Annotated in this window: 60 protein-coding genes, 2 tRNA genes and 1 pseudogene (1 of these 63 only partly in view); 33 read left to right on the top strand and 30 right to left on the bottom strand. The window is 38.2% G+C overall.

Features of this window, described 5'->3' with window-relative positions; translation table 11 throughout:
* The 3 genes in view from CVS93_RS00325 to CVS93_RS00315 are tightly spaced (each overlapping or abutting the next) and all read right to left on the bottom strand, a layout consistent with a single transcriptional unit that may run on beyond the window.
* Positions 1-184, bottom strand: partial view of an OmpP1/FadL family transporter gene (locus CVS93_RS00325; RefSeq protein WP_107686142.1) — the 5' end (the start) only. It extends 1,046 nt beyond the left edge of the window; 184 of the gene's 1,230 nt are visible here — the first part of the coding sequence; the start codon lies at positions 182-184; its stop codon lies beyond the left edge, outside the window.
* Complete coding sequence (nfo, locus tag CVS93_RS00320) at positions 181-1,032, bottom strand: deoxyribonuclease IV (protein ID WP_107686141.1); 852 nt, start codon at positions 1,030-1,032, stop codon at positions 181-183. The genes CVS93_RS00325 and nfo overlap by 4 nt, the downstream gene beginning before the upstream one ends.
* Entirely contained in the window at positions 1,029-1,499 is a 471-nt protein-coding gene (locus CVS93_RS00315; protein ID WP_107686140.1) for a hypothetical protein, read from the bottom strand. The genes nfo and CVS93_RS00315 overlap by 4 nt, the downstream gene beginning before the upstream one ends.
* Positions 1,500-1,567: 68 nt before the next feature.
* Between CVS93_RS00315 and CVS93_RS00310 the strand changes: the two genes are divergently transcribed.
* Positions 1,568-1,642: transfer RNA gene (locus tag CVS93_RS00310), tRNA-Glu, on the top strand.
* Between the two features lie 83 nt (positions 1,643-1,725).
* Here CVS93_RS00310 and CVS93_RS00305 read toward each other — a convergent pair.
* Complete coding sequence (locus tag CVS93_RS00305; protein WP_107686139.1) at positions 1,726-2,286, bottom strand: manganese efflux pump MntP family protein; 561 nt, start codon at positions 2,284-2,286, stop codon at positions 1,726-1,728.
* Positions 2,287-2,394: 108 nt separating this feature from the next.
* On the opposite strand from CVS93_RS00305, the gene CVS93_RS00300 reads away from it, so the two are divergent.
* Positions 2,395-3,144, top strand: coding sequence for a DUF4197 domain-containing protein (locus tag CVS93_RS00300; protein ID WP_107686138.1), 750 nt, complete (start codon positions 2,395-2,397; stop codon positions 3,142-3,144).
* Positions 3,141-4,022, top strand: coding sequence for a DMT family transporter (locus CVS93_RS00295; RefSeq protein WP_107686137.1), 882 nt, complete (start codon positions 3,141-3,143; stop codon positions 4,020-4,022). Before CVS93_RS00300 ends, CVS93_RS00295 begins: the two co-directional genes overlap by 4 nt.
* On the opposite strand, the gene CVS93_RS00290 is transcribed toward CVS93_RS00295, so the two are convergent.
* Complete coding sequence (locus tag CVS93_RS00290; RefSeq protein ID WP_107686136.1) at positions 4,019-4,744, bottom strand: class I SAM-dependent methyltransferase; 726 nt, start codon at positions 4,742-4,744, stop codon at positions 4,019-4,021. The two genes, CVS93_RS00295 and CVS93_RS00290, sit on opposite strands and share 4 nt — an antisense overlap.
* Before the next feature lie 46 nt (positions 4,745-4,790).
* Between CVS93_RS00290 and CVS93_RS00285 the strand changes: the two genes are divergently transcribed.
* A complete protein-coding gene (locus tag CVS93_RS00285; RefSeq protein WP_107686135.1) occupies positions 4,791-5,183 on the top strand; it encodes an acyl-CoA thioesterase in 393 nt (130 codons plus the stop codon).
* Here CVS93_RS00285 and CVS93_RS00280 read toward each other — a convergent pair.
* Positions 5,174-5,533 (bottom strand): Fur family transcriptional regulator, encoded by a 360-nt coding sequence (locus CVS93_RS00280; RefSeq protein WP_072594097.1) that lies wholly within the window; start codon positions 5,531-5,533, stop codon positions 5,174-5,176. The genes CVS93_RS00285 and CVS93_RS00280 overlap by 10 nt on opposite strands.
* Before the next feature lie 146 nt (positions 5,534-5,679).
* Between CVS93_RS00280 and CVS93_RS00275 the strand changes: the two genes are divergently transcribed.
* Genes CVS93_RS00275 through CVS93_RS00260 form a run of 4 tightly spaced genes read left to right on the top strand, consistent with a single transcriptional unit; the run spans position 5,680 to position 9,666 of the window.
* Positions 5,680-6,567, top strand: a complete 888-nt coding sequence (locus CVS93_RS00275; protein ID WP_107686134.1) for a metal ABC transporter solute-binding protein, Zn/Mn family — start codon at positions 5,680-5,682, stop codon at positions 6,565-6,567.
* Positions 6,568-6,570: 3 nt separating this feature from the next.
* Positions 6,571-8,076: a nickel/cobalt transporter gene (locus CVS93_RS00270; protein WP_107686133.1), complete on the top strand. Its 1,506-nt coding sequence runs from the start codon at positions 6,571-6,573 to the stop codon at positions 8,074-8,076.
* Entirely contained in the window at positions 8,073-8,858 is a 786-nt protein-coding gene (locus CVS93_RS00265) for a metal ABC transporter ATP-binding protein (protein ID WP_103628879.1), read from the top strand. The genes CVS93_RS00270 and CVS93_RS00265 overlap by 4 nt, the downstream gene beginning before the upstream one ends.
* Before the next feature lies 1 nt (position 8,859).
* Positions 8,860-9,666 carry a metal ABC transporter permease gene (locus tag CVS93_RS00260; RefSeq protein WP_054195991.1) on the top strand — a complete coding sequence of 269 codons (807 nt, stop codon included), beginning with the start codon at positions 8,860-8,862 and terminating at the stop codon, positions 9,664-9,666.
* Here CVS93_RS00260 and CVS93_RS00255 read toward each other — a convergent pair.
* Complete coding sequence (locus CVS93_RS00255) at positions 9,647-10,978, bottom strand: MATE family efflux transporter (protein ID WP_107686132.1); 1,332 nt, start codon at positions 10,976-10,978, stop codon at positions 9,647-9,649. The genes CVS93_RS00260 and CVS93_RS00255 overlap by 20 nt on opposite strands.
* 252 nt (positions 10,979-11,230) lie before the next feature.
* Positions 11,231-11,662, bottom strand: coding sequence for a type II secretion system protein (locus CVS93_RS00250; protein ID WP_103582057.1), 432 nt, complete (start codon positions 11,660-11,662; stop codon positions 11,231-11,233).
* Positions 11,663-11,804: 142 nt separating this feature from the next.
* On the opposite strand from CVS93_RS00250, the gene CVS93_RS00245 reads away from it, so the two are divergent.
* Both CVS93_RS00245 and CVS93_RS00240 read left to right on the top strand, forming a co-directional pair.
* A complete protein-coding gene (locus CVS93_RS00245; protein ID WP_107686131.1) occupies positions 11,805-12,677 on the top strand; it encodes a cytochrome-c peroxidase in 873 nt (290 codons plus the stop codon).
* The gene (locus CVS93_RS00240; RefSeq protein ID WP_107686130.1) at positions 12,667-15,087 is read left to right on the top strand and encodes a GGDEF domain-containing phosphodiesterase; all 2,421 of its coding nucleotides are present in this window, start codon (positions 12,667-12,669) and stop codon (positions 15,085-15,087) included. Before CVS93_RS00245 ends, CVS93_RS00240 begins: the two co-directional genes overlap by 11 nt.
* Before the next feature lie 3 nt (positions 15,088-15,090).
* Here the strand turns inward: CVS93_RS00240 and CVS93_RS00235 are convergent, their stop codons facing one another.
* Positions 15,091-15,849, bottom strand: a complete 759-nt coding sequence (locus CVS93_RS00235; RefSeq protein WP_107686129.1) for an exodeoxyribonuclease III — start codon at positions 15,847-15,849, stop codon at positions 15,091-15,093.
* A 53-nt stretch (positions 15,850-15,902) separates the two neighbouring features.
* Between CVS93_RS00235 and CVS93_RS00230 the strand changes: the two genes are divergently transcribed.
* Entirely contained in the window at positions 15,903-16,268 is a 366-nt protein-coding gene (locus CVS93_RS00230; protein WP_107686128.1) for a diacylglycerol kinase, read from the top strand.
* A gap of 1 nt (position 16,269) precedes the next feature.
* On the top strand, positions 16,270-16,497 hold the full coding sequence (locus CVS93_RS00225; protein ID WP_072594035.1) for a replication/maintenance protein RepL: 228 nt from the start codon (positions 16,270-16,272) through the stop codon (positions 16,495-16,497).
* A gap of 424 nt (positions 16,498-16,921) precedes the next feature.
* On the opposite strand, the gene CVS93_RS00220 is transcribed toward CVS93_RS00225, so the two are convergent.
* The 3 genes from CVS93_RS00220 to rpsT all read right to left on the bottom strand — a co-directional run bounded on the left by CVS93_RS00220 (position 16,922) and on the right by rpsT (position 18,963).
* On the bottom strand, positions 16,922-17,341 hold the full coding sequence (locus tag CVS93_RS00220) for a TOBE domain-containing protein (protein WP_107686127.1): 420 nt from the start codon (positions 17,339-17,341) through the stop codon (positions 16,922-16,924).
* Positions 17,342-17,612: 271 nt separating this feature from the next.
* Complete coding sequence (gene prfA, locus CVS93_RS00215; protein ID WP_107686126.1) at positions 17,613-18,680, bottom strand: peptide chain release factor 1; 1,068 nt, start codon at positions 18,678-18,680, stop codon at positions 17,613-17,615.
* 13 nt (positions 18,681-18,693) lie between these two features.
* Positions 18,694-18,963 (bottom strand): 30S ribosomal protein S20, encoded by a 270-nt coding sequence (gene rpsT, locus CVS93_RS00210; RefSeq protein ID WP_103635885.1) that lies wholly within the window; start codon positions 18,961-18,963, stop codon positions 18,694-18,696.
* A gap of 157 nt (positions 18,964-19,120) precedes the next feature.
* Between rpsT and glmM the strand changes: the two genes are divergently transcribed.
* From glmM to gdhA, 8 genes are all read left to right on the top strand, one after another.
* On the top strand, positions 19,121-20,461 hold the full coding sequence (gene glmM, locus CVS93_RS00205; protein ID WP_054195981.1) for a phosphoglucosamine mutase: 1,341 nt from the start codon (positions 19,121-19,123) through the stop codon (positions 20,459-20,461).
* Positions 20,454-20,906 carry a signal peptidase II gene (gene lspA / locus CVS93_RS00200; RefSeq protein ID WP_054195980.1) on the top strand — a complete coding sequence of 151 codons (453 nt, stop codon included), beginning with the start codon at positions 20,454-20,456 and terminating at the stop codon, positions 20,904-20,906. The genes glmM and lspA overlap by 8 nt, the downstream gene beginning before the upstream one ends.
* Positions 20,896-21,258 carry an NINE protein gene (locus CVS93_RS00195; RefSeq protein ID WP_012000991.1) on the top strand — a complete coding sequence of 121 codons (363 nt, stop codon included), beginning with the start codon at positions 20,896-20,898 and terminating at the stop codon, positions 21,256-21,258. The genes lspA and CVS93_RS00195 overlap by 11 nt, the downstream gene beginning before the upstream one ends.
* 9 nt (positions 21,259-21,267) lie before the next feature.
* Positions 21,268-21,702: a CopD family protein gene (locus tag CVS93_RS00190; RefSeq protein WP_107686125.1), complete on the top strand. Its 435-nt coding sequence runs from the start codon at positions 21,268-21,270 to the stop codon at positions 21,700-21,702.
* A 9-nt stretch (positions 21,703-21,711) separates the two neighbouring features.
* Entirely contained in the window at positions 21,712-22,257 is a 546-nt protein-coding gene (locus CVS93_RS00185; protein ID WP_107686124.1) for a hypothetical protein, read from the top strand.
* Positions 22,258-22,373: 116 nt separating this feature from the next.
* On the top strand, positions 22,374-23,813 hold the full coding sequence (locus CVS93_RS00180) for an acetyl-CoA carboxylase subunit A (protein ID WP_054195976.1): 1,440 nt from the start codon (positions 22,374-22,376) through the stop codon (positions 23,811-23,813).
* Positions 23,814-24,336: 523 nt separating this feature from the next.
* Positions 24,337-24,924, top strand: a complete 588-nt coding sequence (locus tag CVS93_RS00170) for an SMI1/KNR4 family protein (protein ID WP_107686123.1) — start codon at positions 24,337-24,339, stop codon at positions 24,922-24,924.
* A 196-nt stretch (positions 24,925-25,120) separates the two neighbouring features.
* The gene (gdhA, locus tag CVS93_RS00165) at positions 25,121-26,479 is read left to right on the top strand and encodes an NADP-specific glutamate dehydrogenase (RefSeq protein WP_107686122.1); all 1,359 of its coding nucleotides are present in this window, start codon (positions 25,121-25,123) and stop codon (positions 26,477-26,479) included.
* 1,309 nt (positions 26,480-27,788) lie between these two features.
* On the opposite strand, the gene infC is transcribed toward gdhA, so the two are convergent.
* The 3 genes from infC to CVS93_RS00150 all read right to left on the bottom strand — a co-directional run bounded on the left by infC (position 27,789) and on the right by CVS93_RS00150 (position 31,040).
* Positions 27,789-28,307: a translation initiation factor IF-3 gene (gene infC, locus CVS93_RS00160; RefSeq protein WP_085657966.1), complete on the bottom strand. Its 519-nt coding sequence runs from the start codon at positions 28,305-28,307 to the stop codon at positions 27,789-27,791.
* Entirely contained in the window at positions 28,304-30,124 is a 1,821-nt protein-coding gene (gene thrS / locus CVS93_RS00155) for a threonine--tRNA ligase (RefSeq protein WP_107686121.1), read from the bottom strand. The genes infC and thrS overlap by 4 nt, the downstream gene beginning before the upstream one ends.
* Positions 30,125-30,473: 349 nt before the next feature.
* A complete protein-coding gene (locus CVS93_RS00150; protein WP_107686120.1) occupies positions 30,474-31,040 on the bottom strand; it encodes a YbaK/EbsC family protein in 567 nt (188 codons plus the stop codon).
* Between the two features lie 64 nt (positions 31,041-31,104).
* On the opposite strand from CVS93_RS00150, the gene ung reads away from it, so the two are divergent.
* Positions 31,105-31,797, top strand: a complete 693-nt coding sequence (gene ung, locus CVS93_RS00145) for a uracil-DNA glycosylase (protein ID WP_107686119.1) — start codon at positions 31,105-31,107, stop codon at positions 31,795-31,797.
* 1 nt (position 31,798) lies between these two features.
* On the opposite strand, the gene CVS93_RS00140 is transcribed toward ung, so the two are convergent.
* Complete coding sequence (locus tag CVS93_RS00140) at positions 31,799-32,092, bottom strand: hypothetical protein (protein ID WP_107686118.1); 294 nt, start codon at positions 32,090-32,092, stop codon at positions 31,799-31,801.
* Positions 32,093-32,172: 80 nt separating this feature from the next.
* Between CVS93_RS00140 and CVS93_RS00135 the strand changes: the two genes are divergently transcribed.
* The 4 genes from CVS93_RS00135 (at position 32,173) to CVS93_RS00120 (ending at position 36,549) form a co-directional block, all read left to right on the top strand.
* A complete protein-coding gene (locus CVS93_RS00135) occupies positions 32,173-32,700 on the top strand; it encodes a pyridoxamine 5'-phosphate oxidase family protein (protein WP_107686117.1) in 528 nt (175 codons plus the stop codon).
* A 28-nt stretch (positions 32,701-32,728) separates the two neighbouring features.
* A complete protein-coding gene (locus CVS93_RS00130; protein ID WP_234400067.1) occupies positions 32,729-33,895 on the top strand; it encodes a replication-associated recombination protein A in 1,167 nt (388 codons plus the stop codon).
* Between the two features lie 65 nt (positions 33,896-33,960).
* Positions 33,961-34,611, top strand: a complete 651-nt coding sequence (locus tag CVS93_RS00125) for an ATP-dependent DNA helicase RuvA (RefSeq protein ID WP_107686115.1) — start codon at positions 33,961-33,963, stop codon at positions 34,609-34,611.
* A gap of 519 nt (positions 34,612-35,130) precedes the next feature.
* Positions 35,131-36,549 carry an alanine/glycine:cation symporter family protein gene (locus CVS93_RS00120; protein ID WP_107686114.1) on the top strand — a complete coding sequence of 473 codons (1,419 nt, stop codon included), beginning with the start codon at positions 35,131-35,133 and terminating at the stop codon, positions 36,547-36,549.
* A gap of 74 nt (positions 36,550-36,623) precedes the next feature.
* Here CVS93_RS00120 and CVS93_RS00115 read toward each other — a convergent pair.
* Positions 36,624-36,699 (bottom strand) — tRNA-Val (locus CVS93_RS00115).
* 404 nt (positions 36,700-37,103) lie between these two features.
* Between CVS93_RS00115 and CVS93_RS00110 the strand changes: the two genes are divergently transcribed.
* The gene (locus CVS93_RS00110; protein WP_159071501.1) at positions 37,104-37,373 is read left to right on the top strand and encodes a hypothetical protein; all 270 of its coding nucleotides are present in this window, start codon (positions 37,104-37,106) and stop codon (positions 37,371-37,373) included.
* A gap of 133 nt (positions 37,374-37,506) precedes the next feature.
* On the opposite strand, the gene CVS93_RS00105 is transcribed toward CVS93_RS00110, so the two are convergent.
* The 3 genes from CVS93_RS00105 to CVS93_RS00090 all read right to left on the bottom strand — a co-directional run bounded on the left by CVS93_RS00105 (position 37,507) and on the right by CVS93_RS00090 (position 42,769).
* The gene (locus CVS93_RS00105; RefSeq protein WP_107686112.1) at positions 37,507-38,394 is read right to left on the bottom strand and encodes a DNA-binding protein; all 888 of its coding nucleotides are present in this window, start codon (positions 38,392-38,394) and stop codon (positions 37,507-37,509) included.
* Between the two features lie 66 nt (positions 38,395-38,460).
* The gene (gene metE, locus CVS93_RS00100) at positions 38,461-40,734 is read right to left on the bottom strand and encodes a 5-methyltetrahydropteroyltriglutamate--homocysteine S-methyltransferase (RefSeq protein WP_107686111.1); all 2,274 of its coding nucleotides are present in this window, start codon (positions 40,732-40,734) and stop codon (positions 38,461-38,463) included.
* A 538-nt stretch (positions 40,735-41,272) separates the two neighbouring features.
* Entirely contained in the window at positions 41,273-42,769 is a 1,497-nt protein-coding gene (locus tag CVS93_RS00090; protein ID WP_107686110.1) for a C69 family dipeptidase, read from the bottom strand.
* Between the two features lie 201 nt (positions 42,770-42,970).
* Here CVS93_RS00090 and rpmI point away from each other — a divergent pair, with 201 nt between their 5' ends.
* Positions 42,971-43,162, top strand: coding sequence for a 50S ribosomal protein L35 (gene rpmI / locus CVS93_RS00085; RefSeq protein WP_107686109.1), 192 nt, complete (start codon positions 42,971-42,973; stop codon positions 43,160-43,162).
* Positions 43,163-43,261: 99 nt separating this feature from the next.
* Positions 43,262-43,618 (top strand): 50S ribosomal protein L20, encoded by a 357-nt coding sequence (gene rplT, locus CVS93_RS00080; RefSeq protein WP_004317321.1) that lies wholly within the window; start codon positions 43,262-43,264, stop codon positions 43,616-43,618.
* Between the two features lie 227 nt (positions 43,619-43,845).
* Here rplT and dapF read toward each other — a convergent pair whose 3' ends face one another.
* Both dapF and coaE read right to left on the bottom strand, forming a co-directional pair.
* Positions 43,846-44,589 (bottom strand): diaminopimelate epimerase, encoded by a 744-nt coding sequence (gene dapF / locus CVS93_RS00075; RefSeq protein WP_107686108.1) that lies wholly within the window; start codon positions 44,587-44,589, stop codon positions 43,846-43,848.
* 47 nt (positions 44,590-44,636) lie between these two features.
* On the bottom strand, positions 44,637-45,233 hold the full coding sequence (gene coaE / locus CVS93_RS00070) for a dephospho-CoA kinase (RefSeq protein ID WP_107686107.1): 597 nt from the start codon (positions 45,231-45,233) through the stop codon (positions 44,637-44,639).
* Between the two features lie 80 nt (positions 45,234-45,313).
* Here coaE and purM point away from each other — a divergent pair, with 80 nt between their 5' ends.
* The 3 genes from purM to CVS93_RS00055 are packed head-to-tail and all read left to right on the top strand — an operon-like array spanning position 45,314 to position 46,978.
* Positions 45,314-46,297, top strand: a complete 984-nt coding sequence (gene purM / locus CVS93_RS00065; protein WP_107686106.1) for a phosphoribosylformylglycinamidine cyclo-ligase — start codon at positions 45,314-45,316, stop codon at positions 46,295-46,297.
* Entirely contained in the window at positions 46,297-46,554 is a 258-nt protein-coding gene (locus tag CVS93_RS00060) for a hypothetical protein (RefSeq protein ID WP_103618825.1), read from the top strand. Before purM ends, CVS93_RS00060 begins: the two co-directional genes overlap by 1 nt.
* A 1-nt stretch (position 46,555) precedes the next feature.
* Positions 46,556-46,978, top strand: coding sequence for an RDD family protein (locus CVS93_RS00055; protein ID WP_107686105.1), 423 nt, complete (start codon positions 46,556-46,558; stop codon positions 46,976-46,978).
* Positions 46,979-46,981: 3 nt separating this feature from the next.
* Here CVS93_RS00055 and CVS93_RS00050 read toward each other — a convergent pair whose 3' ends face one another.
* From CVS93_RS00050 to CVS93_RS00020, 7 genes are all read right to left on the bottom strand, one after another.
* A complete protein-coding gene (locus tag CVS93_RS00050) occupies positions 46,982-47,716 on the bottom strand; it encodes a hydroxymethylpyrimidine/phosphomethylpyrimidine kinase (RefSeq protein ID WP_107686104.1) in 735 nt (244 codons plus the stop codon).
* Positions 47,717-47,808: 92 nt separating this feature from the next.
* Complete coding sequence (locus tag CVS93_RS00045) at positions 47,809-48,378, bottom strand: hypothetical protein (RefSeq protein ID WP_107686103.1); 570 nt, start codon at positions 48,376-48,378, stop codon at positions 47,809-47,811.
* A gap of 90 nt (positions 48,379-48,468) precedes the next feature.
* Entirely contained in the window at positions 48,469-49,149 is a 681-nt protein-coding gene (locus tag CVS93_RS00040) for a response regulator transcription factor (RefSeq protein ID WP_107686102.1), read from the bottom strand.
* 1 nt (position 49,150) lies between these two features.
* Positions 49,151-50,800 carry a sensor histidine kinase gene (locus CVS93_RS00035; RefSeq protein ID WP_107686101.1) on the bottom strand — a complete coding sequence of 550 codons (1,650 nt, stop codon included), beginning with the start codon at positions 50,798-50,800 and terminating at the stop codon, positions 49,151-49,153.
* Positions 50,801-50,847: 47 nt separating this feature from the next.
* A complete protein-coding gene (gene dsbI, locus CVS93_RS00030) occupies positions 50,848-51,468 on the bottom strand; it encodes a protein-disulfide oxidoreductase DsbI (protein WP_021083796.1) in 621 nt (206 codons plus the stop codon).
* 8 nt (positions 51,469-51,476) lie between these two features.
* Positions 51,477-52,133, bottom strand: coding sequence for a thiol:disulfide interchange protein DsbA/DsbL (locus CVS93_RS00025; protein WP_107686100.1), 657 nt, complete (start codon positions 52,131-52,133; stop codon positions 51,477-51,479).
* Positions 52,134-52,248: 115 nt separating this feature from the next.
* On the bottom strand, positions 52,249-52,995 hold the full coding sequence (locus CVS93_RS00020; RefSeq protein WP_107686099.1) for a carboxymuconolactone decarboxylase family protein: 747 nt from the start codon (positions 52,993-52,995) through the stop codon (positions 52,249-52,251).
* 282 nt (positions 52,996-53,277) lie between these two features.
* Here CVS93_RS00020 and CVS93_RS00015 point away from each other — a divergent pair, with 282 nt between their 5' ends.
* Together CVS93_RS00015 and CVS93_RS00010 are read left to right on the top strand one after the other, a co-directional pair.
* A complete protein-coding gene (locus CVS93_RS00015; protein WP_107686098.1) occupies positions 53,278-55,113 on the top strand; it encodes an aryl-sulfate sulfotransferase in 1,836 nt (611 codons plus the stop codon).
* Between the two features lie 204 nt (positions 55,114-55,317).
* Positions 55,318-56,341, top strand: a pseudogene (locus CVS93_RS00010) (ABC transporter substrate-binding protein).
* 200 nt (positions 56,342-56,541) lie between these two features.
* On the opposite strand, the gene CVS93_RS00005 reads toward CVS93_RS00010, so the two are convergent.
* Positions 56,542-56,847, bottom strand: a 306-nt coding sequence (locus CVS93_RS00005) for a hypothetical protein (protein WP_159071500.1), incomplete at its 5' end; no start/stop codon positions are given.

Genomic DNA, 56,847 nt, shown 5'->3' with positions numbered 1-56,847 from the left:
GATGATGGCGTCCATCTAAAAACATCATATTTGCAGGGTTAAAATAAGCCGCATCAGCTCCAAAACTAAAGGCCACGTTACTAGCAGCAAGACCTAAAGAATCAGCACTTTGTTCAGGAACTTTATAACCTCCAGCATTTAGCAATGTAGATGCCATAATAATACTTAATAGCACTTTTTTCATAGTTTTTCCTTTTCGAAATTTCTTAAAATTTTTATCTCGTCTTCCCAAATACTCTCGTCAATCGTCTCTAATATTAAAGGAATTTCGCCTATTTTATCATCATTTATTATATTTTTAAAAGCACTAAATCCAAGCTCACCCTTGCCAAGACTCTCGTGTCTATCTTTTTTCGAGCCAAGGGCAAATTTTGCATCATTTAAATGCATGCCAGATAAAAATTTATAGCCGATGATCGCATCAAATTCCCCCATCGTCTTCACGTAGGCCTCTTTACTTCTTAGATCATATCCAGCAGCAAATGCGTGACAGGTATCAAAGCAGACACCAACCCTGTTTTCATCGTCTACTCGCTCTATCAAATAAGCAATCTGCTTAAAACTAAAGCCTAAATTTGATCCTTGGGCAGCTGTATTTTCGATGACTAGCTTTACGCCACTTGTGCGTTTAAGTGCCATGTTCATGCAGTTTGCGATATTATCTAAGCACTCTTTTTCGCTTATTTGTTTTAGATGTGAGCCTGGATGAAAATTTAAAAGCCCTAGCCCAAGCTTACTGACGCGATCTATCTCATCCACAAAGGCTTCAAGCGACTTTGCTCTTGCCTCCTCATCTGGATGGCCTAAATTTATTAAGTAACTACTGTGTGGCAAAACATGCTTTGTGCTTATGCCAGAAATTTTTAGATTTTCTTTAAACTGCTCTATTTCGCTGGCGCTTAGCTCTTTTGCATTCCACTGTCGTTGATTTTTTGTAAAAAGCGCAAATGCATTTGCTCCTATTTTTGCAGCATTTAATGGAGCATTGAACACGCCTCCAGCCGCACTTACGTGAGCTCCGATATATCTCATTTTAACTCTTTTATTATCACTCTTATTTTGTTTTTACTATCTACAAATTTAACGTAGTTATCACAAACCTCGTATTTTATAAAATATGAACTTAGATCTTGACTAAAACCACATTCTGTATCTATCAAACCCTTGCCATCATAAATCTTTTGTCTTTGCAAGATTTCTTCAAAAAGGCTCTCATAGTGCGGAGCTAGAAAAAATTTCTCGTTAAACTCAATCTTGTTAAAACAAGCACTATTTATGCAAATTTTATCTCTTATGCTTATGTTTGCGGTGTTTACACCAGAACTATAAATTTGCAAATTTAGCTCATTTTTATATTTATGGAAAAATCCAACGTCATTTATCTTGATCATCGGCGAAAATAAAGTAACTTGAAAAGCTTGTGAATTTTGCGGCGTTTTGGTAGCCACGCAACCTGTAAAAATAAAAACAGACAACAAAGTAAATAAAAAATTTTTCAAAAATTTTTCCTTATTAATCTAAAATTAAGTATAAAAGGAATATAATCCCAACTTCATAACCGACATGTGGCCCATTCGTCTAGCGGTTAGGACATCGCCCTTTCACGGCGGTAACACGAGTTCGAGTCTCGTATGGGTCACCACTTCTAAAAATCAAAATCTTATCCATATAAGCTTTAAAATATAGTTAATCTTAAATATTATTTTTAATTGTTATTTTAAATTTTTATTGAACTGCGCCGCTTTCAATTAAATGTGTTATTAAAATTTTAAAACCAAGAAAAATTAGTATTGCTCCGCCTAAAAACAAAGCCTTTTTCTCTAAAATTTCACCCATAAATTTACCAATGTAAAAGGCGGCTAAGCTTAACACAAAGCAGACTACACCGATGATGAGTGCGCTTTTAAATATATTAACCACCTCAAAGCTAAGCGTGACACCAATGGCAAGCGCGTCGATGCTCGTAGCAAATGCGCCTATAAAAATGATCTTAAGATCTATGCCCAATAACTCACCAACTTCGCTACTACAGGCCTCTTTTAGCATTTTAAAGCCAAGAAAACAGAGTATAAAAAATGCGATGAAATGATCAATAGAGCTTATAAATTTAGCAAAGCTAATACCAAGGAAATAGCCAACAAGCGGCATAAGAAACTGAAAAAAGCCAAGCATAAATGCGATAAATAAAATTTTTCTAAGAACCAAATTTTTATACCTTGCACCATTTGCCATATTTAGTGCCGCACTATCCATGCTAAGAGCAAAGCTGAGAAGTAAAAGCTCCATAAAACCCCTTTAAAAAGGCACGAATTGTAATCTAAAAAGATTAAATTTATTTTAAGTGTTTAGATATTTTTTGTATGATTTTGCATTAAATTTAAAAAAGGAGAAAAGATGAAAAGATCTCTTATGATACTTTGTGGTGCGCTTGCTTTAAATTTACAAGCCGCAAGCATGGATGATATGATAAATAAAGGCGTCAAAATAGCCACTCACGCATCAAGCGGTGACTACAAAAGCTTGGTTAGCGAGGCGCTAAATGCTGCTGTTAGCGAGCTTTCAAAAGAGGGCTTTATAAACAACGCCACAGCTAAAATTCCACTTCCAAAAAGTCTTGAGATGGCGTCGAATTTGGCCAAAAAAGTGGGCGGCGAGAAGTGGGCGCAAGACCTTAGCAAGTCGATAAATAACGCCGCAACTACGGCCGTGCCAAAGGCTGCTGAAATTTTTAGCGAGAGCATAAAAAATATGAGCGAGGCAGACGTCAAAAAGCTCTTTAACGGCGGCAACGACAGCGTTACGAAGTATTTGCAGCAAAGCTCCAGCCAAAAGCTAAAGGCGGCATTTACGCCGATAATTGAGAAAATGATGAGCGATAATAGCTTTGCGACTGCCTATAATGGGCTAAATTCTTTCATCGGCAACTCAATAAAAAACAACGAAACGATAAAATCAGTAAAAAACCTAGCTAAAAATTTAGGCGCAAGCGAATATGTGCCAGATGATGGCGAAGACCTAAACGCATATATCACGAGAAAGACGCTAGATGGGCTATTTAACGTGATGAGCGAGAAAGAAAAGGGGCTAAGAAGCGGCTTTAACCTAGATAGCGGCAAAAAGGTACTAGACTCGATCTTTAAATGAGAAATTTGACCGCTCAAAACAGAGCCGACATCGCTCTTATCGTAGTTTCCATCGTTTGGGGTGCTACGTTTTTACCCATGGCAAACGCACTAAAGACAAATGGCGTCTTTGTCATGCTTTTTTGTCGGTTTTTTCTCTCGGCTATCTTTATGGGCTTTATCGCGCTTAAATTTACTAAGAAATTTGATAAAAAGAGCGTCTTCTACGGCGTTATCCTTGGTGCGGTGTTGTTTTTGTCATTTACAACGCAGACTTATGCCCTAAAGCTTACATTTAGCTCGAGCGTCGCCTTTATCACTGGGCTTGAGTGCGTGATAGTGCCTTTTATGACAGCACTTATTTTTAAAAATAAAATAACCATTTTTGCTATTTTTGGTGCGCTTATTGCCATTTTTGGGCTTTGGCTTTTAAGCGGAGCCACTCTTGCTTTAGGAGCTGGTGAGGTACTTGCCCTACTTTGTGCCATATTTTATGCACTTTACACAAGCTTAAATGGCCACTTTGTAAGAAAATGCGAGCTTTATTTGCTTGTGTTTGTGGTATTTCTCACCGTCTCTTTACTCTCATTTGTCTTTGCGTTTATTGAAGGTGGTGTGGTGCCAAATTACGATAGGGAATTTTTTATAGCAATTTTTATCACTGCATTTATTGGTACCATTTTTTGCTACTTTGTACAAACCATCGCTCAAAGATATACAACGGCTAGTAAAGCAGCTTTATTTTTCTGTCTTGAGCCAGTTTCTGCTGGCTTTATCGGCTATTTTTTTGCTGACGAAATGCTAACACTCATACAAATTTTTGGCGCGATCTTAATAATCTTTGGAGTTATTTTTAGTGAATTTGGTAAAAAATTTTTCTCCAGATCAAAACTAACTTAAAAGACAAAAAGCTTCATCTGCGACTCTATCTTTTCATCTATAAACTCGCCGTCAAATCTCTCTTTCAACATCGCTAAAACCACCTTTTCATCGTAGTTTTTAGCTCCATTTATCTCAAGGTGCCAGCAGATGTTTTCAGCAGCTTCTTGCACGCTTCGTCTAGCAATTCTTGTCTCGTTTAAAATTTCACTCTTATAAGCAATACTCTGCTCATTTAGCCATGCTTCAAGTCTATTTACGACGTTTTTTTGCGAGAGTGTGCGACCAAATTTTTCAAAAAATGGCTCTAGCAGATCAGAGCTTCTAGGTTTATCCCAGCCAAGATAGAGTTTTTGCTTTGCGATATTATGAAATTTAGCAAAATCTTCATCGCTAGCAATCGCTGGACTCATCGTGCAAATAGCGATATTAAAGTACTTTGTAGGCTTAAATTCTCTCCAAGAGCAAACCTCGCTGGTTAAATTTGTCACGCCAAATCTTTTGGCATCTTCATTTAAAATTTCTATCATATTTTTTGAGCTATCAATGCCAGTTATATCTTTTGCAGTTTTTGACAAAAATATCGTCCAAACACCGGTACCACAGCCTATATCAAGAATTTCTTTGCCGTTAAAGTCTATCCCCCAAGCCAAGGCTTTGCCATAAATTTGCTGCTGAATAGCACTGATCTTGCCGTCAAATCTTTGGTAGTTTGACGCCTTTTTATCCCATAAATTTTGCATTTTAGCTCCTTATTTTTGGTTATAATTCTAGCAAAAAAGGCTAGAAATGAAAGATTTTATATACAAAGTAATAATCCCGCCACAAGCCATTGATATGCACGGACACATGAATAATGTCTATTATTTCACTCTTATGCAAGAGGCTGCATTTGCACACTCTGCAGCGGTTGGCGACACGGTTGAGGCGCAGTATAAAAGAGGCGAGATCTGGCTCATTAGAAAAAATGAAGCCAAATATATAAAAAGCGTAAAATTGATGGATGAGGTAGAAATTCACACTTATACACAAGCTGAAGGCAAGGCGACTTCTTGTAGATACTTTGAGTTTAAAAAGGATGACGAGCTAATAGCAACCGGCAAGACCGAATTTGTTTATGTTGATCTAAAAACAAATCGTCCAAAAGCCATTCCAGCTGAGATCATCGCACTTTACTCGTGATCACACTCATCACAAACGCCTTTTATCACAGCACTTTTTATATTTTTAGCGACGTTTAGATGAGGCATATCGATATTTGTGACTTTATGACAGATATCGCAGATAAAGTACGCTTTTGCCTCATTTGCTAGTTCGTAGTAGCTTTTATGATTATTTTCGGTTTTTATGACAAGGCCCTTTTTTTCAAAAATTTCTATGCTTCTATAAAAAGTGGTTTTATTTGCATTAAGGCTTTCTAAAATTTCATCATAGCTTAATGGAGTTTTGGCATTTTGCAAAATTTCAACGAGCTTTATGCGAAAAGTAGTTGCCTTGATACTATGCTCTTCTAAGAAATTTCTTGCATTCATCCTTGCCCTTTTTATTTTTGTATATTAACGCTAAAAGTTTTAAATTTCATTTAAAAAGCACTATATTTAGGCTTTTGTTCTTTAAGTTGCAACCAAGTTGCAATTTGCTAAACTTCCGCAATATTTTTTCAAACAAAGGAGAGATGGTGAGAAAGATTTTTGTTTTTTTAGCAGTTTGCGCTTTGTCGCTTTTTGCAAAGCCAGTTGTTACGACTAGTATATTGCCTACAAAATTTTTTGTTGAGCAGATCGCTGGTGATACACTAAGCGTAAATACAATGGTTGGCAAAGGTGCTGATCCGCACACTTATGAGCCAAAGCCAAAACAGATGAAGGAGCTTGAAAAGAGCGAGCTTTACTTTGCTATTGGCATTGAGTTTGAAGATACTTGGCTAGAGCGTTTTTCAAAATCTTTTAAAAATTTACACATTGTAAAAACACAAGAAGGCATCGAAAAGATCGCTATGAGCGATGAACATGAGAATCATGAACATCACGAGCATCATGACCATGACCGCGAAGCTGGCGAACATCATCACCATCATCATGATGGTCTTGATCCGCACATTTGGCTTGATCCGGTTTTAGTAAAAACCCAAGTTGATAATATAGCTAAGGCATTAATAGAGAAATTCCCGCAAAATGCAAAGCTCTATGAGGAGAATTTGGCTAAATTTAAAGCTAGTCTTGACGAGCTTGATAGCTTTATAAAAAATACTCTAAAAGATGTTAAAACTCGCGAATTTATCGTATATCACCCATCTTGGGGATATTTTGCAAAACGCTATAACTTAGAGCAAATTGCCATCGAGATAGAGGGCAAAGAGCCAAAGCCAGCTGAGCTAAAAGAGCTCATAGAAGAAGCTAAAGAGCACGGCGTAAAAGTCATTTTCGTTGCTCCGCAGTTTCCAACAAAGGCTGCAAATTTAGTAGCAAAAGAGACTGGCTCAAAGGTCATAAGCATTGATCAGCTCCCAGAAAATTGGCTAGATGAGATGAAAAAAACAGCAGAAATTTTTGCTAAGAGTCTATAAAAAATGTTAGCACGCCTGATTGTCATTTGCTTCTTCGCTATAAATGCCTTCGGGTGTGCTCTTTGCTCGCTTTATAGCCCGACCGCTCACGTGAGCGTAAAATTTGACTCAAACGAAAACAATATCACTACAATTGCTTTTTCTTGGACATTTTCGCAAAATTTCTCAGAGCTTATGAGGCAAAATTTTGACCTAAATCAGGATGAAAAGATAGATGAAAGCGAGATCAAAAAAATCCGCTTAAATTTACTTGATTATCTTGTACCAAGACACTATTTAACGAATATTGAGTACTTTTACAAAGATGAAAATGCTACAAAGCTTGAGCTAAATTTAAAAAAGTATAAACTCTATTTTGATGAGGGCAGACTAAAATTTGACGTTAGTTTTAAGACAAATTTGCTTATCAAAGATGGCTTTGTGGTATCTGTTGAAATGGACGACAAAGAGGGATATTTTAATTTTAAATTTACACAAAACAACGCATTTTTGGTATCAGATCAGTTTTGGACGATACCAAATCCAAATGCAAATTTAATATTTTTTACATTTTCAAGTAAGGCTGCAGCCAAAGCTCATAATGAAAAGCCTGCATTAAAAGAGCTTCTAAAAGAGCCAAACTCGGTAAATTTTGAAGATGAAAATTTAAGCCAGATCGATAAGATCGATGAGGCTAAGTTTGATCTTGTTTCAAAAACAAGTCTAAGCATGCTTGATAGATTAAAGCAAATTCTAAGAAATTTTGATCAAAAAAGTCCGCTAACTCTGCTATTTTTAGCGCTAATATCATTTGGTTATGGCTTTTTACACGCTGCATCTGCGGGACATGGCAAGGTGCTTACAAGCTCCTATTTTGCCGCAACTGGCGGAAGCTACGCCAAAGCCTTTTTCTTCTCTTTAAAGATCGGATTTTTACATGTTGTGGGCGCATTTATTTTTGTGCTTGCTAGTTTTATGATACTACGTGAGATCAGTAGCGATCTGACAAAAGATACAGCAAGCGTTACGACAGCATTTTCTGGCGTTATTATCTTTTTTGTAGCGATTTTTATGCTTTATAAAAAGATCAAAATTTATCTTTCAAGCAAAAAAGAGTTAAATAAATTTTATATTTTTAGCTCAAGTTTAAGCCAAAATTTGAGTAAAAATACAAAATTTACTAGCGACTGTGGCTGTAATATCTGTACTACAAAAAAACCAAAAAACAAAGAAGAATGGCTAGTTGCAGCCGCTGCAGCACTTATTCCTTGTCCTGGCACGATACTTGTCTTTGTGCTAGCAAATGAGCTAGGCAGCTACTTTGCAGGCGTTATAAGCGGCCTATTTATGGCGCTTGGCATGAGCGCAGTGATATTTTTAGCGGCTGTTTTTGGAGCTAAGATAAATGAGAGCACAAACATTAAGTTAAAAAAGTTTAAAATCTATGCCGAATTTATGGCTCTTAGCGTTATGCTTTGGCTTGGACTTTTTATTTTTACTACGACATTTACGCAAAAGAGTCTGTTTTGAAAGAAATTATAAAAATTAAAAATTTAAACTTTAGCTACGATAAGCAAGTGGTTTTAGAAGGTATCAATTTAGATTATAGTAGCGATGAATTTTTAGCTATCATCGGTCCAAATGGTGGTGGCAAAAGCACACTTTTAAAGCTTATCTTAGGACTACTTAAGCCTCAAAGTGGCGAGATAAAACTCTTTGGGAAAGAGCCAAGCGAAGTCAGTAAATTTATAGGTTATGTGCCTCAAAATTTTCTCTCAAATCAAAGCTTTCCAATGATGGTTTTAGAAGTAGTTTTAATGGGGCTAATTGATAAAAAAATTTTTGGTTTTTACTCGCGAGATGAGAAACAAATGGCTCTTGCAGCCCTTGAGAAAGTTGGCATGAAAGAATTTGCAAGCGCTAGAATTGGTGAGCTAAGCGGTGGCCAAAGACAGCGAGTATATATCGCAAGAGCGCTTTGTGCAAATGCAAAGGTTCTCGTTTTAGACGAGCCAACAGCTAGTATCGACACAAAGGGTCAGGCTGAAATTTATGAAATTTTAAAAAATATAAATGCAAGCGGTGTTGGCGTAGTTTTAGTAAGTCATGATCTAAATATCGTGCTAAATTATGCTACAAAAATCGCCTATGTGAGCAAAAATTTACATATTCATAAAACTCATGAAGATACTGCAAAAAGAGAATTTATAGAGCATTTAGCAAAATCTCATAGCCATTTTTGTGACGTCGAGATCGCACTTGGCGAATGTGAGTGCAAAATCAAAAGTAATGTTTTTAAGCTAAAGAGATAAAATGAGTGAAATTTTAGAGTTAAATTTTATGCAAAATGCCTTTATTGCTGGCATTTTAGTTAGTATCATTTGTGGGCTCATAGGCTCACTCGTTGTTATAAATAAAATGACTTTTATCGCTGGCGGCATCGCGCACGGAGCGTATGGCGGCATTGGACTTGCCTTTTTCTTCTCGCTTGAACCACTTCTTGGAGCTAGCATATTCTCACTCTTTTTAGCCCTTATAATCGCCACTATCACGTTAAAAGATAAAACCAACATCGACTCAGTTATCGGTGCTATTTGGGCATTTGGTATGGCTATTGGTATCATTTTTATCGATTTAACTCCGGGATACAATGCCGATCTCATGAGCTATCTTTTTGGCTCTATCTTAGCAGTAAGCGGGCAAGATATAACATTTATGAGTATCTTAGATATCTTATTTTTAGCGCTCATTGCTCTTTTTTATCGTCAATTTGTAGCTATTAGCTTTGATGCAGAGTTTGCAAAGCTACGCGGCGTAAATACAACATTTTTTCACTATTTATTAGTGTGCATGATGGCACTTTGTGTGGTGGCTACGATCCGTGTTGTGGGGCTGATTCTAGTCATCGCTCTTCTTACTATACCGCCATATTTAGCACAAATTTTTGCCAAAAGACTGGGGCTAATGATGCTAATCTCCACTATCTTTTCAGTCGTTTTTTGTTTTAGTGGTCTATTTATTAGCTTTTATTTTAACCTAACAGGCGGAGCTAGCATAATCTTAGTTGCTTCACTTTGCTTTTTTGCTTTTTGTTTTAAATTTAAAAGCTTACGCCAGTAGCCCTTCTTAGCTGATAAAGCGTCCAAAAGACGAAGCAAATGGCTGTGAGATAGACGCTAAAAAATAGAGCCAGCCATATAAATTTTATCTCAAGACCAAAATAGAAGACTACCGCGTAAAAAAATGATCCTTGAAGCACAAATTGCCTAAATCCATTTAGCAAAAAGATGGCCACTGGGCGTTTTACGGCCTGAAGAGTGCTGCCTGAGACATTTATCGTGCCATAAGCTACGTAAGCAAGAGAATTTATACCAAGATAAAGCCCTGCTATCTCCAAAACTGCCGGCGTATCATCAAAAATTCTTATCATATCTTCACCAAAAAATCTAATAAAAACGCAAGCGAATGCACAATAAATAAGTAAAAAAAGAAGCGAAATTTTATAGCATTGCTTAGCTCTTTTAAAATTTTTAGCACCATAGTTTCTTGAAACGATACTTAAAACTGCTGCGGCCATACCAATGGTCGGCAATACCAAAATTTGCTCTATCCTCAAAGCTATACCATATCCTGCTACGGCATTTACGCCATAGTAGCTTATAAATTTTAAAAGTACAAGTGAGCCAAGTGACATCGATAGATAGTTTAAGCAAGCTGGTAGAGCTTGCTTTGTAATCTTTGTCCAAATGCTAAAATTTGGCACAAAATAGCTTAAATTTCTTGGCTCGATCATCTTAGCTTTTTTAACTTTTACAAAAAGGTAGATCATGCCCAAAAGCTGAACACTAGCTGTTGCTAGAGCAAGTCCTTTTACGCCAAGATCCAAAATGAATGCAAAAAAGTAGCAAAAAAATGCATTGATAAAAAGGCCATAAAATAGCCAATCGCGGTAACTTTTTGTATCTCCAAGTGCTACAAGCACGCCGTTTAGAGATTTGATAATCAAGAAAAATGGCGCAGCAAGAAAGATAACACCCGCGTAATCAAGCGCCTCTTTTAAATAGTGATGATCAGCCCCTAAAAAAGTGAGTAAATTTGGTGCTAAAAAATAGCCACAAAACCCCATAAAAATAGCAAATACTAGCACAAAGATAACTCCATTTGCCGCATAAAATTTAGCCATTTTTATCTTTCCTGCTCCAAGACTATTGCCTATTAGCGCAGTTAGTGCTGAGCCAAAACCAAGCCCAATGCCCACAATACTTAGATAAAGCAAAAAGCTCATAGCCATACCAGCTACGGCAAGGGTAGAAATTTTTGCTGCAAAAAATGTGCCAGTGACGTTATAAAGAGTATTAAACATCATTGCGGTGCCAGCTGGGAGTGATAGCGAGATGATAAGCTTATTTAGTGGGTCTTTTAGTAAATTCATGGTTTGATTTTACGTTTTTTATCTTTAAAATTTGTAGAGGATAAAATCAATTAAATTTAATAAAAAGCCATTGTCTATTTAGTAGAAGTTAAGATTTGATATCTTTTGGCAACGCATTAAATCTTAGAAAGCTTATTTTTATGTATATAAATTATTTGTGTAAAAAATTTGTATTTCTATTAGTCTTTGCTGTATTAAAAATTTAGTAAGTCAAAAATCATAAAAAGCAAGGAAAAAACCTTGCTAAAAATTTTATTTATATTTTATGCCCATGCCGCCAAATTTAAGCGAATTGGCTGTCTTGTTGTCGGTAGTACTTTCGATTAAGGCTTTAACATCTACTAAACCTGGTAATTCCCAAACTTGTTTGCAAAGACCATCTACACCAATCGTCATCTTTATCTCACCATTAGTATCATTTCCAGCACCCACTTCTAGACATTTACCATTTTTTATATCGACTGGATTTTTAACATTTGACATTTTTTTAACATCATTATTAAATTTGCCTTGTGAAGTGTAGTAAGAACCCAAATCAGCAATAAGTGTTTGTATATTTGTAGCAGTTTTTGCTATCTCTGCATCATCCCTTGTTGCAGCTAATTTTGGTATAGCAACCGCAGCTAATATGCCCAATATAACGATCACGAAGATCAACTCAATCATCGTAAAGCCCTTTTTCATGACTTTCTCCTCCCTGAAATATAAATATTTTCTAAATCGAGCGAATTGTATCATAAATTTCAAAAAAACAATAAAATAATGTACTATATAAAAAATCAAAAATTTGCCGATATAAAAAAGAAAATTAAAAATTAGGGGCGTTATGAAGGGCGTTATACTTTGTCTATTTATCATCACGATTTCATTTTGTAAATATGAATCCTACAAACCTCTTACGGTAGTAAAATATAATGAAGAAAAGGCTCTGCTTGGCAAAAAACTCTTTTTTGACAAAAGGCTAAGCCCAAATGAAAACTACTCTTGCCAAACTTGTCACAACTTGTATTGGAATTTAAGCGGAAGCAACCAAGATAGCATGGAAAAAGGCACTTTAAATCCTCCAACCATATTAAATGCTGCAGCAAACTATCTATTTTATAGCGATGCAAAGATTAGCAATTTAAAGGATCAAGTAAAAGAGTCCATAACCTCTAGAATAGAACTAAACTCAGATAACGACAAGATAGTGGATTCTGTAAATAACATCTCTGAGTACAAAATTTTATTTAAAAAAATTTATAATGACGGCATTAATTTTGATAATATTGCAGATGCAATAGCTGAGTTTGAAAAGGCTGTCTTAAGTGTTGATTCACCATTTGATCGTTTTATATCAGGTGATAACAATGCCATAGATGATAGCGCAAAGAAAGGATTTGAGATATTTAATAATATAGGCTGCGTAGCTTGTCATAATGGTAGAAATTTGGGAGGAAATTTGACACAAGATATTGGCCGAGAAAGAATTTCTGCCCTAGATGCAAACAAAAGATTAAGAAGAGTGCCATCACTAAGAAATATTACAAAGACTGCCCCATATTTATCTCATGGAGAGATAAATGATCTAAAAGAGGCTATAAGCTTTATTGGTAACTATCAGCTAGGATACGAGTTTAGTAAAGATGAAATTGATGCTTTATACTCATTTTTTCTGACATTAAATGGTAAAAAGCCTAGGATACTAAATGAGTACTAAACGAATAAAAACCATACTTAGCGTCTTAACAGCTATATTTTTCATTAGTGCATTTTTTATATATAAAGCAAATATAGCTATTGATACGGCTCATAAATTTGATGATGGAATTTTAAATCTAAAATTTATAGACAATGAAATAACTTTTTCTTTAAATAATATTTATGATGTCTCAAACTACGACAAACTCAATGCTGACATAAATTCTTTTGATACAAATTTGAGCAACCTTTCAATGCTTAGTGATGAGATGATGTTGTTTCATCAAAATGAAATAACAAAAGATCTACAAAACATAAAAGATGCATTTAGTAAAAAAGTATTTTTTTTACAAAGATCAGCTTATGTAAACTCATCTATAGATTCTTATATCCAAATAAGTCAATATGAGATACAAAATCTCGCACTTCCAAATAAGCTTGAGCCTATATTTTATGCGATAAAAGGCGCTTTGATGCTTAGTCCTGAAGTAATAGATGAAATTTCAAAGCAAATAAAAATGTATAAAAACGAGTATAAAGATAACCAAAAAGCTCAAAGCGTATTAGACAAAATACTCTATGCAGCTCAAGCTACAAAAACTTTACATACAATCTCAAATAGTGCAAAAGAGCTACATCTTGATAATATGCTAGAAAATTTTAGAGATAAAATCCTAGAATTTCACTCTGATGCGGTGGATAACACAAAAATGGCTCAGACAATCTGCTTACTTACATTTATAATATTTTGTACATTTGGCCTCTTTCAAATTAAAATAGCCTCAGGACGCTTAAGACAGATAAAACTCCTAAGTTCTACAATTGAAAACGATCATAGCTCTATTGTCTATTGCGACAAAGACAATAGAATTTCATATGTAAATAAAACCTTTGAAGAAAAAACTGGCTACAAACTAAAGGATGTAATCGGTAAAAATCCTAGAATACTAAAATCATATATGCATCCACAAAGCTTTTATGAATCCATAAAAGAGGCTGTGCAAAAATCTCTACCTTGGGAGAGCGATGAGCTTATAAGCAGAACAAAAAGCGGTGATTTTTTATATGAAAAGGTAAAATTTTCGCCATTTTTCTTTAAAAATAAATTTGAGGGCTATATAGCGGTAAAACTTGATAGGACTAAAGAGACGCTAATACTAAACGAACTAACTCAAAAAAATGAACAAATAAAAATACAATCTTCAATCGATAAACTAACAGGCTTTGGCAACTACTTTGCTTTAACTGAAATTTTAGACGCACAAAAAGATGGGGTGCTAATTTGCTTAAGCATTAAGAATTTTAAAATTTTAAGATTCTTTTATCAAACTAAGATTATCGATGCAATGCTAAAAGCAGTAGCTGATACACTAAAGCTTTGCATAGATACTTCTGAGATAAAAGCAAAGCTATTTAGATTTCAAGATGACGCATTTTATATGTGGTATGAAGGTGATAATATCGTAAGAGATATTGAATATATAAGAGAATATTTTGGCTCAAATAGGATAAATGTCGCTATTGATGAAAAATTTGAAAATTTACCAGGCATAAAGATGGTGTTTGGTGTTTCATTGCCAAATGATACCCCACAAACTAACCGCCTAATGCAATCAGTCCTTGCAAATCAGCTCGCAATAGAAAATGGTAGCAATATTTACTACTATCTAGAAAATGACGCCATTGAGATGAAATATCACAAAAACCAGCTGGCAGTTCAGCTAATTGAAGATGCGTTAGAAAACGATAGAGTCATCGTAGAAGCACAAGGCATCTTTAACTTAGAAGAAAATGAAGCTGAAGCAAAATATTATGAAGTTTTAGTTCGTATAATTGATCAAAATGGCAAGATACACTATCCGGGCGAATTTTTAGATATTGCCATGAAAACGCAACTATATCCGCAGATAACCAAAAAGGTGATAAGTCTTGCGTTTGATCTTGCTAAAAGATATCCAGATTATATGTTTTCTATAAATTTATCTAATACAGACATAGCTGACGCTAGTATGAGAGAGCTTATAGAAAATAAACTAATCGAGTGCAAAGATCCTAATAAAATTTGCTTTGAAATGCTAGAGAGCGAAGAGCTTAGCGACTATGTTGCGGTAAATTCTTTCATAAAACGCGTCAAGGGTTATGGATGTAAAATTTCAATTGATGACTTTGGCTCAGGATACTCAAACTACTACCGAATTTTGGAGCTTGATATAGACACCATAAAGATAGATGGCTCGATAATCAAAAAGCTTCCATTTGACGAAAATGCTAGAGTTCTAGTAGAAACCATCGTAAGCTTTGCAAAAAAACAAGGCTACAAAATAGTAGCCGAGTTCGCAAGCTCAGAAGAAATTTTAAACCAAATCAAAAATTTTGGAATACCTTACGCACAAGGTTTCTTACTAGGCAAGCCACGCAGAATGGAATAGTGGCTAAATTTCTATATCTATCCCAACTGGGCAGTGATCGCTGCCTGTGATCTCTGGCAAGATAAATGCGTCTTTTAGTCTATCTTTTAATCCTTGCGAAATAAAGAAATAATCAATTCTCCAGCCGACGTTTTTAGCCCTTGCATTAAAGCGGTAGCTCCACCACGAGTAAGCGTCCGCTACGTCGCCATTTATGGCTCTAAAAGTATCTATAAAACCACTTTTTAGCACCTCATCTATCCACGCTCGCTCGATAGGTAAAAAGCCAGAAGTTTTGGCATTTGCCTTTGGATTTTTAAGGTCGATCTCACGGTGAGCAGTATTTACATCGCCACAAAATATCACTTCTTTGCCGCTTTTTATAAGCTCTTTGCAGTAAGCTAGAAATTTCTCGTAAAAGTCCATTTTATAGGCTAGGCGCTCGTCATCCTTTTGTCCGTTTGGAAAATAGATATTAAAAAGTACAATATCGCCAAATCTATGCTCTAAAACTCGCCCCTCCGTGTCGTCGAAAAAATCTGCCTTTTGTGTAGAAATGTCAAAATTTGCTAGGCTCATCACCCCAGAGTATCCGGCTCTCTCACCCGAGTTTACACTTATATCTTTAAAGCCAAGATTATAAATTTCTTTTGGCACGTCACTTTCTTTAACTTTAATCTCTTGAAGCGCTAAAAAATCAGGCTTTTGCTCCGTAAGCCACGCGAAACCATCCTTTGTTACAAGTGCTCTAAGGCCATTTACATTCCAGCTAATAAGTTTCAAATTTCATCCTTTTTTTAATTATAATTATGCCAAAAATCGCAAAAAGGAAAATTATGAGAAACCAGCCAGAGTATAAATTTTTTAAAAATTTTGGCTACGCGAGAGAGGGTTTGGCTGAAATTTTCAAAAACGAAAAGAGCTTTAGGATAGAAATTTGCATATTTTTATTAGCAACACTACCGCTATTTTTTTGGAATTTTGGCCTTGTTTTTAATCTATTTTTGATCTTTAGCATGGCATTTGTGCTAGTTTGCGAGTGCCTAAACTCTGGCATAGAGCGAGTAACTGATCTTGCAAGCCCAGACTATCACGCCTTAGCAAAAGCGGCAAAAGATGCAGGAAGTGCAGCTGTGATGATCGCAAATTTCTTATGTGGCGCACTTTGGTGCGTGGCAATAGGATATAAAATTTGGAGCTAGCATGAATGAAGAAATTTATAAGGCAATCATTGGCGAGAAAAAGGTAGAAATTATAAATTTGCTAGTTAAAAGCTGTGATGAAAATGGCTTTATTGTAGTAAAAATTTCAGAAATTTGTGAAAAGCTAGATGTGAGCAAACCAACCGTAATAAATACTTTTAAGCTACTTGAAGAGAAGAAAATTTTCGAGCGAGTGAAAAACGGAGTTTATAGATTTAAAAATTTATAGTGGCAAGCAAACGCCTGCCACATCTTTTTAACTGATACTCTCAGTAGTGATCATGCTAAATGTCAAGCGGTCAGTTATCGTGACTGGGCCTAGACGGATGGCTCATGAACGCCACCTACATTCTTGCCAGATGCATATAAATTTGGTATAGGTATAGCCATTTGAGAGCTTATGACTTGGGCTTTTGTGTTGATATTTGGCCGCCTATTGTTTTGGTGAACCTTTGGCGTGCCATGCTCTGCTTAAAATGGCGGATAGGCTATAAAAGTAAAAAAATAATATAAATTTTAGCTATAAATTTTCTAAAAAATATTCACTACGACTTATTTAAATTTATAATTTCGTTGATAAATTTTATAGTATTTTAGATCTTAGCTTAAGAATGGAATTTAGTTAGGAGAACGGAGCAAAATTGCTCCGTAAATTATTTAACACCAACTATGATTTGAGTTGCTTTTATGATTGCGGTTACATTATCGCCTACTTTTAGAGCCAGGTTACCAACAGACTCTTTTGTGATGATAGCTGAAATTTTGCTACTATTTGCATCGATAATCACCTCTGCATTTACAGCTCCATCTTTTATCTCGCTTACAGTGCCTTTTATTTGGTTTGTGGCACTTAATTTGATGCTATCGTCTTTTGAAACGATAACGCTTGAAGCTTTGAATAAAAATATAGCTTTTTTACCAACTTTTAGATCAAGAGCTTTCTCGCTATCAACTGTAATAGTTGCTTTTAGCACTTCACCACCTGCTAGTTTGCCAGCTATTAGCGAATTTACCGTACCTGTTCTTACTTCAGAAATTTCAACATTTAATTGATTTCTTGCACTTATTGACATATTTTCTCCTTGTTTTAATTTAAAAGATTTTCGTAATTGTAAAGGAACATTTTTAATTAAAGCTTAAAACCAATTAGTGGAATTTATTAATATCAAAAATATAAATTTAAAATACTAAAAATACCTAAAATAGGCATTTAAAATAATTATATAAAAAATTTTAATTTCTATTATTTACATAAAAATCTATAAAAAATAATATTTAGTATTACTTATAACCACAGATATTTTATAAATTTAAAAGATAGAAATAGAAATTTTGGAGAGCAGTTTAGATGCCAGCTTCAAGCATGGCTTCAGCTTGATAATGCGTAATAAGTGGCTCGATGATCTCGTCAAATAATCCCGCAGCCATAATCGCATCAAGGCGATAAAGTGTTAAATTTATACGGTGATCACTTATGCGGTTTTGCGGATAGTTGTATGTCCTTATCCTGCCAGAACGATCTCCGGTGCCAACTTGGCTCTTTCGCTCGCTAGTCTCTTTTGCAAGCCTCTCTTGCTCTTGAAGCTCATAAAGTCTAGCCTTTAGCACCTTCATCGCAGCTTCTTTGTTTTTGTGTTGGCTCTTGCCATCTTGGTTTGTGACAACAAGGCCTGTTGGTATATGTGTGATCCTAACGGCGCTATCGGTTGTATTTACTGACTGACCGCCATGGCCCGAGCTTCTCATCACATCGACTCTTATATCATTTGGATTGATCTCGATCTCACTATCCTCGACCTCTGGCATAATAGCCACAGTAACAGCCGAAGTGTGCACCCTGCCCTGGCTCTCGGTCTCTGGCACACGCTGAACTCTATGCGTGCCACCTTCAAATTTTAGCCTCGAGTAAGCACCTTTACCTTTTATAAGCACTATGATCTCTTTAAAGCCGCCAGTGTTACCCTCGCTTTGGCTAACGATCTCAAATTTATATCCTCGAAGCTCCGCATATCTAATGTAAGCATTAAAAAGATCTCCAACAAATAGTGCAGCCTCATCGCCACCAGTACCTGCGCGAATTTCTAAAAATATATTTTTATCATCGTTTGGATCTTTTGGAAGAAGTAAAATTTTGATCTCTTCTTCAAGCTTCTCTCTTGAAATTTCTAAATTTTTAAGCTCATCTTTTGCAAGCTCGCCAAGTTCAGTGTCCTCAAGCAGGGCTTTGTTCTCGTCGATGTCGTTTAGAATTTGTAGATATTTTTTTGCAGCAGTTGCGACTGGCTCGATAGATGATTGCTCTTTTGAGAGCTTTGTCATCTTTTCGATATCGTTTGCTATATTTGGATCGCTAAGAAGAGCAGAAATTTCATTATAGCGATCCAAAAATGGATGAAGTTTATCAGCAAACATTAAATTTTATAAATTAAGCAGCTTTTAGAGTATTTACTAATTGTGCAAGACGACTAACGCGGCGAGCAGCAGTTTGCTTCTTCAAAAAGCCTCTACTTACGAAGCTGTGGATGCTTTTGTTAGCAACTTTTAAAGCTTCATTTGCAGCATTTAGATCTTTAGCTTCTACAGCTATACGCACTGCTTTTGTGATATTTTTAAGTCTAGTGCGGTAAAATCTGTTTCTTTCTGTTCTTTTTATAGTTTGTCTAGCTCTTTTTTCAGCAGATTTATGGTTTGCCATAATATACCTTTTTGAATAATTTTAGTCGGTGATTATATTAAAGATATAATAAATTTAACCTTAATTTAAGTCATCCTTAATGAAAGTAAAATTTTAGATTTTAAATTAGGTAAATTCTGATAAAATAGCACAATTTTATAATAAAAAGGATAAATTTATGAAACTATTTGGAACGGATGGAGTTCGTGGAAAAGCTGGCGAGAAGCTTTCGGCTCAAACATCTATGCGTCTTGCAATGGCAGCTGGAATTTACTTTAGAAAGACCTCAGCTACAAATGTGATTTTGGTTGGAAAAGATACTAGAAAAAGCGGCTATATGATCGAAACTGCCATCGTTGCGGGGCTGACTGCAGTTGGCTACAACGTCCTTCAAATAGGCCCTATGCCAACACCTGCGATCGCATTTTTAACAGAAAATATGCGCTGTGACGCTGGCATCATGATAAGCGCCTCACACAACCCATACTACGACAACGGCATCAAATTTTTTGATAGCTTTGGCAACAAGCTTGATGAGACAATAGAGGCTGAGATAGAAAAAATCTTCTACGACGATGAGCTCATCGCAAACGCCCAAAAGACGATGACAGAGATCGGTGCAAACAAGAGGATCGACGATGTTATTGGCAGATATATCGTGCAGATAAAAAATTCATTCCCAAAAGAGTTAAATTTAAAAAATTTACGAGTAGTTTTAGACGTAGCAAATGGCGCTGCTTACAAGGTCGCACCAACTGTATTTAGCGAGCTTGGAGCCGATGTCATCGTCATAAACGACGAACCAAATGGTAGCAATATCAACCAAAACTGTGGCGCACTTCATCCAGAGGACCTAGCAAGCGAGGTAAAAAGGCTTCGTGCCGACATCGGCTTTGCATTTGACGGCGATGCTGATAGGCTTGTAGTAGTTGACGAAAACGGCGAAGTTGTGCATGGCGATGCGATACTTGGCTCACTAGCTGCATTTTTAAACGAGCAAAAGGCGCTAAAAGGTGGAGCTGTCGTAGCTACGGTAATGAGTAACGCCGCACTTGATGACTATCTAAAAGCTCGCAAGATCAAGCTGCTTCGCTCAAATGTAGGCGATAAATATGTGCTTGAAATGATGAAAGAAAATGGTATAAATTTTGGCGGTGAGCAAAGCGGTCACGTGATATTTAACGACTATGCCAAAACTGGCGACGGCCTTGTTACCTCAATGCAAGTTGTTGCGATGATGCTTAAAAAAGGCAAAAAAGCTAGTGAAATTTTTGGCGAGCTAAAGCCGTATCCGCAAATTTTGCTAAATTTAAAGATCACAGAGAAAAAGCCGCTTGATAAGATAGAGGGGCTAAAAGAGCTTGAGGCTAGCCTTGCAAAAGAAGGCATAAGATCGCTCTTTAGATACTCTGGCACTGAAAATTTGATCAGACTTTTGCTTGAGGGTAAAAATCAAACTTTAGTTGAAAAACGCATGGATGAAGTTGAGAAATTTTTCATAAAAGCCTTAAATGCGTAAAAACTTAGTCAAATTTTTCATCGCGTTTTTCGTCATTTTTATCGTTGATCAAGCGATAAAAATGATATTTATAGATGGCTTTTCGTGGGACGGAGAGTTTTTTTCGCTAGTTCTTACATATAATAAGGGCGTTGCATTTTCGATGTTAGCCTTTTTAGATGAGTGGCTGAAATTTATCCAGATCGCCCTCATTTTAGGCGTTTTTGTCTATCTAGTTGTTGAGAAAAAACTGCTTTGCTCGCATGCCATTTGGCTTGGAGCTTTGCTAGGAGCTGGCAGCTCAAATATCACAGATAGATTTATCCATGGCGGCGTCGTGGATTACGTCTTTTGGCACAAGTGGTTTAACTTTGCGGTCTTTAACTTCGCTGACGCGATGATCGATCTTTGCGTCGTGATGATACTTTGGCAAAGTTTTAGAAAAAGGAGAGAGAGTGGGAAATAATATCTACGTCGCATACGCGCTTTGGCTACTTACTGGCTGGCTTGGAGCGCATAGAATTTACCTTGGTAAATTTATCACTGGCTTTTTGATGATGGGACTATTTTTTGTTGGCTACTCTACGTTTTATTTCATTATAGGCATACCATTCTTAGCTATCTGGGGCATTTGGTGGCTTATCGATGCATTTTTAGTTGGTGCTTATGTCGAGAAAAATTTACAAAAAGTCGAACTAAAAGAGAGACTAAAACTAAAAGACAAAGAAGATGACTTAAAAAGGCTTTACGAGCTTTTTGAGAGTGGTGCGATCAGCAAGGCTGAATTTGAAGCTAGAAAAGAGATACTTTTTAGATAAGGAGACGTTATGGCAGAATATTATCTTTACTTAAAATACCTCCACTATTTGTTTTTCATCTCGTGGATGGCAGTGCTGTTTTATCAGCCAAGACTCTACGTTTATCACGTAGAAAACATGGACAAACCTGACTTTATAAAAGTGGTTGAGGTGATGGAGTACAAGATGTATCACTACATCGGTTGGGTCGCACTCATTGGCTCATTTGTTACTGGCATTTTGATACTTATCGCGATGCCTGATCTTATAAAAACTGGTCACATCCACGTCAAAATTTTAGTTGTCATCTTAATGGCTATCTATCACCTAGACCTTGGACGCTACATGAAGCAGCTCAAAGAAAAGCGCTGTAACAAAAGTGGCATCTTCTTTAGAGCTTACAACGAAGTGCCAACTATCGCGATGCTCATCATCATCTGGGTAATGATAGTAAATCCATTTTAAGGGAATTTAATGAAGAAATTTTTAGCATTTATCACTTTGCCAGCGCTCTTGCTCGCAGCAACTCAGTATTTTGAGCCGATGCAGATAAAATTTGACAACAGACTATATTCACTAGCATATTCAGCTAAGCCTGTGCCAAATTTATTCACTCAGGAGTACTTACTGCCTGGTGAGAAGCTAGATAGTTTTAGCTACATGCTATCGCTAAATACGCTTAAATTTGACGCTACACCAGAGCAAGCAGTCGAGCAAAAGATAAATGATCTAAAAGAGCTAAAAGCAAAAGGGATAAAAGTGGCTTATAAAAAGGGCTCGCTGGCAAATGAAATTTATCTTGATATCACGATATTTTCAAACCTAAATGGCGTGCCAACAGCCGAGCACTCGATATATCGCTACACCAAACAAAGCGGAAATTTAGTCCTTTTTACCATCCAAAGGCGTGCTTATAAAAAAGAGGGCATTCAAAGATTTGCTACAAATTTCACGATCGAATCGCAAGATTTTAGCAAAAAAGCCCTAGCCACACCTTTCCCACAAATCATCAATAGATAGAAAAATTTGAGTGTAAATTTAACCTTTGCGCTCAAATTTTAAAACCAGACTTAATAAATTTATCTAAAAATAAAACGAATAGTTATATGATAGGAAAAACTCAAAAAGGATAGCCTATGATACATAAAATTCTTATCGCAAATCGTGGTGAGATCGCAGTTAGGATAGTCAGAGCTTGTAGGGATTTACACATCCAAAGCGTAGGAATTTACACAGCGCCAGATAGCGAGTGCTTACATGTGAGGATCGCTGATGAGGCCTATCAAGTGGGCGAAGATCCGATCAAGGGCTATCTTGACGCCAAAGCTATCGTAAAGCTTGCTAAAGAGTGCGGGGCTGACGCGATACACCCAGGATACGGCTTTTTAAGCGAAAACTACGAATTTGCAAAGGCGGTCGAGGACGCTGGGCTTATCTTTATCGGTCCAAAGGCTGAAGTGATCAGAAAAATGGGTGATAAAAATATCGCAAGATACCTAATGAAGAGAAACGGTATACCAATCGTTCCAGGCACAGAAAAGCTAAATGACGAGAGCATGGACGCCATAAAAGAGCACGCTAGACGCATCGGCTACCCAGTCATCTTAAAAGCAAGTGGAGGCGGAGGCGGACGTGGCATCAGAGAGGTTTGGCAAGAAGAAGATATGCAAGATGCCTTTGAGTCGTGCACCAGAGAGGCAAAGACCTACTTTAACAACGATGAAGTCTTTATGGAGAAGCTTGTCGTAAATCCTCGCCACATCGAGTTTCAAATTTTAGGCGATAACTACGGCAATATCATCCACCTTTGCGAGCGTGACTGCTCTATCCAAAGACGCCACCAAAAGATCATTGAGATCGCACCTTGCCCATCGATCAGTGAAAATTTAAGAAAGATCATGGGCGTGACCGCAGTGGCCGCTGCAAAAGCTGTGGGCTACTCAAACGTCGGAACGATCGAGTTTTTACTAGATGACTACAACAACTTTTACTTCATGGAGATGAATACCCGTATCCAAGTGGAGCATGGCATCACTGAAGAGATCACCGGCCACGACTTAGTCGTTAGGCAGATAAGGATCGCTGCGGGTGAAATTTTAGAGATCGAGCAAAGCGACATCAAGCCGCGCGGCTACGCGATAGAAGCAAGGATAACGGCTGAAAATGTCTGGGAGAATTTCATCCCAGCACCAGGCACGATCGAGGGCTACTACCCAGCTCTTGGCCCATCTGTGCGTGTCGATAGCCACGTCTATAAAGACTACACCATACCGCCATTTTATGACTCTTTGATCGCAAAACTGATCGTAAAGGCAACTGATTACGACCTAGCGGTAAATAAGCTTGAAAGAGCACTTGAAGAATTTACCATCGAGGGTGTGCGAACGATCATCCCATTTTTGCTAACGATCAGCAAAAGTAAGGAATTTAGAAGAGGATTTTTCGATACTAGCTACGTTGAGAAAAACTTAAAAACTATCCTCGAAAACACCTACGATGATATGAACAAAGAGCCAAACGACGACCTAGAAGAGGTCATTGTAGAGGCGATAAAAAGATATAAAAAGAAGAGATAAATTTATCTCATTATGGCTTTGGCGATAAATTTCGCCAAAGCTAAATTTCCGCGCAAACTGCGTAAATTTTAGCTCCGTCATTTGCCAAGGCGTAGAGCCTGCCACCGCTTACTAGTATAATCTGATCTGTAACTAAACCAAAATTTCAAACCCTATCTCTTTTAAAAGCAAGCCATTTCTAGCGCTTATCAAAACTGGCTTATTTTTGTTGCTTGCGAGTAGAATTTAACCATCGACTCAAGGAAAATGCTCCGCGCCACTTGTTTTAAATTTAAATATCACTTCACCATTTTTTACCTCAACAGCGTATAGATCTCCACCTTTGTCAGCGGTGCCAAAACAAAGCATTCGCCCTCCTTAACATCTCACATTTGGTAGTTGCTAGTTTTCTTAGTTATCTCTATCAGCTTCTTAAATTTATGAAGATCGTGGTCTAAATTTGGCGACAAATGGGTCAAATTTAAAAGCACGCTGAAATAAATTTGATAAAATTTGCCAAAATTTAGCAAATTAAAGGACTGATATGTTTTTAAAGTTAAACCAGATCGCTCAAAAGTTAGATCAAATTTTCTTGCCACTAGAGCAAGAGGGTATGACTGGCATGAGACTCTTGCTTCAAAATGATGTTAAAGCTACCACACAAGCACTTAAAAACGCACAAGAAGCTCTTGGCGTAAATTTCCCAGCTAAATTTACAAAGCTTTTAAGCAAATTTGACCTTGGAAATTTTGAAATTTGCAATGTCAAATTTGGCTCCAGAGGCGACTATGCAAGCGAACTAGTACGGCTAAATAGCGTAGATGAGTTTGGTGGCAAATGGTGGCAGGGTGAAGCTCGCCCTTTAAATTTAATAGTCTTTGCCGTTGGTGATCCATGGATATTTTTGCTTGATTGCACGAGTGGCGCGGTCTATGCATGGCTCTTTGGAGATGAGGAGCTTTGCAGTAGGTGCATCACAAGTGACTTTGAGAAATTTTTTATAGCGCTTGCTAGCATCGATATAGCAAGGCTAAATGATAAAGCTATGCCATCAACCGAGCAAATCCTAAAATTTGTCCAAGCAGATGGTAGAGCCCTTCTTTTCTGGCAAGAGATGGCATATGAAATTTAGCAAATTTAGGCTTCCCAGCCTAAATTATCTTCTATAAATTTATCCCAGCGACCGAAACAAAAATCATATTTTATAAATTTAGTTTCGATATGTAACGCTCATTGCCTAAAATAAAAATATAAAAATAAATTTAAATAAAAATTTTTTCTAGGAGAGTTAATATTCAACTACAAAAATTTGACGAATAGGAGCTAAGATGAGCGAGTACATCGAAAAAACGATGGAGTGGATAAAAAGAACTAATCCGGGCCAAGGCGTGTTCGTACAGGCTGCGACCGAGGTGCTGGGCAGCCTCGAGCCGCTTATAAAAAAAGAGAGTAAATACCAAAAACACGCGATCCTAGAGCGTATCGTGATACCCGAGCGCACGGTGATATTTCGCGTTACCTACACGGATGACGACGGCAGACCGCAGGTGCATAACGGCTACCGCGTGCAGTTTAACTCAGCCGTGGGCCCCTATAAAGGCGGCATCAGACTCCATCCCAGCGTGGATCTTGGCGTGCTAAAATTTTTAGGGTTTGAGCAAATTTTTAAAAACTCGCTCACGGGCGTAAATATCGGCGGCGCAAAAGGCGGCAGCACCTTTGATCCAAAAGGCAAGAGCGAGGGCGAGATAATGCGCTTTTGCCAAGCATTTATGAGCGAGCTATACCGCCACATCGGCAACACCGTAGACGTGCCCGCAGGCGACATCGGCGTGGGCGCGCGAGAGATCGGCTATATGTTTGGGCAGTATAAAAAACTCACGGGCAGGTTTGACGGCATACTAACGGGCAAAGGCCTAAACTGGGGCGGCAGCCTAGCGCGCACGGAGGCGACCGGATACGGGTTAGTTTATTTTACGCAAAATATGCTACAAAGAGCGGGCCTCGGACTAGAGGGCAAAAAATGCAGCATAAGCGGTAGCGGAAACGTCGCCATCTACACGGCAGAAAAGCTCTATCAAGTAGGCGCGCTACCTATCACGGTTTCTGATTCAAACGGGTACGTTTACGACGCAGAGGGCATCGATCTAGCGGTACTTAAAGAGCTAAAAGAAATCAAACGCGCGCGCCTTAGCGAATACGTCAAATTTAGACCGAACGCAAAACACGTAAGCGTGAGCGAGTACAAAGAGGGCAGAAACGGCGTGTGGGACGTGCCGTGCGACGGAGCTTTCCCGTGCGCGACGCAAAACGAGCTTCACCTAGCCGACATAAAGACGCTCTACGCTAACGGCTGTCGCTTCATCGCCGAGGGGGCAAATATGCCAAGCACGCTTGATGCGATAAATTTTATGCTAGCGCAAAAGGATTTTTACTTCGCTCCGGCAAAGGCGGCAAACGCGGGCGGCGTGGGCACGTCAGGCCTTGAGATGATGCAAAACGCCGGCATGACCGCGTGGAGCTTTGAAAAGGTCGATCATAGACTGCACGGCATCATGAATCATATCTTCGAGCTTAGCTACGAGACTAGCAAGGAGTTTGGCGACGAGGGAAATCTGGTGCTTGGCTCAAATATCGCAGGCTTTAGAAAAGTAGCCGACGCGATGATAGATCAGGGATACGTGTAGGGCTGATTTTAGCTATTTGCTCTATAAATTTGCGTCCAAGCTAAATTTGGACGTAAATCAATATGAAATAAGTTTTTTGGGCTTTTAGCTAAAAGAGAGTTTGCCTTTTGTATAGCAAATTTTACTGACAAACTATCAAATTTACGCTAGTTTGAGGTATTTTATGCAGTGTTCGTTTTGACAAATTCGTGGTGGTGTTATAGATGTGGATTTGAAGCTCGCCTAAATTTAAAATATTGATACTAAGGTGGCGAGCAGATTACTATTTTTAGAGCATTTAATAGAAATTTTGTCAAAAAAGCTGGCGTGGTAGCAAATGGTGGAGTGGCGAGGTTTGTGCAACAAATTTGAAAGTTTTTGCCATGGATGCTTTTGCTTGATTGCACGAGTGGCATGTTTATGTGTGGCTGTTTAAAAGATGAAGAAATTTGTAGCAAGCGCGTTGCGAGCGAGAAATTTTTATAGTGTTAGCTGGCATCGATATAGCAAGGCAAAATAAAGAAGTCCTGACAGAGAACGGGCAAACACTAAATTTTATCCAAGCAGATTATAGGGCATTTGATTTTTGCCAAGAAATGGCTTATAAAATTTAGTAAATTTATGCTCATCCAGCCTAAATTCCCTTTTATAAATTTTAAACTACAAACAAGTGAATTTTTTAGTAAATTTATACAGCTACTAGGCGAAATTTAGCTTATAACACTCGAACAGACACCATGAATTTATAAATCGAAAGAAGTTATCAAATTTACTCTTTCAGGTGAGCTCTTGCCTAGTCGAATTTTAGCAAAGCGCCCATGTAATGGTTGACAGAAAGAGGATAGAGCAAATTCTAGTAAGTAAAAATTAAAATTTGCTCCATTTAATCCACGAACAAGCAAATTTCTCGTCAAATTTGGTCGCCACATAAAACCAAGAGTAGTCAAAGCTTTTTGTAAAAAGTATTATTAAAGCGATATCCCATTACCAAATTTAGCTAGATATTAGGCAAAATTTAGCTTAAAAATACCCACGCAAGCACTAAAAATTTGTAAGCTCGCAAGAAAGTCGATTTGCCTAGATTATTTTCAGCACAACACCTATGCGAGCGATAACAAAGCGGGTAAATTCCAGCAAGTAAAGACCAAAATTTACTAAATTTAAACCACATCCAAATTTTATAACCACAAGCCACATCAGCCCAGCAAACGCCCTTGCGTAAATTTAACACATATAAAAATGATAGAATTTTTGAAAATAGTTATTTGTGAGTTTTTGTATTAAAAATTTAATGAAAAAGAGCAAACCCTAGCCTGCTCTTTGTGAGAATTTAACCTTTTTTTGGAGTTACAAGCATATTTACATAACGACCTTCTATCATAGGTTCTTTGTCGCGATCAGCTTCATTTTTTATCATTTCCCAGACCTTCTCAAGCATAGCTACGCCAGCTTCTGGGGTGCTCATCTCGCGACCCTTTAAAAATACACGAAATTTAACATGTTTGCCATCTTGCAAAAACTCGCTTGCGTGTTTAACCTTGTAGTTTATATCGTTTTGGGCGATCTTGACAGAGAGTTTTATCTCTTTTATCTCGATAGTTTTTTGCTTTTTCTTGGCCTCTTTTTGCTTTTTCTCTTGCTGATAGCGGAATTTACCATAGTCCATTATCTTGCAAACTGGCGGCTTCGCATCTGGTGCTATAAGCACTAGATCAAGCCCAAGCTTATTTGAGATCTCTAAAGCCTCATCTCTTGAGATGACACCGTATGCTGTGCCATCATCCCCTACACATCTTACCTCTCTCGCCCTTATGTCCTCATTGAGCAATACTTCATTTTCCTTACTCAAAAATGTACCTCACTAAGTTTCTCCTTCGTTAAATTTATAAATTCCGCCAAGCTCATATCGCTCTGCGTCCTAGCCTGTCTGTCGCGTAGCGCAACGCTCTTGTTCGCTACTTCGTTGTCTCCCAGCACGACTATCATAGGCACCCTTTGTTTTTCTGCCGTTCTTATTCTCTTATTTAAACTCTCATTTTTACTTGCGATCTCGCTATCGACGTTGATCTTTCTTAGTTCGCGTGAAATTTCTTTTGCGTAGTCTAAATGCGCGTCGCTAATAGGTACGATGACGACTTGCGTAGGAGCTATGAAAAATGGTAGCTCACCAGCAGTGTGCTCAAGTAAAATTCCTATAAATCTCTCAAAACTGCCAAGCAGTGCTCTGTGAAGCATTACGGGGCGTTGTCTTTCGTTGTTTGCATCGATGTATCCTAGATCAAAGCGCTCTGGCAAGTTAAAATCAACCTGGATCGTGCCGCACTGCCACTTTCTCTTTAGCGCATCGGTAATTTTGATGTCGATTTTTGGACCGTAGAATGCGCCGCCGCCCTCGTCGATACCGTATTTAAAGCCGTTTTCGTCAAGCGCTTCTTTTAGCGCTTTGGTCGCAGTTTCCCAAATTTCGTCCCCGCCGATCGCTTTTGCAGGCTTGGTCGAAATCTCCATCTCGTAATGAAAGCCGAAATTTTCCATTATTTTGCCAGCAAATTTTAAAATTTCTAAGATATTTTCTTTGATTTGGCTTGGCATACAAAAGATGTGCGAGTCATCTTGTGCAAATTCGCGCACTCTGAAGAGCCCGTGTAAAACGCCGCTTTTTTCGTGGCGATGCACAACGCCGTATTCGAAAAATTTAAGCGGCAAATCGCGGTATGAACGGATGTCGCTTTGATATACCTTGATGTGGCCGACGCAGTTCATAGGCTTTATGCCGTATTCGGCCTCATCGATCGTCGTAAAGTACATATTTTCTTTATAGTTTGCGTAGTGACCGCTTCTTCTCCACACATCAGCCTTTAAAAGCTCTGGTCCGCGCACTGGCTCGTAGCCTCGGTCGCGGTGGGCTTTGTATAAAATTTGCTCTAACTTAGAGCGCAAGCGTCCACCATTTGGTAACCATATCGGCAAACCACCACCTACTTCTTCATCAAAAGTAAACAGCTTCATCTCGGTACCAAGCTTTCTGTGGTCACGCTTTTTGGCCTCTTCGATGATTCGGATGTGCTCTTTTAAGCTCTCTTTATCTGCATAGGCTGTGCCGTAAATTCTAGTTAGCATCTCACGGCTCTCATCGCCGCCAAGATATGCGCCAGCCACGCGTGTAAGTTTGAAAAATTTTAAAAATTTAGTATTTGGTACGTGTGGTCCACGGCAAAGATCTTCAAAATCGCCTTGCGAATAGCTGCTCACTTCACCATCTGGGATTCTTTTTAAGACCTCTTGTTTTAGGTCGTCATCTTTAAATTTATCGCTCATATTAGCTTTGGTTGAGCAGGTTTTTACGATGTCAAATTTCTTCTCAGCAAGCTCTTTCATCTTATCTTCGATCGCTGCTAGATCGCTCTCGCCTAGCTTCGTGCCCTCATCATCAACTCTAAAATCATAATAAAACCCATCTTCTACGTTTGGTCCGACAAAGAATTTTGCCTTTGGATAGAGTGATTTGATAGCTTGTGCCATGAGGTGTGCACAGGAGTGTCTGATAACGTGTAGTGCCTCTTTTGAGTTGTCAAAATAGATAGGCTCGGCACTACTCTCACGCCCTGTGATACTTTGAGTATCGACTATTTCGCCATTTAGTTTGTATGCGATGATATCGCTCATTGTTTTTCCTTATATCAAATTGTCTTTTTTACGATAAAAGAACGATTAAGGATTTTATCTAAATGGGCTTTAAGCTAAACTTAATATTTACTAAGCAAATTTTTATAAATTCTTTTTAAATCCACAAGCTTTGATCTATAAATTTATTTATAAAATATATATATTTATATTTAAATGTGTAAATCCCTAAATTTAAAGCTTTTTATTTATATAATTTATTATATTTTAAGATTATGCCTGATAATATTTGTTCTTGAAATGAATTTAGCAATTTCTCGTCTTTGCATTATTTAAATTCATTTTTCTCCCGACAATATTTAGTGCTAGGAAGTGGTTAGCCTAGCACTTTTTATTCTGCAAAATTTATTAGCGTTGGCCGTACTATCTTTGTATAATCTTTTGTATTTAAAATAATTGATCTATCAAGTAGCCCCGCATTAAACGCGATCTCATCGTTTCTTTGTAGCAACCTTTCATCAACTACAATGTGTAAATTTTTATGAAAGCTAAATGGTGGCACTGAACCAAAAACACAATCTGTCAATGCTAAAACTTCATCTGGACTAGCTAGGCTTGCCCTTTTGCCGTCAAATTTTTGTGTCAAGCTATCAAGATTTGCTTGCATATCGGCTGGCAAAATAGCCAAGATATAAGCTTTACCAGCCTTCATCGCTGGCTTTTCATCGCTTAGCAAATAATCATTTAGCACATTTTCATCTTTAAAAATTTGCCTAAATTTTTCCTCATCTACTCCTTTTATAGAGCATACCAGCGCCTTTGCACCCTGACTCATCTTCGTGCCTCTTATCTTAGCGACCTCCTCTGAAGTCCTCGCACTCTCATGCTCTATCACTCTAAATTTAGCCCCATTTTTACTAAGAAGGTCATGGATTTTATTAAAAATTTGCTCTGACACCGCTCTTTCCTTTAGATAAATTTTAGTTAAAATTATACCGCTAAAACTTACAAAAGGCAGGAAAATGCAGATAAATTTAGATGATATAAAGATCGAGCTAAGCTGGAAAGAGATGTTAAAAGATGAGTTTTTGAGCGAAAATTTCGCGCGTATCAAAGAAAATTTCTTAAAAGCAAAGAGCACTAGCACCGTCTATCCACCAAGTGCGCTTATATTTAATGCATTTAACCTAACGCCTTTTCACGATGTCAAAGTCGTCATCTTAGGACAAGATCCATATCACGGCGCAAATCAAGCCATGGGGCTAAGCTTTTCAGTGCCTAGTGACGTAAAAGTCCCACCAAGTCTTGTAAATATCTATAAAGAAATTTACGCTGATCTTGGCATAAAAGAGCCAAATAGCGGCAATCTCACAAAATGGGCAAAACAAGGCGTGCTGCTTCTAAACTCAACTTTAAGCGTTAGCGCTGGAGTGGCAAATTCCCACGCTAGCTTTGGCTGGCAAGGCTTTACTGACGCTGTAATAAAAAAGATTAGCCAAAATTTACAAAACGTAGTTTTTATGCTTTGGGGCAACCCAGCCAAGGCCAAAGCACCGCTCATTGACGCCAGCAAGCACCTCATCTTAGAGGCAGCACATCCAAGCCCACTGGCTCGTGGCGCATTTTTTGGCTGCCGTCACTTCTCAAAAGCAAATATCTACCTAGCAAATCACGGTAAAACGCCGATAGACTGGGATCTAAATGTAAAAATTTGATCTATTTTTTTAGATCGTTTAAAAGTTTGTTTGTCTCTTCAAGCTTTCTTTTGCAAAATTTCTCATCTTTGTTTTGCAAAATTATGGCTTCTTGGCCGCTTTGTCTTTGTTTAAAATCATCAAATTTAAGCTCAAAAAGCCTTAACGCCTTTTCATCATTTGCAAGTCGTTTGCTCTCTTTGACATAAAGCTCGTCAAGATATAGCCTGCTTTGCTTGATATATTCATTGCAAACATCGTTTGCATGGACTAAATTTACGCCAAGCAAAATGGCAAAAATAGCTATTTTTTTCATGTTTTTCCTTGAAATTTTTGCGTTATACTAGCCTTTAAGCACTTAAATTTTAAAATGATCTTTCCAAAAAAGGATAAAAAATGAGACGAAAAGATAGAGAACTAAGCCGTGAAGATGGTTTAAAAATCATAGATGAATGTGAATATGCGGTAATTTCATGCGTGGATGATGAGGGAGAAATTTTTAGCGTACCGATCTCGCCTGTTAGAGTTGGTGAAAGCATTTTTATACACGGAGCTACCGCTGGCTGTAAGGCAAAACTACTTCAAAATGGACGAAAAGTGGAGTTTGTCTGCGTTAGTTTTAACAAAGTCCCGCATCTAAGCGAAAGTGAGCTAGATACGATAAAAAACGACGGCAAGGCACTTGGTGGTAAGGTCTTTACAACTGAATATAAAAGCGCCATCACAAAAACAAGAGCCTACGAGGTCGAGGACAAGACCAAAAAGTATGAAATTTTAAAAATTCTTAGCCAAAAATACACTGCCTACGCAATGAGCACCTTTGACGTGGCTGCGGAGTATGGGCTCGGGATCATGAAAATTTACGAGCTAAAGATAGAGAGCCTTAGTGCTAAGGCCAAAATTTTACCAAAACCAGCAAAGTAAAGGAATAAATTTGAGCTCACTTGCACTGATGTTTAGACCAAAAAACTTGGATGAAATTTGTGGCCAAAAGGCAGTTAAAGCGGCTTTTTTAAAATTTATAGCCACCGGCAAGATCCCGCACTCCATCTTTTATGGTCCAGCAGGTTGTGGCAAAACGAGCTTTGCAAGAGCTGTGGCAAGCGGGGCAAACTACGATTTTTATGAGTTTGACGGCGGAAATTTAAAGATAGATGACTTTCGCAAAATTTTAAAAAACTACGAAAACGCCTTAAACAAGCCACTCTTTTTCATAGACGAGATCCACCGCCTTAGCAAAACCCAGCAAGAAGCACTTTTGATCCCCATGGAAAACTACAAAGCCCTAGTCATCGGCGCAAGTACCGAAAATCCCTTTTTCACGCTAAGCTCAGGTATCAGAAGCCGCTCGATGCTCTTTGAGTTTAGACCGCTTAGCAGTAGCGATTTTGAAGACCTTCTTGGCAAGATAAAAGAGCAAATTTCATTTAGCATTGACGAAGATGCCAAAGAGTATCTCTTTAAAAGTAGTGGCGGCGACGCAAGAGCCATGCTAAATTTACTAGAATTTGCCGTCACGCTTGATGAAAATGTGAGCTTAGAAAATTTAAAAACACTACGTCAAAACGCCCTAAAAGAGGGAGCGAAAGAGGATGACACGCACTACGAGCTAGCAAGCGCTTTTATAAAAAGTATGCGCGGAAGCGACGAAAACGCCGTCATATATTACCTTGCAAGACTCATAGACTCTGGCGAGAGTGCTGACTTCATCGCTAGAAGGATGGCGATATTTGCCAGCGAAGACATCGGCAACGCAAACCCAAATGCACTAAATTTAGCCGCAAGCACGCTTAGCGTGGTAAAAGAGATAGGCTTTCCAGAGGCTAGGATAATACTAGCTCAGTGCGCCGTTTATCTAGCCTGCTCGCCAAAGTCAAACTCCAGCTACAATGCGATAAATGCCGCCCTAAGATACGTGCAAAGCGAAGAAATTTTAAAAATTCCGCCATATCTAAAAAACCACACAAAAGAGAGCAAAGACTACCTTTATCCGCATGATTTTGGTGGCTGGGTCGAGCAAAAATACCTAGAAAAACCGCTCGTTTTTTACAAAAGCAAGGGCATAGGCTTTGAAAAGACGCTAAATGAGTGGCTAGATAAAATAAAATCCAAGGGCTAAATTTTGGCTTTACTCTGTCAGATTTATTTATGCCAAGCATAAGAGTAAATTTTAAAGGTATATAGATGAATAAGCAAAATTTAGCATACATCACAAATTTAGAGATAGAAGACGTGCCTTGGAGTAGATTAACAACGACTTATGGTAGAGCAAGCGAATTTCCAGAAATTTTTAAACAGCTTTCGGCAGCGATCGGCGAGAAAAATTTGACACAAAGTTTGACTACCAGCAAGTCAAATAGCGGACAAAATACGGCAAATCCAGCAAATAACAATGAAGCAAAATTTAACGCCAAAGCTGCTTGTGACGTGCTTGATAAAATTTTTAAAGAAATAGAGCATCAAAGTACTTTTTGGCACGCTACGCCTTTTGCACTTGTATTTTTGGCGAGAATTTTTATGCGGGCGAAGTTGGTCGCTGATAACGGCGATAAAAACGAGGTGGCAGAGCTTATCGTATCCCGTCTGGGTGAATTTTTCGCGTTTATGCTTATGGTTTGTGACGATGCTGATAAAATTAATCACGCCGCACCACTGGGCAGCTTTGCTGATATGCTAGCCGAAAAATACCTGTGGCCACAAAGCGACGAAAACGACGAGGAGCTTTGGGAAGAACGCTTTTATGATGATGATTTATTTTATAGTTTTTACTTTTATTCGCGTACAGTCCTTGACACGACCGGTGTGGATTTTAAGCAGTTTAAGCCTATAGAATAGCGTTAAATTTGTGCGGTAAGACTAGAATTTACCATTAAATTTATACTAGAAAGCAAACTTATTGGTAGTCTATAAGGCATTACTAGCTTGCTTAATTTTATAAAAAATCGGCGCAAGGCGGTAAATTTAACCCAGTTAAACAAAAAGCGGGCAAATTTTACAAAGATGACTAAGCAATTTAACGCCAAAGCCTTTTAAACGCTTTTGATAAAATTTTTAGCAAAACTAAGAGCTAAATACGTTTTGCCAAGTTATATCCGCGCAATAAAGATTACAAATTGATTTAAAAAGTCATCTAAAACATACAAAAACATAATTTTAAAAATTATCAATCAAAAAACGCCTTAGAGCGTAAAAATATTGGTCGCAAAATCTTGCTAGTAAAAACGAGTACGCTGCGAGCAAGCCGAAACTAGTACGAAATTTTAAGTCAAGCTAAAAAAATTTTCTTATTTATTTTAATTTTATATTTTTTTAAATATACTCGCTCTCTAAACTACACCAATGAAAGTCAAGAGAATGCCTACAAATTTTGCTGAAATTTTAAATAATTGTGTCGAAAGTATAAATTCATTTCTTTGGGGTCCATACTTCCTTATTGCCCTACTTTGCGGCACTGGACTATTTTTTACTATTAGGCTTAGGTTTGTTCAAATTTTTAAGTTTAAAATGGGCCTAAAAGAGCTTTTTGGGAATTTCTCACTTCACGGCGAAGCTGCTGGCAAGGCTGGCATGAGCCAGTTTCAAGCAGTTGCAACTGCGATCGCAGCACAAGTTGGCACCGGCAATCTAGTAGGTGCGACAACGGCTCTTATCATGGGCGGTCCTGGAGCGATATTTTGGATGTGGTGTGCTGCATTTTTAGGCATGGCTACAAATTTTGCTGAAATTTGTCTAGCTCAAATTTACCGCACAAAAGATGACAGCGGTCACACGATAGGCGGTCCGGCATTTTATATAAGTCGTGGATTAAAGGGAAAATGGGCAAAAATTTTAGCTGGCTTTTTCGCTATCGCTATCATTATCGCACTTGGCTTTATCGGCAATATGGTGCAAGCAAACTCGATCTCAGACGGCTTTAAAGGTGCCTTTGGTATACCTCAGTGGATAACTGGAGCTTTTTTAGCAATCGTCTGCGCAGTTATCTTTATAGGTGGCGTAAAGGCGATCGCAAGAGTGGCTGAAAAGATCGTGCCTTTGATGGCTTTGCTTTATGTAGGTGTTGGACTAATCATTATCGCTTTAAATTTTCACGAAATTCCAGATGCAGTTTTGCTTATCTACAAAGCAGCATTTGATCCTTCAGCTGCGTGGGGTGGAGCGACTGGAGCTAGCATAGCGGCTGCGATGAGATACGGCATAGCAAGGGGTCTTTTTAGTAATGAAGCTGGCATGGGCTCAACTCCGCACGCACACGCCGCAGCTAATGTCAAACACCCGGTCGATCAAGCAGTACTTGGCATAATGAGCGTATTTGTAGATACTTTTATCGTTTTAAATATCACCGTTTTTGTAGTGCTTACTGCAAATGTTATTAGCTTTGAAAATGGCAAAGCAGTCTTTACAGGCATAACTTTAGTGCAAGAAGCCTTCTCATCGCATATCTTTGGTAGGGTTGGCGGATATAGTTTCGTAGCTGTTTGCCTATTTTTCTTTGCATTCACAACAATTCTTGGATGGTACTATTTTGCTGAGATCAATGTGCGCTACCTTTTTGGCGCAAAGGCGGTCAGGGCGTTTCAAATTTTGGTAGTCGTTTTTGTATTTTTGGGAAGCTTGCAAAAGGTTGATTTTGTCTGGAGCCTAGCAGATATGTTCAATGGCTTGATGGTCGTACCAAATTTAATTGCCATCATCATTTTAAGCCCTATCGTGGCAAAGCTTTTAAAAGATCACGATGCTGGCAAAGAGTATGATGTGAAAGATTATTTGAAATAAATCTTTACCACATCTTTAGAAAATTTACTAATAATTAATTTTTAAATCTCTTGTTTGGGATGTTTTGTTAGAAGTGGTGGCCCCGAATGGACTCGAACCATCGACCACTACCATGTCAAGGTAGTGCTCTACCAACTGAGCTACGGGACCAAAGATTTGGGATTATATTTTATTTTCTATTTTATTTAGCTTAATTTTTTAGTAATTAAATTTATTTATAAGTAGCAAATTTGATGGATAAATTTAGAATTAGCTAACGCTTGCTTCGCAGTTATCGGTAAAGATGAAAACTACCCAGTCAATATCGGCAACTCACAAGTTATCGTCACAAAAACCCCTTGGCACTCCTAAAGAGCTAAAATGTGTAAGCTTTAGAAATTATCTTTAGTACTGAAGCCAACATATAAAATTCATGAGAGAAAGATACTGGAGCAAAAAATTAATGCTAAGAAAAAATTTTTCAAAGATAAGTATAACTCTACAAAAGATGAAGAGGAATTTTTAAAACAAAAGGCTAATAAGAATAATACAAAACCTGTTGGTGGGTTGACAGATTGATAAAAAGAGTCTTGCTACTCTCAAGCAACCTTGAGCGAAATATCATCATAAAACGCATCGCTTTACTACTAGGGTTTAGGATGATCCAGCTAAAAAAAGTTAACAAGGTTATCGGTATCTTTGAGAGTAGTAATAGACATGAAAAATTAAACCTCGAACTAGTTAAATTTATAAGAAATAGTCAAAATATCTCTCTCATTACGCTTTTGCAGAGCAAAAACACCACTAGCGTTTTTAAGGAAATTTACTACGCTAGGAAATTTTAGATCAATGCAAAAGCAAGAATGGATTAGACCACTCGTACGAGATATAAGAGAAATTCCTACCATTTACTTAGGGTACTGGATATAAGATATAGCGAAACTTCAAATCAGTTAAACTTTAACAGCTCTTAATAGATCAAAACACCTCTCTCATCTTATGTGTTAGCTCTAGACTCGCTTCGATCTCGGCTCTTTTTGCCATTACACTTTCAACATTGACTCCGATATTTATACCAAGTTTTTTAGCAAATTCATAAAGCTCTACAAAATTTTCAAGGCAAATTTGTGATGCCGTGGCTAAAAAATCATCACTCTGAAGCATCCTTTTTTCGCTCTTTTCATCAACACTTATTCCAAGCCACTTGATAAACTCTAGCGTTTTTGGCGTGCCACAAGTCGTAAAGGTTAAGATAATAGGCAAATTTAGCCCGCTTTTTGCCACGCTTGTTAGTAAATTTTTAGCCAAATTTATATCAAAAACTGCCTGCGAGATGAAAAATTTTGCTCCCATTTTGGCCTTTTGGCTCATCCTTTGCTCTTCATCGCCCTTTTTAGCGTGCCTCTCAGCTATGCAAACACCGCCCACTACAAGCTCTTTAAACTCATCTCTAGCGATCTCATAAGCACGCTCTAGGCTCATTTTAGGCTCTATCTTGCCAGAAGCAACGCCGACAAAGACATTTATGTCACTACTACTTTTGGCTAAATTTGCTCTAAATTCACTCTCGTTATATTTATTCGCGACCCTATAAAATATACTTGGCGTCTTTAAATTTAGGTATTTTGAGTAGTAAATTTCAGGGCTTAATGTATCGCTAAATTCAAAAGTTCGCTCGCTTTTTATGCGGCTACTTTCATCTTGGATCTCGTAAAGCACCAAGCCATCAGCCTGCACATCTGTAATCCTCTTGTCCCATTTTGCAGCGATCTCTTTAAGCTTCACCTCGTCAAATTCAGCCTTTGGAGGCGTTAGGCCATAAAGCACTATGCCACTTTCATTGTTTATGATCTTATCTTTTAACATTTTCTAACTTTTTTTGAAATTTAAACGGAGTTTAGCGCCTAGGCTTGCTAGACGCTAAAATTTGTATTATAGACCTCTTACGATCTTGACGGCTTCTACCATGTTTTTAAGGCTTGGCTCGACCTCTTCCCATTTTCTAGTTTTTAGGCCACAATCTGGGTTGATCCAGAGTTGCTCTTTTGGCAAGACTTCAAGTAGAGCTTTGATCTGAGCGACGATCTCCTCAACACTTGGCACACGCGGGCTGTGGATGTCGTAAACGCCAGGTCCGACCTCTTGTTTGTAGCCAACGGCTTTGAAAATTTTAAGTAGTTCGTTGCCGCTTCTTGCAGTCTCGATACTAATAACATCAGCGTCCATTGCCTCAATGGTCTTAATAATATCGTTAAATTCAGAGTAGCACATATGCGTGTGGATCTGAGTTTTTGCTTCAGCCGAGCTTACTGAAAGCTTGAAGCAATCAACCGCAAATTTCTCATAAGCTGGGATATTTTCAGCTCTTAGCGGATAGCCCTCTTTAAATGCTGCCTCATCGACTTGGATCACTCTGATGCCCGCATTTTGAAGGTCTGCGATCTCGTCGTAGATACAAAGCGCAAGCTGTTTTGCTACCTCGCTTCTTGGAAGATCGTCACGCACAAAGCTCCAGTTTAGCATAGTCACAGGACCTGTTAGCATGCCCTTCATTACGTGTTTTGTAATACTTTGAGCGTATTTCATCCACTTAACAGTCATCGGCTCTGGGCGGCTTACGTCACCAAAGAGAAGTGGTGGCTTGACGCAGCGGCTGCCGTAGCTTTGTACCCAGCCATTTTGGCTAAATGCGTATCCACTGATCTGCTCGCCAAAATACTCAACCATGTCGTTTCTCTCTGGCTCGCCGTGTACTAGCACGTCTAGGCCGATATCTTCTTGAAATTTCACGCACTCATCGATATATTTTTTGATACCAGCTTCATAAGCAGCTGCGTCGATCTCGCCTTTTTTGAAATTTTGGCGAAGTACACGAAGATCAACCGTTTGAGGGAAGCTACCTATCGTTGTTGTAGGCAAAATGCCGTATTTTAGTGTTTCGCGTTGAATTTTGATGCGGTCTTCAAATTTCTCGTCACGCTCAAATTTGCTTAAATTTTTGATGCGGTTTTGAACGCTATCAGAGTGGATGAGCTTTGAAGTAGCGCGGGTTTTAACAGCATTTTTGTTCTCTTCGTAAATTTTTGTTTCGCTCTCATCAAGCTTCTCACCATTTGCTAGTTTTGTGATGATCTTGATCTCATCAAGCTTCTCAACCGCAAAACTTAGCCAGCTTTTGATCTCAGGGTTTAAGTTTTCTTCATATTTTAGAGTATATGGCACATGAAGAAGTGAGCATGAAGTGCCGATGTAAAAGTCTTTGCCGCCTATTTTTTCTGAAATTTCATGAACAAGTTTTACTTTTTCATCGATGTTGCTTTTCCAGATATTTCTGCCGTCGATCACGCCAGCAAATAGCGTCAAATGGCTGTTTTTGATAGTCTCAAGTGCTTCGAAATTTCTCTTGCCATGGATGAAGTCAAGTGCGATGCCGTAAATTTTAGTTTTAGCCACTTCGCTAACTGCTTTAATCGCATGCTCAAAATATGTCGCAAATACGATTTTGATATTGCTAGCAACGCCTGTTAGCTCGTTATAGACCTTTGTGATAAGTGGCAAAAGATCGCTTTCGTTTTTGTCTGTTACAAAGATCGGCTCGTCAAACTGCACTAAAATTTCATCATCAAGCTTAGAAATTTGCTCAAGTAACTTTTTGTACTCGCCTACAAGCGCGTCAAGATGCTTAAATGGGCAGCTGCCGTCAGTCGTCTTTGAAAGAGCCAAAAATGTGATAGGGCCGATCAAATTTACCTTACCTTTTACGCCGTTAGCCTTTGCTTCTTTGTATTCATTTAAAATTTTGTCCGCTTTTAGGCTAAATTTACTCTCGCTGCTAAGCTCTGGCACTATGTAGTGGTAGTTTGTGTTAAACCACTTTGTCATCTCCATCGCAACGCCATTTTTATTGCCTCTTGAGCAAGCGAAATATTGCTCTGAACCACTTAAATTTGCAAATCTTGGAGGTGTAGCGCCAAAAGCGATGATGTTATCAAGCATTAGGTCGTAAAATGAAAAATCATTAACGCTAATAGCCGAAATACCAGCGTCTTGTTGATATTTCCAGTGTCTTTGACGAAGCGTCTTTGCAGTCTCTTGCAAATTCTCTTCACTAAAGCCCTCTTTACCAGCCCAAAAGCCCTCTAATGCGCGCTTTAACTCTCTTTTTTCTCCGATTCTTGGAAAACCTAAAACATAACTTTTTATCATTTTTATCCTTTTTAAATTTCTATTTTTAAATTAAATCTGTGCCCTGCACAGCAACCTTGAATATTTTTATGCAGGGATAAGGGGGCTAGAATTATGAAACCGCCCCCTTATCCCTGCGACCCAAACCCCCAGCATGTTCAATGTTGTTGTGCTGCGCACAAGTCTGGGTCACCCAAAACGAGGTGGATGACACCCGCTTCTTCTTAAACTAAAGTAAAATTTATAAAAAACCCTGCTAAAAAGATCCTTGCCAAATTTCAAGCATTGCTTAGCTTTGCTATTAAAAATGCAGTTACAATGCAACGGACCTGCTAGCAAAAATGGATTTATATCAATATGAAAAAATGTAAAATCGTTTAAAAATTTGCGTGATTTTTGAAAATCGCTGATATGTTTTTTGCCAAGATTAATGAGCTTTATGCATGGGACAAGGCATCAGCGTTTTTCCTTTTGTAGTGAATTTTTGTTGCATTATAAACGCTCTTTGCCAAATTTTTGTTTAAAGTTTGGGCGCTACTAAATTTCACGCCCAAAATTTTTAGTCTTTTTTGCCTTTATTTAGGGATTTTAACTTAGCGTCCATATCAGCTGTAAGCATAGTAAAGACTTTGTTTGTAAGCTGCTGAGTTAAATCCTTAGCCTCTTGCATTGTCTTTTGACTAAATTCATTTAAGAGTTTGTCTGCTTTTTTCTTATCTTTTTTGTAAAGCTTCATGTACTCATCTTCAAATTTAGCTTGTTTTACCGCCAACTCCTTTTCAAATTTAGCGTAGGCCTCTTTTACCACTGGCGAATACTTCTCATAATCGGTCATCACAAGGGTTTGAAGCTTTCTATAAACCCAGTATATCGAAGTATCATCAGCGTCATAAGAGCCATCAGAGTAGCCTTTTATAAAGCCATCAAGCCCCTCGTAATACGGCAAATAAACGCTAAGATCAGCCATGCCAAGAGCGACGTAGGTCACACGGCCGATCTCTTTTGGTAGCCATGGGCGCACCTGCATGACGTGAGACTCGTATGTTCTAAAGACGCTTATGGCGCGGTAGATGTTTTTCTTATCTTCATATTTGCTGGCGTAGTTATCAAACGCAGTACCGTTGTAGTGGGCTCTCATCGCAGATTTTAGGTCTTCAACACTTAGTTTTTTCTCTGGTTTTAAAAATACTGGGAATTTCTGACCATCGGCGAAGTCTTGTTTTAGACTTGGGTTAAACATGCTTTGCACCCAGCAAACACGTGGGTAGTTGTAAGTCACATCCCTCTCATCGTCCCTTGTATAGGCCTTTGTGAAGTTAAATTCGCCATCTTTTGCAGGGTCATAAGTCTTGTTATCGATTGCAAATTTGATCACATCTTTTGCACCCATGAAATTTGGATCGTTCTCTTTATAGTTTTGAAGTCTGCCTTGATTTGCCGTGACGAAATACTCATCTGGAGCGATCTTTGTAGCGATCCATTTATGGCCTGTGCCTGTTTCAAAGTACCAAAGCTCGTTTGCGTCGATAAATACCACGCCAAAGCCCTCTCCAGCGCCCTTAGTCTCCACTATCTCGCCAAGGAGCTTAACACCCTCTTTTGCACTCTTCATACGTGGCAAAAGCACGTCTGGGATGTCATCTTCTGTGATGCCACTCTCTTCGTTATATGGGTCGATCTTTAAAAGCTCGTCTTTTGCGTAAATGGTCTCGGTGCCACTTAGTCCAACGCCAGCTTCATTGTAGCCGACCGCTCCGTGAAGTTTTGTGTGAGAGTTCGCGATGGTTGTGTATCTCATACCATCTTTTGGAAGCGGATATGTAAAGTCATTTGCGCCATCATGTGCCTTTGAACTGTGCATGCCAGTTTGATTTTTTGTGGCCGGATGGATCAAAAAGACTTGTGCCTTTACAGCCTTACTATCCGCACTCCTAGCAACCAGCATGGAGCCGTCGTTTGAAGCTTTATCTCCTACTAAAATGGTAGTGCATGCCAAGCTACTTGTGCCTAAAATCGCACTCATAGCAACAATTGATGCAAGAATTTTGCCTTTCATTTTTACTCCTTTAGTGAAATAAAATTTCTTTGTGTGATTATATGCAATTTTTAATAATTTAATTATAAATTTTAAAACTTTTTTAAGTTTAATGTAAATTTATTGCAAATTTTGTCTAAGTGAAATTTAAATTTTCTAAAGGATTTTTCGCTATAATCCAAAACTTACGCAATTGCGTATAAAATTTCAAAAAGGATTAGCATGCCAAAGATGAAAACCGTTCGCGGTGCTGCTAAGCGCTTTAAAGTAGGTAAAAATAAGATAAAAAGAGGCTCTGCTTTTAGAAGCCATATCTTAACAAAAAAACCTAGTAAGCGCATGAGAGATTTGCGTGGCCCACAATACGTGGATAGCACAAATGTCTCAGCTGTTCGCAAAATGCTCGGCGTATAAGCAGCGTAGATTTAAGTTTTTGACAAAAAAGTCATTCAAACTCCCCCAAATTTAGGGGCAAGACTCACTTTATGAGCGCCAATTTGTAAAAGGATAAATATGGCAAGAGTAAAAACGGGCGTAGTTAGAAGAAGACGCCATAAGAAAGTTTTAAAGCTAGCACGTGGCTTTTTCAGTGCTAGACATAAACACTTTAGAAAAGCTAAAGAGCAACTAGAGAGAAGTTTAGTTTATGCATACCGCGACAGACGCCAGAAAAAACGTGATTTCAGACGTTTATGGATCGTTCGTATCAACGCAGCTTGCAGACTAAACGACATTAGCTATTCAAGATTTATCAATGGCTTAAACAAAGCCAAGATCGAACTTGATAGAAAAATTTTAGCTGATCTAGCTATGAATGACGCGAAGGCATTTGCGGCACTTGCAAAACAAGCAAAAGATGCTTTGAAATAACACCTTTTCTCTGCTTCGGCGGAGATCTTCTTTTTTTTAAATTTCTATTCAAATTTTTATTAAAATTTATTTTTCGAGTTTTTAACTTAGTTATTTTGTATTCAAATTTTAAATAATACCACTATAAAATTTTACTTCATCAGCTAGGTACAAATTTAGTAATATAAATTTGAAAAATTTGCTTACCATAACTAGCTAAGAGTAGGCCTTAAAACTCGTTCTAAAAGCTAAATTTCGATACTCGTATCAAAGCAGTGTTTAACCGCTCCACTAAATAAGATTTTGCCGTTTTCTAGCCTAAGGCCAAGCTCTTCGCCGCTTTTTGGATAGACTTTTAGACATTGCGCTGCGTTTAAATTTAAAGTAGCGCCGTAAAAGCAAGCCGCCATGCCAGTGCCACAAGCTAGCGTCTCATCCTCCACGCCCCTTTCGTAGGTTCTCACCTTTAAAACTCCGCCATCAAATTTGGCTAAATTTACATTTGCATTGTATTTTTGACGAAGCGCCCTGCACTCTTTGACGTCAAATTCATCTAAATTTTGCGTGAAATTTACAAGATGAGGCACGCCAGTATCGTAAAAATACCAAGTTTTACCATTTTCATTTAGTGGCTCGCTTAAAATTTTTGGACTTGTTAGCACGACCTCAACGCACTCACCTTTAACGCTTGCCATCACTTCACCGCTACCAGTTAGCAAGGCAAATTCGTTTGATCTTACAAGGCCATTTAGATAGGCATATCTAGCAGCCGCGCGCGAGCCGTTGCCACACATCGCAGCGTAGCTTCCGTCGCTGTTATAAAACTCCCATTTTACGCCCTTTTCGTAAGGTAAAAGCACGATGAGCCCGTCAGCTCCCACGCCGTTTGTTCGGCTGCAAATCTGCCTCGCAAGCTCACTTCTATCTTTGTTCAAAAATGTATGAAATATGACAAAATCATTGCCACTAGCGTTGTACTTTGACACTTGCATTATTTTTCCTTTAAAATTGCTCTACTTTTTGCCAAATTTATATAAACTCAGCCACAAATTTGCCTTAGAAATTTCTCTAGTTCTTGCTCTAAATTTTCTTTATCGCCACTATTATCTATTATAAAATTTGCTTTTTTTCGCTTTTGCTCAATATCTATCTGAAGCTCCACTCTTACTTTTGCTTCTTCTAATTTTAGACCGTTTCGGTTCATTAAGCGGCTTAGCAAAAGCTCTTTTGGCGCGTAGATCACGGCTACATTTTTAAACTCATCGTAGCGATCCTCTTTTTCAAAAAACAAAGGGATATCGACAAAATAAACCTGCCCCAAGCACTCAAGCTTCGTAGCGCGAGATAGAATTTCTTCCTTTATCTTTGGATGCAAAATTTGCTCTAAAATTTTTAATTTTTTTGGATCATTAAAAACAATGGCACCAAGTTTTTGCCGATTGATCTTGCCAACTTCGTCTAAAATTTGCTCTTTAAAAACTCTCGCTATCTCACATTTACAAATTTCAAGCTGCTCATGAGCGATTATGTCCGCATCAATCACGCTAAAGCCTCGTTCTTTTAGCAAATTTATAGCCGTGCTTTTACCGCTAGCAATAGAGCCTGTAATGACATAAGCGTTTGGAAATTTCTGCAAACTCGCTCCATTTTTGAAAATTGATGACAATTTTAGCAACTTTTGGCTAAAGTTTTAAAAAATTACAAAAAAGGGCAAAGATGATAAGCTATAAAGATGCTGGAGTGGATATAGATGCTGGAAATAGCTTTGTTGAGGCGATAAAGCCTTTCGTAAAATCTACGCAAACACCAAACGTCATAGGCGGCATTGGGTCATTTTCAGGAGCGGTCAGACTACCAAGTGGATATAAAAATCCAGCTATTTTAGGCGCAACTGATGGCGTTGGCACAAAGCTTCGCCTAGCTATCGACGCTAAGAAATTTGACGGCGTGGGCGAGGATCTAGTCGCAATGTGCGTAAATGATCTCATCTGCAACTTCGCTACACCACTCTTTTTCCTTGACTACTACGCAACAGCAAAGCTTGAGATAGAGAGCGCCAAAGAGGTGGTAAAAAGCATCGCAAATGGCTGCAAAAAGGCTCAGTGCGCACTTATCGGCGGTGAGACAGCGGAGATGCCATCGATGTATGAAAAGGGCGACTTTGACCTTGCTGGATTTGCCGTTGGTATCGCCGAGGCTGACGAGATCGATAGAAGCAAATTTGTAAAAGCAGGTGATGTTTTAGTCGCGCTTCCTAGTAGTGGCCTGCACTCAAATGGCTTTTCACTAGCAAGAAAAGTAGTTAGCGAGCTCGGACTAAAATTTGATGAAAAAGTAGGTGAGCGAAAGCTTATCGACGTGCTTCTTGAGCCAACTAGAATTTACGTGAGCGACTTTTTAAGATTAAAAGATAAGATTACGGCAATGGCTCACATCACCGGTGGTGGCATAGTTGAAAACTTACCTCGCGTCTTTCCTGCTGGACTTGGTGCGAAGGTGCAAAAAAGTGCTGTAAAAACGCCTGAAATTTTTAAAATCCTCGCTCAAAAAGTAGAAGAAAGCGAGATGATGAGGACTTTTAACATGGGTGTTGGTATGATATTAGTTGTGCCAAAAGAAAACGTTGACGCTGTCCTAGCTAGCAGCGATGGCTACGTGATCGGCGAAGTAGTAAATGGCAAAGGTGTAGAGCTAATTTAATGCAAGAAAATAGCAAAAAATGCTTGCTAAAAACCGAAAATAAGAGCTTTTTTGATCTTAGTATTTATGAATATATAGGCTGTTTTGGTGTACTAGAAAGCGATATCAAAAAACTTGATCTCTATAATCACTGGTGCAAAGTCTCACGTGCCTCTACTATGCTCTGCGTCACGCATGATAATGGCGAGAGTGACAACCTAGTCTATCTATACGACTGGGAGAAATTTAGCCGTATCTACATAAATACAGGAAATTGAGTTGGCGAAGCAAAAGGCAAAAATCGCACCTGTTTGGGCTAGAGCAAAGGCCTTTATCATCGATCTTTTTATCATCGGTATGCCTATATTTTATGCGACAACATATCTTGTGCTTGATGGCAAAGAGGCATTTTTGCATAACCAAATTGCCATTTTTGGTGCAAATAGCTTGATCTCACTTATAATGTGCTTTTTTTTTAGCATAAAAGCACAAACTCCGGGCTACAAAGCACAAGAAATTTATCTGATAAACCTAAAAACCGGTAGAAAACTAAGCTTTTTTCACACCATCTTGCGCCAAATTTGCTTTGCCTTTGCTGGCTTTAGCATACTTGGGCTTTGCCTTTGTTTCTTTAGAAAAGATAAACTAAATCTGCACGACATCATCACTCACTCAGCTGCCGTGCAAAGATCAGAGGGATAAATTTTACTTCGCTCCATGCCAAAGTAGGCGGTTTTTGCCAAGCTTTGTATCAATGCTCTCTTTTATGATAGAGCAAATATACTCTTTTGAAAGTTGTATAGACTCCTCCAAGCTCTTGCCCTTTGCTAAAAAGCAAGCAAGTGCAGTTGAAAAGCTACAACCAGTTCCACTCATTACAAGCGGATTAACAAGTGGGGTTTTAAAATTTCTTAGTGAGCCATCTTTTTTATAAAGTGTGTCTATGCTGCTATCTTCGCTGATATGTTTTTTTACGATGACGTCACAAGGCAAATCTTTATAATCATCACCAAAAAGCACATTTGCCTCATCTAAATTTGGAGTAGTTACCGTAGCTAAGCTCATTAGATCTTTTAGCTTTGTCACCGCACTATCTTTTATAAGCTTGTGTCCGCTTTTTGAGACGCAAACTGGATCAAGCACTACTTTGGTATTTTGAGTTAGTAAAAACTCATGCACCACCTCCATGATCTCTTCACTAAATAACATGCCTATCTTAATCGCATCAAAGCTAAATTCTTCCGCAAGTGTACAAAGCTGATCTTTGACAAAACTAGGTTCTAAGCAAACTACACTCTTTACAGCATCCGTAGTCTCAGCGACCAAAGAAGTTACCGCTGTTGCACTATAACAATTAAGCCTAGCACATGTTTTTATATCTGCTTGAAGCCCAGCTGTGCCGCTATTACAAGAGCCTGCGATGATTAGAATTTTTTTCATCGTTTTCCTTTGAAGTTTTTGGCTTATTATAGAGGATATTAGATAAATTTGAGTTTTTTAAAACAGAAGAAATTTGAGCAAAAAGCTCAAATTTATGAAAGTTTATTTAAGTCGTTATCGATATCTATATATATCGTAGTTGCGTTAAGATTTGTATGCTCAAAGCTAGTATCTACCTGCTTGTCACTCTCTTTATGTTCATTCATTTTAGCTAAAAGATCATCTTCTCTTAATCCATGCTCATTTGCTAAATTTGGATCTATTTCATTAAAACTAATACTTACGCTAGCCTCATCATTTAGCTCTTCTTGCTCTAAATTGGTTGCACTAAGGATATCATCTACTTTTTCATTTATATGATCTAAAATCGATACATAATCATTGCCAAGAAGCGCTTTAAACAATGCGTCAGTATCTATGCTAGACTCACCAATATCATCGCTCACTACGCTGCTATCTAGCCAAAGAGTATCGTATCCGTTTATTGATATATCTTGTCCATCATTTGCAGTGATTGTAATGCTTGCACTTTCGCTCTCGCCCTTTATAGCCTCTCCGATATATACTTTATCATTTACGTCTAAAACTCTTACATGATCATTTTGGTCTATCGCTATAACATCAGATGAAACACTTTTAACTATACCAGCTACTGCTGCCATCTTTATTCCTTATTTTTATTTGTCGGTATTTTAGTATATTTAATTACTTTTGTATATTGTACTATGGTACAAGGTGGCGATAATTCCAAATCATTCAGATTTTGTGATTAAAATATATCCACTCTCGCTAATATTTTTAAATTTCACACCAAGCTCACGCTTTAGACGAAGTATTACATTTTGGATAGCTGCCTTGCTAACATCGCTTTCATAGACAAATTCTTCTATCATCTCATAAGTAACTAGCTTATTTAGATTATAAGCAAAGAGCCAAAATATCTTATTTTGCAAAAAACTAAGATAAATTTCAATGCCATTTTTATAAATTTTCTCTCTTTTTAAATTTATACTCACCTCATCACTTAAATAAACTAGCTTTTCATCTCGTTCAAAACTTAAACTAATAAGCATTGCTCTAAGATCCTTCATATCAATAGGCTTCTTTAAAAAGAGCATCGCCCCTTCCTCCATGCTTTTTATCAAATTTTCATCGCTATCATAAGAGGTAAAGACGATAAATTTTTGGTGCGGCTTTGTACGTTTCATCTCATTCATCATCTCAAAGCCATTAAGCACTGGCATGTGAATATCACTCATCACAATATCAAAACCTTGCTTTTTAAATTTCTCCACGCCATCTTGTCCATCGCAAGCACCAATTACCTGTTCGCAATAAGGCTTAAGCCCACTAATAATAAGCTCTCTTGCCATATCGTCATCTTCGACTACCAATACGGACGTCTTTTTTAAAATTTCTAAGACTTCTTGCATTTTAGTCCTTTAAATTTATATCAAAACTTAACTCAAACACCGTTGGCTTTGCGTTATTTACGAGCCTTACGTCGCCATTTAGCTTTTCTTGCGCTAGCTTTTTAGCAAAATAAAGCCCTATGCCATTTCCTTGCTTTTTGGTGGTATTTAGCCAAGTAAAAATTTTCTCACTCATTTGCTTGCTTACGCCATTCCCATTGTCATAAACTCCGATGTAGCACTTATCTTCAAAGCTTCTAAATTTTATCTCGATGATACGTTTTAGTGGCTCATCTTTGTAGCTTTCGACAAGTGAGTCTTTTGCGTTGTGTATTAGGATTAGTAAAATTTGTTGGATTATATTTTCTATCTGACGAACTTTTTGTTCGTTAAAGCCGCTAAATTTTACACTAACATTTGCACGGCTTAGCTCTGTGTGCATGAGAGTTATTAGGTTTTTAATGCTTGTTTGTATCTTAAATTCGCTCACATTTTCAGCGCTTTTGTAAAAATTCCTAAAAATTTCAATAGTACTTGAAAGAAGTTTGACTGAGCTTTGTCCTTTTTCAAGTAAATTTATTAGCTCCTCATCGCTTAATTTACCTTCTTTTTTTAACATTATGCACGAGCTTAGCATTAGTTTTAGCGAATTTACTGGCTGAATGAATTGATGATTGATACCACTTATTAGCTCGCCAGCCTCACTCATTTTGGCTCTATGAGTTAGCAATGTTTCATACTCATCTTGTATCTTTTTTATCTTGTTATACATAAAATTATGAAGAATATTTGCTAAAAATGTGAGCGCAACGAAGGCAAAGAGCAAGCTTAGAGCATTCTTTAAAGCTTCTTTTGTTAAAGCTGAAATTTCCTCTTCATTATTTGTGCCAGCTCCTATGAACCAATTTATCGTTGGTATCTCAGCTACTTGGATTAAATTTTGTCCTATTTTTAAGCTTGTAATGTCTTCGTCTTTTAAAAACAACTCTTTAAATTTCTCCTCGATCTCTTTTTTTAAAGCAAGATCAGGTATCGATGTTAAAATTTCACCGCTATGAGTTACTAAAAATGAGTAAGAATTTGGCGCAAGGCTAAAATTTTTAATGCTGTTAAAGATATTTTCTATACGCACAACGCCACAAAGTGCTGCTTTAAATTTCGCTTGTTTTGTGACTGGAACGCATAAATTTAGAGTTGAGCCTTTTAAAATTTTATGTTTTTGCATGAAATTTACGCTTGGGGCATTTGTATTTTTTGTCTCGACATACCAGATAAGCCCCGCTCGCTCACGCTTTGACATCACCTCTTCTGAGATCTTTTGCCCATCTACAAAGATCTCGCCGTCCTCTCTTAGAAGCTGCATGAGATCAAATTCTTTTGCATTTTCTTTAAAGAGCTTTATGAAATTTGCCACCCTAGTATCGTCATCTATGATGCCAGAGTTTTGGATAAATTTTGACGCACGGATGAGCGAATTTAGACGCTCATCAAGCCAAATTTGAAAGTTGCTAACAATGTTTTTACTAACTGCGATATTGTTTTTATCAGATAGCTCGATGATCTTTTCTTTTGCTTTGTTGTAGCTGTTTAGCCCAAGAAGCACGACAAAGAGGCTTGCTAGCAAGATGATCGCATAAATTTTAATATTTTGTGATTTTAAATTAATACCCATGCGTGCAGTATATCCTAAGTTAGCCCAAAAATAGGGCTAACTAAAATTTAATTTTTAAAAGATAAGAGCTTTGAAACAAGCATAAGTGCAAGCACAACAAAGCAAATGCCAAATCCAAGCAGCGTGCAATCCGCCATCGACATAAATTTAGACGACGGCACAAGATACCAGCCGTCTGCGTAAAGATCCACTATGCTCTTTTGCAAATCGCTTAGCACCGCGCCATCAGGCACCATAGGGCTGTCATATCCGCAGTCGCCTGTAGGCATAAACCAGTCAGGCGCCCACTTCTCAAGCGGCAGACCAAATGGATAGTGCGGCTCAGTCGAGCAGCCCTGCACGCCAAATGGATCATCGCCATGCACTGCGTCGTGGATTTTGGCTAGCTTTACGCTATACATTATGCCCTGCACCGCTCCCCAAAAGGCAAAGACGTAGCCAACTAGAGCAAAGAGCAAATTTTTAGGGTTTATGATAGCGATCACGCCGCCAAGTGCCATGCACAAAAAGGCAAAACGTATATAGACGCACTGCTCGCAAGGCGGCATATAAGCGTAGTTTTGAAAGAGCGAGTGCGCGATAACGACAAGCGCGACGCTTACAAAGACTAAGATCGCCCAAGAGATGCGTGAGTCTTGAAATTTAGCCATTTTTTTAAAAAAGCTCATGTGACGCCTTATTTTTTAAGAAGCTCTTCGATGAGTGCTGCCATGCCATCAAGCGAGCTTATTGATTTTGTCATGATGAGATATTTGCCATTTACGACAAATGCTGGCACGCCTTGAATTTTGGCCACGTCATAGCTCTCATCCCACTTTTTAAGTAACTCAGTCACTTTTGGATTAGCCAGCTCTTTTTCGTAATCTGCTTTGCTAACGCCAGCTGCTTCAAGTCCAGTCTTTAAAAAGCTCTCAGCGTCTTTACCATCGCCCCAGCGCTCTTTTTTGTCGTGATAAGCCTTATAGTAGGCAAATTTAGCCTTTTTAAATAGCGAATTTTCATCAAACAAGCTAATACCCTTTGCCTCGTCCATAACGATAAGCACGGCAAAAACCTTGCTCGCAACCTCGCCGTAATCGCCCTTTGTCTTTAGATGAAATGGTTCGTATTTTAGTCCAGGGATTTTCTCAACTACCTTTGGAGTGACGCTCTTGTCGTACTTGTAACAAAATGGGCAAGCGTAGCTAAAAATTTTAACTAGCGTATTTTGTCCCACACTTAGTGGCTTTTCAAGCTTGACGTAGTCCTCACCCTCGCTAAATGCACTAGCACTAATCGCTCCAGCCACCGCAACAGCAAAGATAGCCTTGCTAAATTTAGATAGAAAACTCATGATAATCTCCTTTAGATGATTTATTTTGAGTTATTCTACAACCAAGCTCAACCGCAAATTTAACGCTAGAATAAATTTTGGCTGAAATTTATAAGATATTGCATTGATCAAAAATTTAATTTTTACTAGAACTTATCTCATTTATTGCTGATAATGCATTTAAAGCACTCGGATAGCCTATAAATGGTATAAGTGTCGTAACAACGCTTATTAGTTTAGCTCTATCGTTGCCGATACCAAAATTTGCAGCAATATGCCCTAAAAGCTGTGGCTTTGCAAAGCCAAGAGTCGTGATATAGACAAATGTCAAAAGCTCTCTAAGCTCTAAACTAAGTCCATCTCTTGCATAAAAATCGCCAAAGCAGTTTTGCGATAAAAACTCCATTATATATTTTTGATCATTTGGCATTGATGCGATAAATTTATCAATCGCTGGGAAGAGTTTTCTTTGTATCTCAAGGCCTCGTTCACCTCTGCCCTCTCTTGATTTTTTAGGCATATTTTCAGGCTCTATATAGCGCTCATTAAAAATTTCATCAGCTAAAAATATCTGATCTTCTACCTTGCCAAGCCCAGCATAAGGCACTGCTTGATATAAAATTTCTCTTATCTCTTTTGCTGATATGCCTACATTTAAAGCGGCCCTAACGAAGCTTTTAAATGAGCTTTTTGCGCCTTTACTCACACAAAGAGAGGCGATGATAACCGAAAGTCTTGTTTTTTCATCAATATTTATCACTTCACCAATATCGCCTAAAAAATTTAAATAATCCTCTAAAAAGCTAGCATTGCTCTCTTCAAGCTCACTTTTTGAACCAAACCAAATTTCATAAATTTTCTTTGCATTGTAAGTTAGTGTCATAAGTTTTACTCCATTGTTTGGGGCTGATTATAAGTGCTTAAGCGTAAATGCTAGCTTAATATCCAAAAAGACAAAAATTTTTAATATAAATTTAGATTTTAAGCCATTATAAAGTTTATCGTGATTTTTATGTTATAAGGTTTTATTACAATTACGAAGGATGCAATATTTTTTATTACTCCTTTTACCTATTTTAAGCCTTGGGCGTTCCAAGGCTTTTTCTAAATTTTATAAGCTTTATGAGTAGAGTTTATAAAATTTAATTTATCCAAAGGAGATGTTATGAAAAAGACTTTGAGTTGTGTTGCGCTAGCTTCCGTGCTTTACTCAAGCGCTTTTGCGATAGGCGGTCCAAGCGGGGCTAAACTAGACTATGCTATCACTGGGCAAATAGGCGAAGTAGTGGTAAATCCATACGATACTGCCCCACTTACAGCAGTCATTAAAAATGGTGGCTATACACTAAGCAACGCCAAAGTAACCATCGTGCCAAAACAAGGCGGTCAGGTGATAAGCTACAAAGTGGCCGACAAACATCTTCGCACACATGGCGGCATACCTGTTTTTGGCATGTATCCTGACTACCAAAATACTGTTGAAGTCGAGTACGATAAGATCTACAAAGGCAAGACCGAGCACATAAAAGAGAGCTATAAAATTTACGCCCCAGCCATCTACCTAGAAAGCTCAGGCACGCCAAATCAAAAGGGCGCACTATTTGATAAGATCGAGGTTACTAAGCCTGCGAGTGCTAAATTTGCTAACCGCCTCTACTACGTAAATAACTTCGTAAATAAAACCGGCAAGGGCACAAAAGTCGTTTGGAACAACCCAGCTGGCGGTGCGATCGAATGGAACTACAGCCCAAATAACTTCATCCTTGACACAAAAGGCGAGGTTAGATGGTATCTTGAGCCAAGCAAAATTTATGATCTAAAACAGCCATTTAACGCTGGCGTTATGATGGGCTTTAAGCAAAATGACGACGGCGCTATGACTTGGGGATACGGCCAAAGATATGCAAAATACGACATCATGGGTAGAGAAATTTTCAACCGCGAGCTACCAGCTAGCTACAACGACTTCTCTCACTCAATGGACGTAGCACAAAACGGACACTACTTCTTGCGCGTGGCAAATGCTGATTATAAAAGAGCTGATGGCAAAAACGTAAGAACAGTGCGCGACGTGATCGTTGAGCTTGACCGCGACGGCAACGTAGTTGATGACTTTAGACTATATGAAATCCTCGATCCTTACCGCGATATCGTGCTAAAAACGCTTGATCAAGGCGCAGTTTGCTTAAACATAGACGCTAAAAAAGCAGGCCACACAGCAAGCTCTGATGAGCTTCAGTCTATGGATACGCATGATAAATGGGGCGACATAGTTGGCGCTGGTCCCGGACGCAACTGGGCGCACGTAAATAGCGTGGATTATGACCCAAGCGATGATAGTATCATCATCTCAAGCCGCCACCAAGACGCAGTTATCAAGATCGGCCGAGATAAACAAGTAAAATGGATAATGGGTGCTCATAAAGGCTGGAGCGATAAATTTAAAGATAAACTCCTTCAACCAGTTGATAGCAAAGGCAACAAAATCGTCTGCGAAGATGAGTACTCAAAATGCCCAGGATACGAGAGCGACAAAGGTGGCTTTGACTGGCAATGGACGCAGCACACAGCATTTAGGATAGATAGCAAGTCTAAAAAAGGCGAAATTTATCTAAGTGTCTTTGACAATGGCGACACAAGGGGCATGGAGCAACCAGCCATCGCTGGCATGAAGTACTCTCGCGCAGTCGTTTATAAGATCGATGAAAAGAAAAAGACCGTTGAGCAAGTCTGGGAATATGGCAAAGAGCGTGGCAAGGAGTGGTACAGCTCAGTTACTAGCCTTACGCAGTATCAAGATGACCTTGATAGCGTGATGGTCTATTCAGCCGTTGCTGGTATGCAGTTTGACATCGCAAAAGGTCGCCCAGTAGGACTTCCTAGCCCGCACATCGATGAGTTTGAGTGGGGCGCAAAAGAGCCTAGCATCGAGATAAAGATGACAAATGCTATGGGCTATCAGGCGTTTCCGTTTAGCTTGCAAAAAGCTTTTGAGAAATAAGCAATCTAACTCTTATATAAATTTCCCTTCCATCTTTTGTGGAGGGGAAATCTTTCTTATAAATTTTAAAAATTTAGCCATTCTTATATCCGATAAAGTTCTTAAATTATAAAAATATATTATTCATAAATTGCATATTAAGGTAGTAATATATATTATTTGTAATCTAAATATAAAAATATATATTTCATAAAAAGGAAGAAAATAAGAAAAATTTTTACTGCCTTAGTGGCGTTAATGGCTGCTTTTAGTATAAATGCAGCTGAGTTTAGAGATGTCAAAGATATGTCTGGCGACATCGTCAAAGTCCCCGCAAAAGTAGAAAAAATCGCTACACTTTGGTATGCGAATAATCAAATCATATTAATGCTAGGCGGCGCGGACAAGATAGTAGCGACCACCGATCTAATCAAAAACAACAAATGGTTTGCGCACGTTTATCCTAGAATTTCAAGCATCCCAAACGGCGTAAACGGCAAAGACTTACAGGTAGAAGAGCTAATTAAACTAAGCCCGGACGTCGTCATAGCCGCCGATAAAAAGAACAAATAAGAGCTAACTAAAAACGGCTTTACCGTACTTTATCCGTCATTTACCAATCATGCGGATATGAAAAGAAGCGTATCTATAATGGCCGAGGTCATAGAAGGCGAAGCGCCGAAGATCGCGGAGAAATTTAACGAGTATTTTGATGGCAACCTTAAAAAAGCGCTAAGCAAAACGGATAAGATCGCTGCGTCAGATAGACCTAAAGTACTTCACATAGCAGACGGTAAAAATTTATTTAAGGTTGACGGCGCAAATACGATCATAGACGAGTGGATAAGGGTAGCAGGCGGCCAAAACGCGGTTCAAAAAGCAGGAAATATGCTTGAAATCAATGCTGAAGAGATACCTAACGCAGATCCCGACGTCATCATCGTAGGCAGAGCCAAAGCTCCCAAAATTTTATAAAAGATATACGAAAATCCTATCTACGCGGGCAACCAAAGCCGTCAAAAATAAAAGAGTTTACGTAAATCCAACTGGCGTTTTTAGCTGGGATAGATACGGCGCCGAGGGAGCATTGCAAATTTTATGGGCGGCCAAGATATTATATCCTGAAATTTTTAAAGATATAGATATAGCAGCTGAAACGAAGAAATTTTATAAAGAATTTTTACACTATGAGCTAAGTAATGATGAAATAAATTACATCTTAAATGGCTTAGACCCAACTGGAAAATAATTTATCCTTACGGCAGTAAATTTATCTACATTTACCGCCAAATTTTAATCCATTTTCAGCCTTTGTTTATCATCCAGACTTACTTGATAAATAACTAAAATTTTGTAGATTTAACACTAATTAAAAATATAAACAATTATGAAAAAATTAATGATAGAAATATCCCAAAGGAATTTCCTTTGGGATTAAAAGTATAGATATTAAAGTACGTGTATTTGATCTTGAACTTCGATTGTAGTTGTACCACTAGTATAAGTAGTATAACCACCAGAACTAGCACCTCTAGTCCAGCTACTTCCAAGAGTAAGCTCATCGTTACTATCACCATCTATTTTTAGCTTATTCTCATTACTATCACGTAATATATCTTGAACATTGCTAGCTGTAAGAGATAAGGTTGTCTTTTCTCCATTAGTCATATCTAGTTTTTCGATATTTTTAACATGGCTAAAGTCTATGCTATTATCAGCTACTTTTAATGTATCAAATCCGGCTCCGCCGTCGAT

This window comes from Campylobacter concisus, from assembly GCF_003048535.1.
In the GTDB taxonomy this organism is placed as follows: Bacteria; Campylobacterota; Campylobacteria; order Campylobacterales; family Campylobacteraceae; genus Campylobacter_A; species Campylobacter_A concisus_S.
This window is presented reverse-complemented; position numbering and strand designations above follow the sequence as displayed.

Excerpts from the sequence above, each read along its gene's own strand:
- rpsT (WP_103635885.1), bottom strand. The coding sequence starts at position 18,963 with ATGGCAAACCATAAATCTGCTGAAAAAAGAGCTAGACAAACTATAAAA.
- CVS93_RS00040 (WP_107686102.1), bottom strand. The coding sequence starts at position 49,149 with ATGCAAGAAGTCTTAGAAATTTTAAAAAAGACGTCCGTATTGGTAGTC.
- CVS93_RS00295 (WP_107686137.1), top strand. The coding sequence starts at position 3,141 with ATGAGAAATTTGACCGCTCAAAACAGAGCCGACATCGCTCTTATCGTA.
- CVS93_RS00250 (WP_103582057.1), bottom strand. The coding sequence starts at position 11,662 with ATGAAAAAGGGCTTTACGATGATTGAGTTGATCTTCGTGATCGTTATA.
- prfA (WP_107686126.1), bottom strand. The coding sequence starts at position 18,680 with ATGTTTGCTGATAAACTTCATCCATTTTTGGATCGCTATAATGAAATT.
- CVS93_RS00025 (WP_107686100.1), bottom strand. The coding sequence starts at position 52,133 with ATGAGTTTTCTATCTAAATTTAGCAAGGCTATCTTTGCTGTTGCGGTG.
- CVS93_RS00290 (WP_107686136.1), bottom strand. The coding sequence starts at position 4,744 with ATGCAAAATTTATGGGATAAAAAGGCGTCAAACTACCAAAGATTTGAC.
- dsbI (WP_021083796.1), bottom strand. The coding sequence starts at position 51,468 with ATGAGCTTTTTTAAAAAAATGGCTAAATTTCAAGACTCACGCATCTCT.
- rplT (WP_004317321.1), top strand. The coding sequence starts at position 43,262 with ATGGCAAGAGTAAAAACGGGCGTAGTTAGAAGAAGACGCCATAAGAAA.
- CVS93_RS00180 (WP_054195976.1), top strand. The coding sequence starts at position 22,374 with ATGATACATAAAATTCTTATCGCAAATCGTGGTGAGATCGCAGTTAGG.
- nfo (WP_107686141.1), bottom strand. The coding sequence starts at position 1,032 with ATGAGATATATCGGAGCTCACGTAAGTGCGGCTGGAGGCGTGTTCAAT.
- ung (WP_107686119.1), top strand. The coding sequence starts at position 31,105 with ATGCAGATAAATTTAGATGATATAAAGATCGAGCTAAGCTGGAAAGAG.
- CVS93_RS00120 (WP_107686114.1), top strand. The coding sequence starts at position 35,131 with ATGCCTACAAATTTTGCTGAAATTTTAAATAATTGTGTCGAAAGTATA.
- CVS93_RS00050 (WP_107686104.1), bottom strand. The coding sequence starts at position 47,716 with ATGAAAAAAATTCTAATCATCGCAGGCTCTTGTAATAGCGGCACAGCT.
- purM (WP_107686106.1), top strand. The coding sequence starts at position 45,314 with ATGATAAGCTATAAAGATGCTGGAGTGGATATAGATGCTGGAAATAGC.
- CVS93_RS00255 (WP_107686132.1), bottom strand. The coding sequence starts at position 10,978 with ATGAATTTACTAAAAGACCCACTAAATAAGCTTATCATCTCGCTATCA.
- lspA (WP_054195980.1), top strand. The coding sequence starts at position 20,454 with ATGCGTAAAAACTTAGTCAAATTTTTCATCGCGTTTTTCGTCATTTTT.
- CVS93_RS00225 (WP_072594035.1), top strand. The coding sequence starts at position 16,270 with ATGAATGAAGAAATTTATAAGGCAATCATTGGCGAGAAAAAGGTAGAA.
- CVS93_RS00105 (WP_107686112.1), bottom strand. The coding sequence starts at position 38,394 with ATGTTAAAAGATAAGATCATAAACAATGAAAGTGGCATAGTGCTTTAT.
- CVS93_RS00220 (WP_107686127.1), bottom strand. The coding sequence starts at position 17,341 with ATGTCAATAAGTGCAAGAAATCAATTAAATGTTGAAATTTCTGAAGTA.
- CVS93_RS00090 (WP_107686110.1), bottom strand. The coding sequence starts at position 42,769 with ATGAAAGGCAAAATTCTTGCATCAATTGTTGCTATGAGTGCGATTTTA.
- CVS93_RS00135 (WP_107686117.1), top strand. The coding sequence starts at position 32,173 with ATGAGACGAAAAGATAGAGAACTAAGCCGTGAAGATGGTTTAAAAATC.
- rpmI (WP_107686109.1), top strand. The coding sequence starts at position 42,971 with ATGCCAAAGATGAAAACCGTTCGCGGTGCTGCTAAGCGCTTTAAAGTA.
- CVS93_RS00130 (WP_234400067.1), top strand. The coding sequence starts at position 32,729 with ATGTTTAGACCAAAAAACTTGGATGAAATTTGTGGCCAAAAGGCAGTT.
- CVS93_RS00230 (WP_107686128.1), top strand. The coding sequence starts at position 15,903 with ATGAGAAACCAGCCAGAGTATAAATTTTTTAAAAATTTTGGCTACGCG.
- CVS93_RS00270 (WP_107686133.1), top strand. The coding sequence starts at position 6,571 with ATGTTAGCACGCCTGATTGTCATTTGCTTCTTCGCTATAAATGCCTTC.
- metE (WP_107686111.1), bottom strand. The coding sequence starts at position 40,734 with ATGATAAAAAGTTATGTTTTAGGTTTTCCAAGAATCGGAGAAAAAAGA.
- gdhA (WP_107686122.1), top strand. The coding sequence starts at position 25,121 with ATGAGCGAGTACATCGAAAAAACGATGGAGTGGATAAAAAGAACTAAT.
- CVS93_RS00035 (WP_107686101.1), bottom strand. The coding sequence starts at position 50,800 with ATGGGTATTAATTTAAAATCACAAAATATTAAAATTTATGCGATCATC.
- CVS93_RS00285 (WP_107686135.1), top strand. The coding sequence starts at position 4,791 with ATGAAAGATTTTATATACAAAGTAATAATCCCGCCACAAGCCATTGAT.
- CVS93_RS00060 (WP_103618825.1), top strand. The coding sequence starts at position 46,297 with ATGCAAGAAAATAGCAAAAAATGCTTGCTAAAAACCGAAAATAAGAGC.
- CVS93_RS00015 (WP_107686098.1), top strand. The coding sequence starts at position 53,278 with ATGAAAAAGACTTTGAGTTGTGTTGCGCTAGCTTCCGTGCTTTACTCA.
- thrS (WP_107686121.1), bottom strand. The coding sequence starts at position 30,124 with ATGAGCGATATCATCGCATACAAACTAAATGGCGAAATAGTCGATACT.
- CVS93_RS00240 (WP_107686130.1), top strand. The coding sequence starts at position 12,667 with ATGAGTACTAAACGAATAAAAACCATACTTAGCGTCTTAACAGCTATA.
- glmM (WP_054195981.1), top strand. The coding sequence starts at position 19,121 with ATGAAACTATTTGGAACGGATGGAGTTCGTGGAAAAGCTGGCGAGAAG.
- CVS93_RS00185 (WP_107686124.1), top strand. The coding sequence starts at position 21,712 with ATGAAGAAATTTTTAGCATTTATCACTTTGCCAGCGCTCTTGCTCGCA.
- CVS93_RS00190 (WP_107686125.1), top strand. The coding sequence starts at position 21,268 with ATGGCAGAATATTATCTTTACTTAAAATACCTCCACTATTTGTTTTTC.
- CVS93_RS00260 (WP_054195991.1), top strand. The coding sequence starts at position 8,860 with ATGAGTGAAATTTTAGAGTTAAATTTTATGCAAAATGCCTTTATTGCT.
- CVS93_RS00045 (WP_107686103.1), bottom strand. The coding sequence starts at position 48,378 with ATGGCAGCAGTAGCTGGTATAGTTAAAAGTGTTTCATCTGATGTTATA.
- CVS93_RS00020 (WP_107686099.1), bottom strand. The coding sequence starts at position 52,995 with ATGACACTAACTTACAATGCAAAGAAAATTTATGAAATTTGGTTTGGT.
- CVS93_RS00300 (WP_107686138.1), top strand. The coding sequence starts at position 2,395 with ATGAAAAGATCTCTTATGATACTTTGTGGTGCGCTTGCTTTAAATTTA.
- CVS93_RS00170 (WP_107686123.1), top strand. The coding sequence starts at position 24,337 with ATGTTTTTAAAGTTAAACCAGATCGCTCAAAAGTTAGATCAAATTTTC.
- CVS93_RS00245 (WP_107686131.1), top strand. The coding sequence starts at position 11,805 with ATGAAGGGCGTTATACTTTGTCTATTTATCATCACGATTTCATTTTGT.
- CVS93_RS00305 (WP_107686139.1), bottom strand. The coding sequence starts at position 2,286 with ATGGAGCTTTTACTTCTCAGCTTTGCTCTTAGCATGGATAGTGCGGCA.
- CVS93_RS00140 (WP_107686118.1), bottom strand. The coding sequence starts at position 32,092 with ATGAAAAAAATAGCTATTTTTGCCATTTTGCTTGGCGTAAATTTAGTC.
- dapF (WP_107686108.1), bottom strand. The coding sequence starts at position 44,589 with ATGCAAGTGTCAAAGTACAACGCTAGTGGCAATGATTTTGTCATATTT.
- CVS93_RS00125 (WP_107686115.1), top strand. The coding sequence starts at position 33,961 with ATGAATAAGCAAAATTTAGCATACATCACAAATTTAGAGATAGAAGAC.
- CVS93_RS00280 (WP_072594097.1), bottom strand. The coding sequence starts at position 5,533 with ATGAATGCAAGAAATTTCTTAGAAGAGCATAGTATCAAGGCAACTACT.